Origin of the sequence: Actinoallomurus purpureus, from assembly GCF_024055795.1 — a bacterium.
GTDB classification, from domain to species: domain Bacteria; phylum Actinomycetota; class Actinomycetes; order Streptosporangiales; family Streptosporangiaceae; genus Actinoallomurus; species Actinoallomurus purpureus.
The window spans coordinates 1-55,533 of the sequence record NZ_JAMXMY010000020.1 but is presented as its reverse complement, the minus strand read 5'-3'; the positions used below and the strand labels follow the sequence as shown (position 1 = coordinate 55,533).

Sequence of the window (55,533 nt, the reverse complement as noted above, 5' to 3'; positions counted from 1 at the left end):
ACGCGACCGTCCAGCTGGCGCGGGCCCTCGGGGCGGCCGCCGTCGCGGGCGGCGTGGGGACCACGGCCAAGGCGGCGGCCATTCGCGCGGCGCCGTGGGCATGGGGCGTCCAGGTCGTCGACCTGGAGCAGGACCGGCTGCGGGACGGGCTCGGCGACGGGTTCGCCGCCGGAATCGACCTTGCCGTCGACGGCGTCGGCGGAGCGGTGACCGCGCAGATCGCGACCGCCATGGCCCCGGGCGGGCACCTGATCCTCGTCGGGTGCCCGGGCGGCCGCAGCACCCGGCTGCCGCTCGGCGAGGTCATCGGACGCCGCGCCACCCTGCACGGCTTCTCGCTGCACGCCGTGCCGTCCGCCCGGATGCGAGCCGCGTGGGCCGAGATCGTCGAGCTGCTGGCGACCGCGCGGATCAGCCCGGTCATCGACTCGATCTACCCGCTGGAGGCGGTCGCGGAGGCGCTCCGCCACCTCGTCGAGGACCGTCCCGTCGGAAAGGTAGTCATCACCGGCCTGTCCACGACCCGGTGACCGGTGACGCGTCCGAGGGCGGCGTACATCGCCTGATCGTCCAGAGTCTTCGTCGTCACAGGTACGAATCGTCTGGATGATAACGAGGCGTCGGGCCGCCACCCGTGCGGGCCGACGCGTGAATGCTCGCCTGCCGGGGAGGTCCCTCGCGTCGGGGACCGAGGCGGCTCAGAGGGCGGCGATGGCGGCGAGGCGGGCCTTGACCTCTTTGGCGGAGGGGTTGGTCACGGCCGTGCCGTCGGGGAACACGACGGTAGGTACGGTCTGGTTGCCGCCGTTGACTCTCATGACGAACTCGGCGGCCGCCGGGTCCCTCTCGATGTCCACCTCGAGCATGTGGATGCCGTCGCGGGCCAGCTGGGTCTTGAGCCGACGGCAGAAGCCACACCAACTGGTGGTGTACATCGTCAGCTCACCCGTCACGGGCGCGGTCATGGCTCTCCTTCGTCGTGGGGGACACGGCGGTCAGCAAGTGCCAACACGCGATCACCGAACCACATTCCCGGGCGCGCCCGGGGCGGCCACGGCCGGCCACCGGGCCTGGGAGGATGGAAAAGAGTGAAAGGAGGGGCGATGGATGCCGAGCAGATCCTCGCCGGGCTCGACCCGGACCAGCGTGCGGTCGCCGAGGCGACCCGGGGGCCGGTGTGCGTGCTGGCCGGCGCGGGCACCGGCAAGACCCGCGCCATCACCCACCGGATCGCGTACGCCGTGCTCACCGGTGTCATGGCCCCGCAGCGGGTGCTGGCCGTGACGTTCACCGCGCGCGCCGCCGGTGAGCTGCGCGGGCGGCTGCGGCAGCTCGGGGCTCCCGGCGTGCAGGCCCGCACGTTCCACTCGGCGGCGCTCAAGCAGCTCTCCTACTTCTGGCCGAAGGTGATCGGCGGGGCGCCGCCCACGCTCATCGAGTCGAAGTTCGGTCTGGTCGCGGAGGCGGCGCGGACCTTGCGCCTGTCCCTCGGCCGTACGGAGCTGCGCGACGCCGCGGCCGAGATCGAGTGGGCCAAGGTCACCCAGACCCGCCCGGAGGACTATCCGGCCTCGGCGGCCAAGGCCGGGCGCACTCCACCGGCCGAGGCGTCCGACCTCGCCCGGCTCTACGAGGCGTACGAGGCGCTCCGCCGCGAGCGCAACCTCCTCGACTTCGAGGGCATGCTGGAGCTGACCGCCGCGATGCTGACCGAGCATCAGGAGGTCGCGAACCAGGTACGCGACCAGTACCGCTACTTCGTCGTCGACGAGTTCCAGGACGTCAACCCGCTGCAGAAGCTCCTGCTGGACGTCTGGCTGGGCGAGCGCGACGAGATCTGCGTCGTCGGCGACCCGAACCAGACCATCTACTCCTTCACCGGCGCCAGCCCCGCGTACCTCATGCGGTTCACGGTCGAGCACCCCGAGGCGAAGGTCGTCAAGCTGGTCCGCGACTACCGGTCGACCCCGCAGGTGGTCCACCTCGCCAACGGCGTGCTGGCGCAGGCGAGGGGAGACGCGCGCAAGCACCGCCTCGAACTGGTCGCGCAGCGGCCCGACGGCCCCGAGCCGACCTTCCACGAGTACGACGACGAGGTCGCGGAGGCGGAGGCCGTCGCCAAGAAGGCGCGGGCGCTCATCGAGGAGGGCGTGCCCGCCCGCGAGATCGCGGTGCTGTTCCGCATCAACGCCCAGTCGGAGCCGTACGAGCAGGCGTTCGCCGACGCGGGCCTGCCGTACGTCGTGAAGGGCGCCGAGCGGTTCTTCGAGCGCGCGGAGGTGCGCCAGGCGGTGGTGCTCCTGCGCGGCGCCGCCCGTTCCGCGGACGACGGCGAGCCCCTCGTACGAGCGGTGCGGGACGTCCTGGCCTCCGCCGGGCTCGCCGACCGGGCGCCGGAGGGGCGCGGCGCGGCCCGGGAACGCTGGGAGTCCCTCGCCGCCCTGGCTCAGCTCGCCGAGGACGTCGCCGCCGACCGGCCGGGGGCGGGACTGCGCGAGTTCGTCGCCGAGTTGGAGGAGCGCGCGAACGCCCAGCACGCCCCCGCGCTGGAGGGGGTCACGCTGGCCACGCTGCACACCGCGAAGGGCCTGGAGTGGGACGCGGTGTTCCTCGCCGGCCTGGTCGACGGCACGCTGCCGATCATCTACGCCGAGAAGAGTCCGGAGCAGATCGAGGAGGAGCGCCGGCTGCTGTACGTCGGCGTGACGCGGGCGCGCGAACACCTCGCCGTGTCCTGGGCGCTGGCCCGGTCCCCGGGCGGCCGCAAGGGCCGACGCCGGTCGCGGTTCCTCGACGGCCTCGCCCCCCAGAGCTCGGGGCCGCCTCGCGTCGACCGGTCGAAGCGCCGGCCGGGGGCCAAGGGCCCGCAGCCGTGCCGGGTCTGCGGGCGGCCGCTGACCGCCGCGATCGAGCGCAAGCTGGGCCGCTGTGAGGGCTGCCCGTCCGACTTCGATGAGGGCCTGCTGGCGCGCATGAAGGAGTGGCGCGTGGCGGCGTCCAAGGAGCAGAAGGTCCCCGCCTACGTCGTCTTCACCGACGCCACCCTGCAGGCCATCGCCGAGCGCGCCCCCGCGACCGAGGCGGAGCTGGCCGCGATCCCCGGTGTCGGGACCGTCAAGCTGGAGCGATACGGTTCGGCGGTGCTCGCACTGTGCAGAGGCGAGGCACTGGAAGTCGAGGAGTAAGGAAGCGATGAACGCCGCGCTGAAGGAGCTGCTCGATCTGCTGGACCTCGAGCAGATCGAGGTCAACATCTTCCGCGGGCGCAGTCCCGAGGAGCGCCAGCAACGGGTCTTCGGCGGCCAGGTGGCAGGCCAGGCGCTGGTCGCCGCCGGCCGTACGGTGCCGGAGGACCGCCAGGTGCACTCGCTGCACGCGTACTTCATCCGCCCCGGCGACCCCAGCGTGCCGATCGTCTACACCGTCGACCGGGTGCGTGACGGCCGGTCGTTCACCACCCGCCGGGTCTCCGCCGTCCAGCACGGCAAGATCATCTTCACGCTGTCGGCGTCGTTCCAGATCGCCGAGGACGGCCCGTCGCACCAGGCGCCGATGCCCGAGGTGCCGGACCCCGAGTCCCTGCCGACGTTCCAGGAGCGGATGGAGCGGCTGTTCGGCAAGCTGGACAACGAGTTCATGCGCAAGCGGCCGATCGACCTGCGGCACGTGACGCCGCTGACCTGGGAGGCCGCCCGCGACCCGGAGCTGGTCGGTCCCGAGTCGCTGGTCTGGCTGCGGGTGGACGGCGAGCTGCCCGACGACCCGCTGCTGCACGTCTGCCTGATGACGTACGCCTCGGACATGACCCTCCTGGACACCGTCCTGCTCAACCACGGCCTCGCCTGGGGCGACCGCAAGACCATGGGCGCCAGCCTCGACCATGCCATGTGGTTCCACCGGCCGTTCCGCGCCGACCGGTGGCTGCTGTACGCCCAGGACACCCCGAACGCCTCCGGCGCCCGCGGCCTCGCCCGCGGCCAGGTCTTCACCCAGGAAGGCGAACTCGTCGTCTCCGTCGTCCAGGAAGGCCTCGTCCGCGTCACCGACTCCTGAGTGTCGGATGACTTGGCGGGGCTCGGTTCAGAGAAGAAGTGGCACCACGTCTCGCAGGTCGGCGACTTCGACGCACTCGCCGCCTTGACCCCCGCTGTGGCTGCTCAATTCGGTGCCGTAGCAAGCATCGTCAGTCGTGTATCGACCGTGTTGATCCATCCTCGCTGTGGGTTGCTATAAAACCTGAATGTCGCTAGCGGGCGAGGGTCTTTGTTCTGTGCTTTCTCCTCAGGCGGGAAAATTCTCGCGTGGCGGGACAGTGCAGAACGAGGGCAGCCGTCCCGGACGGAGAAGAGTCCCATAAACCACCCCGATTACATGGTGGCTGCTTTTTCGCGACAGGCGTCGGCGAGAGAATCGAAGTACTCGGCGATCTCCTCGATGCGGATGTGCGGTGTAGTCGCCGAGTCCATCGAGGACCAGGTCGATCGATTCGTGTTCTCCGGCGTCGAGCGCTTCGGGGTCGCCGGCGATCATGCCGGCCTCGAGCTCGAACCGACCGCGGTGGCAGGCGTACCGCGTCCCAGCCGACCGGCAGGAAACCGAGGCATTCCAAGGTGGTAGTGGCCTCCTCTGGAGCCTGGGGGCAGGCGGGTCGGGACGGGGCGCGTGGCGTACGGTGGCTGCCTGATGCGGATCACGACGCGGAACGCGCGCTTTCAGCAGTGGGCGGCGCTGCTCACCAACCGGACGAAGCGCCAGCGGTCGGGGGAGTTCCTCGTGCAGGGCGTGCGGCCCATCACGCTCGCGGTCGAGCACGGCCGGCCTGTCCGTGCCCTGCTGTACCCCGCCGGAAGGCGGCTGTCGGCCTGGGCGCAGGGGGTGCTGGACGCGACGACCGCCGAGCGTGTCGAGATGGCGCCGGCGCTCCTGGACGAGCTGGCCGGCAAGGAGGACGCGGAGCTGGTCGCCGTCGCGGCGCTGCCGCCGGACGACCTGGCGCGGATCACGCCGGACGGGCCCGTCGTCGTCTTCGACCGGGCCGCCGAGCCCGGCAACATCGGCACCGTCGTCCGCTCCGCCGACGCCTTCGGAGCCTCCGGCGTCATCGTGACCGGCCACGCCGCCGACCCGTACGACCCGAAGTCCGTGCGCGCCAGCACCGGATCGCTGTTCGCCGTGCCGGTCGTACGCGTCCCCGCGCCCCGTCCGGTGATCGAGTGGGCGCACGAGAACGGCTTGCGCATCGTCGGCACGGACGAGACCGGCACGGTGGACGTCGGCGATCACGACCTGCGGGATCCGGCGCTGCTCGTCATCGGCAACGAGACCCGCGGCATGAGCGGCACCTGGGCCGCGGCCTGCGACGACATCGTCCGCATCCCGATCGTGGGGGCGGCGAGCTCGCTCAACGCCGCCTCGGCCGCGACGGTGTTCCTGTACGAGGCCGCCCGGCAACGCGGAGTCGCCGCCGAGACGGCGCCTGAAAAAATAAGAAGTCGCAGGTAGAAAATACGTTGCCTCGATCGTGCGGGCGATCGTACGCTTCTCGCGAGCACTTGAACGGCTCCGCCCGGCGGAGCCCCGGCGGATGAGTGGAGGTGGCAGTCCGGTGAGGAACACACTGATTTCTTCGACCTGGGCCGCCGCCTGCGCGCGTCCGGCGATGGTGTCCCCGAGCGGCTCCACCGTTGCCTTCGCGTCTCTGCCGAGCCTTGAGCCGGTCCGGTATGCGTCCGTCGAATCGGGACGCGTGCGTCCTGGCGGCGTGGATCTGCAGACGTGGCATGCCCTTGGGATGTCCCCGGCTACCCAGACGAATGCCCAGGTCAAGGGCGCTGCCAAGAAGCGCGCCGCAGTGGGTCCGTACCCCTGGAGACCACCGGAGCAATAGCTCCGAGTCAGGCCTCCAGGCCGCGGATCCCAACCGGGAACCGCGGCCTTTTTGTTTGGCCAGAACCCGTCGAGCCAACGAGATCACATCAAGAGAGGGGTGGAGACCTTGGAACTCGCGTTCACCGCGATCAGCGAGAACCTTGATCTTCCCTGCCGGACCGAGCCTGAGCTGTTCTTCGCCGAGTCGCCGCAGGACGTCGAGCTGGCCAAGGCGCTCTGCGCCGAGTGCCCGATCCGGCGCGCCTGCCTCGCCGGTGCCAAGGAGCGCCGGGAGCCCTGGGGCGTCTGGGGCGGGGAGCTTTTCGTACGGGGCGTCGTCGTCCCCCGCAAGCGGCCGCGTGGTCGTCCGCGCAAGGACGCCGTGGTGGCGGCATGACACACCGACCGGACCTTCGCATCGACATGGAGAAAGAGCAACAGATGAGCTTGCTCAGCATTGAACTGTCCCAGGAACGAATACGCGACGCCGAGCGTGAGGCCACACGCCGCCGCGACGTCGCCCAGGTCCGCGCCATGCGCAGGGCCCGGCGCGACGCCGAGGTGACCGCGGTCCGCCTCCGGCGTCTCCTGACCACGCGCTGACGCGCCTCCCGAGAAGAAGCGGGCCCCCGGCACCACACGGCCGGGGGCCCGTTCGCCGTACGGCGGCATGGATGTGCTGTGGCGTGGCTCTCGGACCGCGCGTTCGGCTTTCGCGCGTGTCGATGATCAGAGATGCTGTAGGGGAGAGCGTATGGAGGGGGCGTGGGGGATGGTCAGCTGTTCGTCGTGTGGAGCGACCGCTGAGACACCGCTCGGCTGGATGACCGAGATCACCGAGCGGGGCACGCACTACCTGTGCGAGCGCTGCAGCCGGGAGAACATCCGGTCGATCGAGGGCCGGCTGGACCCCGTCTACTGGTAGGCGAGCCGTCAGCTCGCGATCTCTTCGCCCTCCTCGCCGGACGCCTCGTCGTCGGTGAGGTCGGGGTCGTCGTCGGCGAAGCCGGGGACCCACGTCAGTGCCTCGTCGCGGAACCTGCCCTCCGCCTCGAGCTGGCACAGCACTCCCGTGCCGGCGGCCACCACGCGGTGGATGAGCACGTACGACGGCGGCAGGTTGAGCTGGCGGGCGACGTTCGTCGGGCGCAGGTCGGCGACGCGGGCGGCCTCTTGGCGCAGCCACTCCCGGCTGAACTTGAAGGTGTCCTCGATGAGCGGCTTGGCGATCGGGGCGATGAAGGCGTGCAGCGAGTCGGGGTCGACCGCGACTCCGTCGCGGATGAAGTCCTCCTCGCGCAGGGCCTTCATGATCTGGTCGACGTCGCCCATCGTGCCGATGCGCATGAGGACGCCGATGCGCCGATGGAAACCGCCGGGCAGCCGGTCGACGGCGCCGAAGTCGATGACGCCGAGCCGGCCGTCCTCCAGCAGCCGGAAGTTGCCGGGGTGCGGATCGGCGTGCAGCAGGCCGCAGCGCGCCGGCCCGGAGAACAGGAACCGGCAGTAGAGCAGCCCGGCGTGGTCGCGCTCCTCCTGTGCGCCGTCGCTGATGATCGCCGAGAGCGGAGTGCCGTCGATCCACTCGGTGACGAGCACGTGCCCGGACTGGGCGACGACGTCGGGGATGAGGAAGTCGGGGTCGGCGGCGTACGCCGCCGCGAAGGTCGCCTGCGACTCCGCCTCGATCGTGTAGTCGAGCTCCTCGGCGACCCGCCGCTTGAGCTCGGCGAGCATCGTCTTGACGTCGAGTCCCGGCGCGAGGACCGCGAACAGTTTGCCCAGCCGTGCCAGCTGGTTGAAGTCGCTCAGCAGCGCCTTGCCCGCTCCGGGGTACTGCACCTTGACGGCGACGGTGCGGCCGTCGTGCCAGATGGCCTTGTGCACCTGGCCGATCGAGGCCGCCGCGGCCGGCCGGTCGTCGAACTCGGCGAAGTTGTCGCGCCAGTCCGGGCCCAGACCTTCGGCCAGCACCCGGTGCACCGTCGCGGCCGGGAGTGGCGGGGCGGCCTCCTGGAGTCTGGTGAGGGTGGCTCGGTAGGGGCTCGCGATCTCCGGCGGGAGCGCGGCCTCGAAGATCGACAACATCTGGCCGAACTTCATCGCTCCGCCCTTGAGCTCGCCGAGCACCTTGAACAGCTGCTCGGCGGTGCGCTGCTGGATCTCGGTGGCGACGAGCTCGGCGGGCCTGCCGAGGGTTCGCTTGCCGACGCCGAGGGCGGTCCGCCCGGCGAAACCGATGGGGAGGGAGGCCAGCTTGGCGGTCCGCGTCACAGCGCGGCGGGGGAGATCACTCATTGAGTACCTGCTCTCAGCGCATCCGCGAGGCGGCCGTGCTTGCCGGTTCGCTCCGCACGTCACCCTATTCTCGGCGAGGCGCGCCGTGGGTTCCACATCGGCCGGTGAAGCATCTGCGGTCGCCCGCGTGCCCCATCGTGCGTGAGCGGCGTGACCAGCGAAAACGGGTAAGTGTGTGCTTTCTCACGTCCGCCGGGATCGCCACCCGCGCCTCTCCGGCCCTCCGATGGTGCCGTCCGCCCGAGGTCCACAGGGGACCGCAGGAGACGCTCCGAGCCTGTGGAAAACCTGAGCAAAGCGTGTGGACAGTCCTGGGGATGTTTCAAATGCGCCGTCTCTACCAGCGAAAACGCGACGCACCCCCTGTGGAGAAAACGAAGTTTTCGATACGGTGCTTAGCGTGCCCCCCACAGGCGAGATAGAGGTGCGTCGCAGTTCCCGGCGTCGGCGGACCGTCACCGCGCGCCGAGATGGCGACAAGACCGTCGTGATGGTCCCCGCCGGACTGAGCGCCGCCGAAGAGCGTGAATGGATCGACACGGTCCTCAAACGCCTGGCCGACCGTGAGCGCCGCAGGCATCCGAGCGACGACGCACTGTTCGACCGAGCACGGGAGCTGTCGCGCCGTTATCTCGACGGCCGGGCAGCGCCCGCCAGTGTCCGCTGGGTGACCAACCAGCGCAGCCGCTGGGGCTCGTGCACTCCCGACGACGGCACCATCCGGCTGTCGACGCAACTGCGCGGGATGCCGGGCTGGGTCGTCGACTACGTTCTGGTACACGAGCTCGCCCACCTGCTCGTCGCCGGGCATGGGCCGTCGTTCTGGAAGCTGGTCGACCGCTATCCACGGACGGAGCGGGCCCGCGGTTACCTCGAGGGCGTGGCCGCCACGGCCGGGCTGCCGCTGGTGGACGGCGATCCGACGCACGACCCGCCCATCCGCGCGGGCGAGATGCCGCACGACCCGCCCACCCGTGCGGGCGAGGCGCCGCACGACCGGCCGGCCGCCGCCGACGTGACGCCGACCCGGAGCGGAGACCTGGTGCTGGACGGGGACTCCGCGACGTGACGAGCCGGTTCGCCGCCGTCCTGGCGGGGACGGACATGGCGGCACCGCCCGGCACCGATCCCGACGACTACCGGCTCGCCCTGCTGGAGGACACCTACGAGGTGGTGGCCGGGCTGGAGTTCGTCACCCCGGTGCTCGCGCTGACCGCCCCCGACCCGGCTGCGGAGGCCGTCACCTGGCCGGGCACGCCCATCGTCCGGGCCGCGGGCCTCGACGCGCTGCTGCCCGCCCTGCACGACCTGGGCGCCGAACAGGCCGCCGTCGTCGCGCCCGACGCGCCGGACCTGCCGGCCCTGCTCCTCGGCAAGCTCTTCCGCGCCCTCGGCAGCGGGCAGGTCGCCGTCTGCCCCGCGGCGGGTGGCGGGCTGGTCGCGCTCGCGGCCCGGCTGCCGGCACCGCCCTGGCTGGCCGGGATCGGCCTGGACACTTCCGATGCCCCCGCCCGGCTGCGCGCGGCCGCCGGGACCCCCGGCGCCGTACGCTCCGCACCCGGCTGGCACCGGCTCCGCACGCCCGCCGACGTCTCCCTTCTCGACCCCGGCCTTGAGGGCTGGGACAACACGAGGGCACTGCTCGCAGGTCATTGAGCGGGTTACGGCTTTATGTCCAGCACGTTACATTGACCGGCTCTGCAAAGGATTGCAGAGTTTCATGCATCCAAACGGACCCGAAGGAGTCGCGGTGCCGGTGACCATCCAGGACGTCGCCCGTGCGGCGGGAGTTTCGGTGTCGACCGTCTCCCGGGCGTTCACCGTTCCGGACCTGGTCAAGGACGAGACCCGGCAACACGTCCTCCAGACCGCGGAGCGGCTGGGCTACCGCCCGAACCGCGCCGCCCGGGGACTGATCACCGGCAAGACCGGAAACTTCGGCGTGATCGTCCCCGATCTGTCCAACCCGTTCTTCCCCACCGTGCTGAAGGGCGTCCAGGCCCGGGCCCGCGAGGCGGACTACGCCGTCTTCCTCGCGGACTGCGACGAGAACGCCACCGAGGAGATCGCCCTCGTCCAGGCCATGGCCAAGCAGGTCGACGGGGTCATCCTCTGCTCGTCGCGGATGTCACCGAACCAGCTCGAACGCGTGGTGGGCACGACCTCGCTCGTCTTCATCAACCGTCAGGTGCGCGACCACCCGACGGTGCTGATGGGGGCGGCGGGCGGGATGCGCCAGGCCATCGACCACCTGGCCGCGCTCGGGCACCGGCGGGTCGCGTTCCTGAACGGCCCGAAGGCGTCCTGGTCGAACCGGGAGCGACGGCGCGGCCTGCGCCAGAGCGCGCGGTACGACATGGAGATCGTGGAGCTCGGGCCGTTCGCCCCGCGTTTCGAGGGCGGTCCGCACGCGGCCGATCTGGCGATCGCCGAGGGCGTCACCGCGATCATCGCCTTCAACGACCTGCTGGCGCTGGGGGTGATGTCCCGGCTGGCCGACCGGGGCATAGCGGTGCCCGACGAGATGAGCGTCGTCGGCTTCGACGACATCCCGATGGCGGGCATGGCCACCCCGCCGCTGACCACCGTCGCCATGCAGAACGAACGGGCCGGTCGAGCAGCCGTCGACCTGCTCGTGAACCTCCTTACCGTCTCCGGCGCCGAAGCGGGGGATCTCCGCCGGGAACTCGACTGCCAGTTGATCGTGCGGGCCTCGACCAGCGTTCCCGCCCGATCGTGACCGGAAGGAAAGATCCCTCATGCGCGCTAAGAAATGGTGCCTCGCGACGGCGTTCATCCTCGTGGCGGGCGCCTGCGGTTCGCCGAACTCGGGGGGCGGGGCCAAGGACGTCACCCCGGACAAGGTCCCCGACACTCCGAAGAACCCGGTGACGCTCAACATCATCGACGTCGCGGGCAACCTGCAGCTCACCCAAGGGATGATCGACGAGTTCGTCAAGAGTCACCCCAAGGTGATCAAGAAGGTCACCTACACGAAGGCGACCGCCCCGGAGCTGCCCGGAAAGATCAAGGCGCAGCAGAGCGCCGGTCAGGTGCAGATCGGCCTCGTCCTCACGGGCACCGACGGCCTGTCCGCGGGTGTCGACCAGAACCTGTGGGTCAAGACCGACGACTACTCCAGCCGCATCGGCAACCCGAACTACCAGGAGCCGGCGGCCAAGATGCAGGACCTGGCCCAGGGACAGGGCGTCGAGGTCGTGTACTACCCTTCCGGCCCGCTCATCGAGTACAACCCGCAGAAGGTGACCAAGCCGCCGACGACCACGGACGAACTGCTCGCCTGGGCCAAGGCGCACCCGAAGAAGTTCCAGTACGCCCGGCCCGCCAACTCCGGCCCCGGCCGTACGTTCCTCATGGGCCTGCCCTACCTGCTCGGTGACTCGAACCCCAAGGACCCGCAGACGGGCTGGGCCAAGACCTGGAACTACCTTTCGGAGCTCGGCAAGTACGTCGACTACTACCCCTCCAAGACCTCGGAGACCATGAGCAACCTGGCCAACGGGTCGGTCGACATGATCGCCAGCACCACCGGCTGGGACATCAACCCGCGGGCGCTCGGCCAGGTGCCGGCCGGCGACAAGGTCACCTACCTCAAGGGCATGCACTGGGTGACGGACGCGCAGTACGCCACGATCCCGCGCGGCGTGTCCGCCGACGTCCTCTCCGCGGACATCCAGCTGATGAAGTGGATGCTCACCCCGCAGCAGCAGGCCAAGGCGTACGACTCCGGCTACTTCTACCCGGGCCCCGCGGTCAACGGCGTGACGATCTCCATGGCCCCGGCCAAGTCCCAGCAGGTCATCCAGCAGTTCGGGCGTCCGGAGTACGACAAGTGGATCGCCCAGTTCCCGAAGGAGACGTCGCTGCCCGCGAAGCAGCAGGTGACGGCGTTCGACCAGTGGGACCGGACCGTCGGTGGCGGAAAGGTCCACAAATGAGCCTGGCCCCGCGTACGTCCGGCCCCGGCGAGGAGCGGAAGTGAGCCAGACCAAGATCTCGGAACTGCGGCTCGACCAGGTGAGCCGTGAGTTCGGGGGTGTGCGCGCCCTCGACGGGCTCGACCTGACCATCACGGGCGGTGAGTTCGTCGCCCTGCTCGGCCCCTCCGGCTGCGGCAAGTCCACCGCGCTGAACTGCCTGGCCGGGCTGCTGCCGCTGACCGGGGGCACGATCACGCTGGACGACCGCAGGATCGACACCTTGCAGCCGGAGCAGCGCGGGTTCGGCATGGTCTTCCAGAACTACGCGCTGTTCCCGCACATGTCGGTGCGCTCGAACATCGGCTTCGGCCTGCGCATGGCCAAGGTCCCCAAGGGCGACGCGCGCCGCCGGGTCGAGGAGGCGCTCACGCTCGTCCAGCTCACCGAGCACGCCGACAAGTTCCCGGCACAGCTGTCCGGCGGCCAGCAGCAGCGGGTGGCGATCGCCCGCGCGATCGTCCTCGAACCACCGCTCGTGCTGATGGACGAGCCCCTGTCGAACCTCGACGCCAAGCTGCGGCTGGAGATGCGCACCGAGATCAAGCGCATCCACCAGACGCTGGGCCTGACCACCATCTACGTCACGCACGACCAAGAGGAAGCGCTTTCTCTGGCCGACCGCCTTGTCCTGCTCCGGAAGGGCAGGGTCCAGCAGATCGGCTCGCCCGAGCACGTCTACACCGAGCCGGCCAACCGGTTCGTCGCCGGCTTCATGGGCTACCGCAACGAGCTCGAACTCCCGGTCGGGTCCGTCAACGAGAAGACCGTCGTACTCGATGGGCTCGGTGCCGGCGGGCTCACCGGCGTCCGGCGCGACGACCTCGGTGAGCGGGCGGTCGCCGCGATCCGGCCCGAGGACTTCACGGTCGGCGCCGGCCCGAACGCGACGGAGGTGACCGTCGAGGTCGTGGAGTACCAGGGGCGCGAGCAGGCGATCCAGGCACGGACCGACGACGGCGTCGACCTGCACCTGCGCGCCGGGACCCGTCTGGCGCCCGGCGACCGGGTGACGGTGTCGGTGCCGCCGGAGCGGGTGCTGGTCTTCGCCGCCGAGAGCCCGGCGGCACCCGAGGAGGTGGCCTAGGTGGCCTCGTCGGCCGTCGCCTCTCCGCGCATCGCGCTGCGGCACCGGCTCGCCGAACGCGGTGTCGACCGTACGCTCCTGCTCCTGCTGCCCGCGGTCGTCTTCGTCGTCGCGCTGTTCATCTACCCGTTCGTGTACGGGCTGCAGCTGTCGTTCCAGCCGCAGCCCGGCTCGGAGGCGGTGAACAGGTACGGGTCCGGGCCGTTCGCCGACTACCGGAACTTCTTCGCCGACCCGTACCTGCGCGACACGATCTGGACCACTCTGAAGATCGGCCTGCCGGCCGCGCTGTTCAACGTCCTGGCCTCCGTGCCCATCGCGTACCGGATGCGCGGCAGGTTCCGCGGCAAGCGCACCATCACCACGATCCTCGTGGTGCCGATCACGCTCGGCACGGTGCTCACCGCGGAGGGCCTGCTCGCCTTCATGGGGCCGACCGGCTGGTTCAACCGGATCCTCATGGACGTCGGGATCGTCGACCACCCGGTGCGGCTCACGCACAACTACTGGGGCGTCGTCTTCTCCCTCGTCATCACCGGGTTCCCGTTCGCCTTCCTGCTCACCCTGTCGTACCTGACCGGGATCGACCCGACGCTGGAGCGGGCCGCCTCGACGCTCGGGGCGAACTGGTTCCAGCGGTTCCGGCACATCACGCTGCCGCTGCTGGCACCGGGGCTGGCCATCACGTTCTGCCTGTCGTTCGTGCTGGCGTTCTCGGTGTTCCCCTCGGCGATCATGGTCGGTGAACCCGCGCGGCAGACGCGGGTCATCTCCATCGCCGCGTTCCACGCCGCCTTCGAGCAGTACGACTACTCCATGGCCTCGGCCATCGCCATGATCATGGGCGCCGTCGAGCTGATCGTGATCGGCCTCGTCCTCGGCTGGCGCGCCCGCCTGTACCGCGGAGCGACGGGAGGCAAAGGGTGACCACTTTGACAGAAGCGCCGCCCGCCGCCGAGGAGAAGGCGCCCAGGCGGGTGGCACTGCGGCCCGGGGCGTGGATCGTCTGGGGCGCGGTCGTCTTCTTCCTCCTCATCCTGCTCGGCGTGGTCGGCGCGGTCGTGATCGACTCGTTCGGCACGAAGTGGTTCGGCGGCTGGCTGCCGAAGGGCTGGACGACCCACTGGTACGGCACGACGTGGAAGGAGTTCGACCTCGGGAGCGTCCTGACGGTCACGCTGGAGGTCGCGATCGCCGTCGTCGTGGTCTCCGTGATCGTCGGCGTGCCCGCCGCGTACGCGCTGGCCCGCCGCGACTTCCCCGGCAAGCGGGTGCTCATGGTGGCGTTCCTGCTGCCGATCCTCATCCCGCCGATCACGTACGGCGTGCCGCTGGCCACCGTGCTGTACAAGTTCCACCTGGCCGGGAGGCTCAGCGGCGTCATCCTCGCCAACCTCGTGCCGGCGGTGCCCTTCGTCATCCTCGTGATGACGCCGTTCATCGAGCAGATCGACCCGAAGATCGAGGCGGCGGCCCGCATGTGCGGCGCCAAGACCTGGGTGATCTTCACGCGGATCCTCGGCCCGCTGCTGATCCCCGGCATGCTCGCCGCGGCGATCCTCGTCCTGGTGCGGACGGTCGGCATGTTCGAGCTGACGTTCCTCACCGCCGGGGCCGACAGCCAGACCCTCGTCGTCGCGCTCTACTACTCGGTCTCGGCCGCGGGCATCCGCGCGCAGCAGGAGATCGACGCGATGGCGGTCATCTACACCCTGTCCATGCTCGTGCTGCTCGTCGCGGCACTGCGCTTCGTCAACCCCACCCAGCTGGTCACCCAGATCAAGGAGAGAGATTGAAGACCCTGCTGACCCCCGGCAAGGACACCGAGCTGATCGGCCTGGACCTGGCCGACCTGGCCGAGGGCGAGACCCTGGAGCTGAACCGCGACGAGGAGGTCGCCGCGGTCGTCCTCTCGGGCGTCGTCGACGTCGACGGGCTGGGCACGGCCGGCGGCCGCAGCGGTGTGTTCGACGGGCCCGGCCACACGGTGTACGCCCCGCCGAACACCGCCCTGACGTTCCGGGCGACGGGCGGTCCCGCGCAGCTCGTCATCGCGAGCGCCCCGCTCGGCGACGGCCGGCCCGGTACGGCCCGGATCATCGGCCCCGACGACCAGCAGGTCGACGAGCGCGGCGACGGGAACTGGTCGCGCACGGTCCGTACGATCCTCGGCCCCGGCGACGACGCCGGGCGGCTGCTCCTCGGCGAGACGATCAACCCGCCGGGGAACTGGTCCAGCTATCCGCCGCACAAGCACGACACCCATGAGCCGCCCCGCGAGGTCCGGCTCGAGGAGGTCTACCTGTTCAAGCTCGACCCGGCGAACGGCTTCGGCGTGCAGATCCGCTACGACGGCGAGGGCGAGGAGTGCTTCACCGTCCGCGACGGCGACGTCGCGACCATCCCGGCCGGCTACCACCCGGTCGTCGCCGCCCCCGGCTACTCGCTCTGCTACCTGTGGGTCATGGCCGGTGAGGGCCGGCAGATGATCCCCTACCTCGACCCTGAGCACGCCTGGGTCCAGAACGGCTGACGACATGAAGACTCGGCGTGAGGATGCCACGCCGGTGCGGGCTCGCGGGAGCACGCGACCGAAGAGGCCGGTCGGCACCCGAAACCACATCGGCATCCTCGCGTCGGTGAACTGCTCCGCGACGGTCGCGAAGATGATCGCGAGCCGGTCGGCGGCCCTCGCGGAGGAGTTCTCGAACGTGGACGGCGTCGTCGCCCTCACGCACGGCACGGGCTGCGGGATGGCGGCCGACGGCGACGGCATCCGGCTGCTGCGGCGCACCCTGAACGGCTACGCCCGGCATCCGAACTTCGCCGCCCTGCTCGTGGTCGGGCTCGGCTGCGGCTGTTGCTGGAGGTCGCCTCGGGCCGCGGAACGGCTGCCGAAGAGCTCGGCTCCGGCGATGATGACTTCGCCGCCCTGGCAGATCGGGGCGGTGCTGTGAGGACCGATCAACGGGAGGACACCATGCGGCTGTCACTGACGAGCCGGCCGCGGCAGGTGCCGTCGTCGGTGGGGATCGTGCACCTGGGAATCGGCGCGTTCCACCGGGCGCACCAGGCGGTCTACACCGAGGACGCCGGCGACGGCTGGGGGATCTGCGGGATCACCCAGCGCAGCGCGAGCGTGGTCGAGCAGCTCGCCCCGCAGGACGGGCTGTACAGCGTGCTCGAACGCGGCCGCGAGGGCGTGTCGGCGAGGATCATCGGCTCGGTCCGGGAGGTCCTGACCGGCGACGCGACCGCCGACCGGATCGCCGATCCGGCGGTGCGGATCGTCTCGCTGACCGTGACGGAGAAGGGCTACCGGCACGACCCGGCGACCGGGCGGCTCCGCCTCGACGACCCGGAGATCTGCCTGGACATCACCGGCCGCGAGCCGCGTACGGTCATCGGCCGGCTCGTACGGGGCCTGGCGCGGCGGGAGGCCCCGGTGACCGTGCTGTGCTGCGACAACCTGACGTCCAACGGAGCGACCCTGCGCGGTCTGGTCGAGGAGTACGCCGAGCGGGCGGGCGTGAAGATCACCTGTGACACGGCCTTCCCGGCGACGATGGTCGACCGGATCGTCCCCGCCGCCACGGCGGAGGACCTGGACGAGGCCGAGCGCCTGCTCGGCGTCCGCGACCTCGGCGTGGTCGTCACCGAGCCGTTCACGCAGTGGGTCATCGAGGACTCCTTCGCGGCGGGCCGCCCCGCCTGGGAGAAGGCAGGCGCGATCTTCACCGATGACGTCGCGCCGTACGAGCTGATGAAGCTGCGGCTGCTCAACGGGGCGCACTCGATGCTGGCCTACCTCGGCTCGCGCTTCGAGTACGTCTCCGAGGCGGTCGACGTGCTCCGCGACCCCCTGCGCCGCTACATGGACGAGGAGGCGACGCCGACGCTGACCGTCCCGGCCGGCTTCGACCTGGAGCAGTACAAGGCGTCGCTGCTGGACCGATTCGCCAACCCGGCGCTGAGGCACCGCACCGGGCAGATCGCGATGGACGGCTCGCAGAAGCTGCCGCAGCGTCTGCTCGGCGTCGTCCGCGACCGCCTCGCGGCCGGGGCCGAACCCCGCTGGGCGGCGCTGGCCGTCGCGGCGTGGATGCGTCACGTCTGGACCGCCAGGGAACTCGACGACCCGCTCGCCGACCACCTGCGCATGGCGGTCTCCCGCGCGATCCGGCCCGCCGAGGTGGTCGACGCGCTGCTGTCCATCAGCGAGGTCTTCGGAGAGGACCTCCGCGAGTCCCGCGTCTTCCGCGACCTGCTCGTCGAGCACCTGGCCTGGCTGACCTCTGGCGCGTCCCCGTACTGAGCGAGAGCCCCCTGCCCGGCGCGCAGGGGGCTCCAACCGCTCCTTGACGCGATCTCAGAGGCCGAACCACCGCCGTACGGCCGCGTGGAGGCCGTCCAGCTCTGCGGCGTCCGGGCGGGCGGAGTCCGATGCCCACGCCACGTAGCAGTCGGGCCGGAGGAGCATTGCGGTGGCCGGTGCCTCGGGACCACGGGGGCGCGCGGTGACCACGTCGATCTGATCGCCCCGGGCGGGCAGGGCCGATCCGAGGGAGGCGTCCTCGGTCAGGTCCAGCAGGAGCGGCCGCGCGGTCCGGGTCGGCTCCGCCAGCCGGACCGTCCCCGTCTCGGTGCGCAGCACCAGGTCCGGGGCCCACCGTCCGACCAGGGGATGCGCGTCCCGTACCCCCATGTCGTACCGGATGTCCGCGCCCGCCATCAGGTCCGCGATGCGCCGTACGGTGTTCCGGTCGCCGAGCAGTTCGGTGAACAGCTCGCGCAGTGCGGTGACCTCGCTGCCCGGAGCGATGAGCGCGGACTGTGCCTGCGTGTGCAAGACCACGCGCTCGGCGACGGGCCGCCGCTCGGTCTCGTACGTGTCCAGGAGCCGGGGCGGGGCGTGCCCGAGGATCTCGGCGGCGAGCTTCCAGCCGAGGTTGACCGTGTCCTGTAGCCCCAGGTTGAGCCCGGGCCCGCCGATCGCGGAGTGCACGTGGGCGGCGTCGCCGACCAGGAAGACCCGCCGGTCGCGGAACCGCTCGGCCAGGCGCGTGTTGCCGCCGGTCAACCGCCGCAGCAGGTGGGGTCCCTCGCCGGTGGGCGGGCCGAGCGGCATGTCGACACCGAGCACCCGGCGGATGCTCGCCCGCATCTCGTCGAGTGTCATCGGTCCGTCGCCGTCTCCCGGTGCGCCCAACTCCAGGGTGGTGACCAGCGGCTCCCGGCCCGGGAAAGGCGCGAAGGCGAACACGCCGCGCTCGTTGCGGTGATGCATGAACGACGGGATGACGCCGTAGCCGGGGACGTCCAGCGCACCGGTGGCCGGATCCACCCACGCTGCCGGCGGGTGGGCATGCACGGTGCGGGAGACGGTGTCGTCCCGGGTGACACCCGGGAAGTCGATGCCGGACCGCTTCCGCGTCACACTCTGCCCGCCGTCCGCGCCGACCAGGTAGCGCGTCCGAATCCGGTAGGAGCCGTCCGGGCCCATGACCGTGACGGTGACCGCCTCGTCGTCCTGGTCCAGGTCGGCGAGGGCGTGACCGCGTCGGATCTCCACGCCGAGCTCGACGGCGCGCTCCGCCAGGACCTGGGTGATGCGGACCTGCGGAACCGGCAGCAGGAAGAGCGGGTTGTCCTCCAGCGCCGACAGGTCCAGGGGAAGCGCACCGAACATGTACGCGGGAGCCGGCTGCGGCGGTTCCTTGCTCCCGCTGAGCCGCTCGTACAGGCCCCGGCGGTCGAGCATGCGCACGACCTGGCCGACCAGACCGTTGGCGCGCGGCTCCGCGCTCGACTCCGGCAGTCGCTCCAGGACGATCGGGCGTACCCCGGCGAGGCTGAGCTCGCAGGCCAGCATGAGCCCGTTGGGCCCGGCGCCGGCGATGACGACATCACTGATCATTGAGTGTTCCTCCTGGTGAAGACCGATGTGAGGGCATGACGGAGCGGCCCGGCGGCTGGGAGCACGCGGGCTGGTACGGGGCCGCTATCAGGGGACGGGCAGTCCGGCCCAGATCCTGTCGAGCGCGTCGCTCAGGATCACGCCGATGGGGACCGTCGGGTCGGAGCGCAGCCAGTGGTCCATGGCGACCGTGGCGGCCGCGCCGGTCGCGGCGGCGACGAGGCTCGGATAGATGTCGCGAGCGACGTCCGTGCCGATGCGCTCGGCGATCGCCGTGGCCAGCTCCCTCTGGACGACCAGATCGGCCTTGAAGAACTCGCCCTGCACGTCCGGCTCGGTGAGCATGAGGCGGATCCCCTTGACCCACTGGCTGAGGAACTCCCGGCTGCGCGGAGACCTGTCGGCTCCGGGCTCGGGCGCGAAGCGCGCCAGCACCGCGTGCGTGACGGCCTCGGGCAGCGGCTCGTCGGCCGGACGGGCGCGCAGGTCGTCCGCGACGTGCAGCATGCGGTCGATGTGCCGGGCGACGACCGCCTCGGCCTTGCTGGAGAAGTAGTTGCGGAACGTGCGCACGGACACGTTCGCCTCGGCGGCGATGTCCTCGACCGTCACGGCGTCCCAACCGCGCTCGACGCTCAGACGGATCGTCGCCCAGCTCAGCGCCGCGCGCGTCTCCTGCTTCTTCCGCTCCCGCAACCCCAGGGGAGCCCCGTCACCGGTGGCCATGCGACCACCGTACCTGAACTTGCTGGACCGGAAAAGATGCCGACTGGGCAAGTTTTCCAAATCGGCAAGTTTCCATCTGCTGCTGCTGCTGCTGCTGCTGCTGCGCCTCGTTGAGTTCGGGATCGTCGCCCTTCCGGTGGCCTCGCGAACGGCGATTTTCCCGAAGTCAACGGGGGTGGTCCGTGGGCGGCGTTCGGGCGCCGCAGTGGGTATTGAAACGTGTTCTAGTAATGCTTAGGCTCGCGTCGTGATCCTGGACCGTTTTCGCCTGACCGGCCGGGCCGCGATCGTGACGGGTGCCGGACGCGGCATCGGGGCCGCGACCGCGGTCGCCCTCGCCCAGGCCGGCGCCGACGTCCTGATCTCCGCCCGCAGCGAGGACCAGCTCCGCAAGGTCGCCCGCGAGATCGAGGACGCCGGACGGCGGGCCGTGGTCGTCCCCGCCGACCTGACCGACCTGACGGCGGCCGCCGGGCTGGCCGCCTCGGCGGTCGAGGCGTTCGGCCGGATCGACGTGGTCGTCAACAACGTCGGCGGCACCATGCCGCGCGCCTTCCTCGACACGACGGACGAGTTCCTGGCCGAGGCCTTCCACTTCAACGTCGGCACCGCGCACGCCCTGACCCGCGCGGCGGTACCGCACATCACCGAGGGCGCGGTCGTCAACATCTCCTCCGTCATGGGCCGCATCACCGGCCGCGGCTTCCTGGCCTACGGCACGGCCAAGGCGGCGCTGGCGCACTACACGCGGCTCGCGGCCCTCGACCTGGCGCCCCGGATCCGCGTCAACGCCATCGCCGTCGGCTCGGTCGCCACCTCCGCCCTGGAGATCGTGACGACCAACGACGAGCTGCGGACCACGATGGAGGACAACACGCCGCTGCGGCGCATCGGCGACCCCGAGGACATCGCCGCGACCGTGCTCTACCTGGCCTCGCCCGCAGGGGCGTTCGTCACCGGGCGCGTCCTGGAGGTCGACGGCGGCACCGACCAGCCGACCCTGGACCTCGGCCTCCCGGACCTGTGAGGCCCCGTTCTTCAAGGAGCGCGCATGACCTACCGCGTGGTGCTGTGGGGCACCGGGAACGTGGGCCGCAACGCCCTGATCGGCATCACCGCCCGCCCCGACCTCGAACTCGCGGGCGTCTGGGTCTCCAACCCGGTAAAGGTCGGTCGTGACGCCGGTGAGCTCGCCGGTCTCGGCCCGCTGGGCGTCACCGCCACGAACGACGCCGACGCCGTCCTCGCGCTCAGTCCCGACTGCGTCGTCTACACGTCCATGGCCGACGTGCGCCTTGGAGAGGCGCTGGAGGACCTGCAGCGGATCCTCCGCGCGGGCGTGAACGTCGTCTCCAGCAGCCCCGTCTTCCTGCAGTTCCCCGACGAGGCGATGGGCTCGCCGATCCGGCAGGCCGCCCTCGACGGCGGCGCGTCGATCTGGGTGAACGGCGTCGACCCCGGTTTCGCCAACGACTGGCTTCCGCTGACCGTCACGAGCATCAGCGAGCGCATCACCGAGGTCCGTTGCCTGGAGATCCTCAACTACGCGACGTACGACCAGGCCACGGTGCTGTTCGACATCATGGGCTTCGGCGGCCCGATGGACGACCCGCCCCTGCTGCTCCAGCCGGGCGTGCTGTCCCTGGCCTGGGGCAGCGTCGTGCGCCAGCTCGCGGCCGGGCTCGACGTGGAGCTGGACGGCCTGGAGGAGTGGCACACCCGGCTGCCCGCTCCGGAGGCGTTCGACGTCGACGCCGGCCGGATCGAGAAGGGCACCGCCGCCGCGCTGCGCTTCGAGGTCCGCGGCATGCGCGGCGGCCGGCCTGTCATCGTGCTGGAGCACGTCACCCGCCTGCGCGACGACCTCGCCCCCGACTGGCCGCAACCGGCGGGCAAGGGCTGCTACCGCGTGGAGGTCCGCGGCGAGCCGAACTACACCGTCGACCTGCAGCTTCTCGGCACCGACGGCGACCACAACACGGCCGGCCTGAAGGCCACGGCCATGCGCCTCGTCAACGCCGTCCCCACCGTCGTACAGGCCGGCCCGGGGCTGCTGACCGCCCTCGACCTGCCTCTGATCACCGGCCGTGGCCTCGTTGGGTGAACACCCCGATCGCCTCGTTACCGCTCGTTACGCACGAAATCGGGCTAAATCGGGCGTCGTGCGGTACCGTGATCGTCCTGTGGCTGCGTTGTTCCAGTGCGACGACTGTGGTTGGTTAACACCGCAGAAACAGTTGGAAAACGTTGGCGAAATGTCGGACTTACACCATCATGTGGGTAATGCGGCATCGGCCGACCGCTCAAGGCCTGGCCGTGGGATGTACACACCAGCCTTCGAGGGGGACTGATCCGATGTCCACGTCACCGACCGAGACCCCCACACCCACGGGCACCGCGACTCCCACCCCCACTCCCACCGGCTCACCGTCGCCGACCGGATCTCCCAGTCCCACCCCGTCGACGCCCACCGGCTCGCCGTCCCCTACCGGCTCGCCGTCGCCTTCAGCTTCGCCCACTCCCTTGCCCACCCTTACGCCATCGCCCACGCGGCCGGCGCCGACGTACGGGCCACCGGCTCCCCTTCCGTCCCCGAGCGCCACCCTGGCTCCTTCACCGACGCCGTCCCCTGCGCCCGGTTCACAGCCGTCCGCACCGCCCATGGGAATCCACTCGGCCGACCTCAAGCGGCAGGCCGGGAAGATCGCTCAGGAGGGCACCGACCTGGCGACCGACCTCGTGGGCCTCGTACGGGCGCTGGAGGGCGTGGGGAACTTCTGGGGCGACGATGAAGCCGGCCAGACCTTCTACGAGGGCGCTGACGGAAAACCCGGGTATCGCGTCCGTCACGACGGCGGACTGACCGACGCGCTCGCCATCGTGGCGGGCTACGAGAAGATCGCCATGCGCCTGCAGCAGATGGGCGACAACGTCGACGTCGCCAATTGGAACGTCATCGTCTCGCTCCCGAAGGTGCCTGAATGACCGTCGAAGAGATCCTGTGGTGGATCGGTGGCGTGGAAATGCCGAAGGGAGATTCCGGAAAGGCGCGACAGGCCGCCGCCATCTGGGGGCAGATCGCCGATCGCATCGAGTCGAGCATCAGGACCACCGATCCGATGGCCACGGACATCTGGACGCTCTATCACGGACTCGGAATAGACGCGTTCAAGAAGTTCTGGACCAAGGATTTCGCGCCGTACCCCCACGAGCTCGCCGCGTACTGCCGCCGGATCCAGGCGGTGTGCAACGGCTACGCCGACGCGGTGGACAAGATGCGACTCGTCCTCACTCTCCTGGCCATCCAGACCTACCTCAACATCCTGTTCACGATCGCCTACGGGTGGGTCACCGGGTGGATGGGCACGCTGGCGGAGCTGGCGGTCATCCGCGACCGGGCGGCCATTCAGGCGGTGGCGCAGCGGACGCTGTTCCAGAAGATCATGATCAAACTCCTGGAGTACCTGTTCGACAGCATCGGTTACGCGGCGGGGCAGCAGCTGCTGCAGATGGGCACCTTCGGCGTGGCGGACCTCTTCATGGACTACGACGACGACGCCAAGAAGATCATCGGGTACGACCCGTACTCCATGAAGGCCAACGGCGTGCAGTTCGCGCAGGCCGTCGGCGCGAACTTCGCCTTCGACGCCGCCAACGACATGACCGCCGCCGGTCTCGGCAAGGCGGGCCCGCTGGGACGGGTCCTGTCGAGCGGCGCGGGACGCAGGGTGCTGGGGTTCGGCTCCCGGATGGTGGGCTCGAACGTCTACACGGTGGTCGGCAACATGGAACAGGGCAAGCAGCCCAGTGAGTGGTTGCCGACGTGGCAGCAGGAAGTGGACAAGTTGATCATCCACGGCAGCCGCATGGCGAAGAACCCCGCGAAGGGACCGATCGGGTCCGGCAGGACCGGGCCGTGAGTCGTGCGGACCGGCCGGGTGATGGCAGGCCCGAGGCGGAGGCGGAGCATTTCCGTACCGCCCCTCGGGCGGTCGGCGCCGTCACCCTGGCCGGCGGCGTCGCCCTGCTGGCGGCGGCCGGATGGTTCGGCGTCTGGACGGTACGGACGACGGACGGTCCCTGGGGGAGTCCCGGCAGGGCGGGAACGCTGACCGTCGCACAGTGTAGGACCTCGCATCCGTCCGGCGGAGACGGGCCCACGATGATGTGCACGGGGACGTTCGTCCCCGATGGCGGCGGATCCTCCGTCCCCGCCGTATCGCTGCGGCTGGACTCGGTGCGCGGCTGGGCCTCCGGCGAGCGGATCCGGGTACGGCTGCGGCCGGACTCGCGAACGGCGTACCGTCCGGGGGGCCACGACTGGATCTCGCACGCGTTCGTCTTCGTTGTGCTGATCTTCTTCGCGGCGATCGCAATCCGTGGATCGTTCCAACGTCACCGTGTCGAGGTGGTCAGCGAGTCTCGGGAGGAGCGTTCATCCGCCTGAAGTCCGCCATGATCTCGTCCGCGGCGAAGTCCGGCATCAGCGACTGAATCTGTCGGGACAGCTCCTCCTGGAGGATGCCGGAGGCATCGTTGACCATCACCATGATCCGCTCGGCGAGCGTTTCGAGGTCGAGTCGTTTGGCGCGCGGATCGAATCGCAGTTCCCGTATGCGGCCGGGCGGCCCCACGGTCATGCTGATGAGTCCGTCTTCGCTCTCCACCTGAACCGAGAGATCCTGGATGATCTCCTGGGTGCGGGACGCGTCGCGGACTCGGGATTCCAGGTTGCGCATCGTCTCCTCGAACAGCTGCCGCTCGAACTCCATGGGGCAGATTCTATAGATATTAGGCATCATGCCCGAAATGTGTAACCCGCAATGTCAATGCCGTCCCCACCGTCGTCGAAGCCCGCCCGGGCCTCCTCACCGCCCTCAACCTCCCGCTGATCACCGGGCGCGGCCTGGTCGTCTGAGCAGCCACCAGGAACACGACATCGCGATGTGTCGGCAGCGATGTCACGACAGCACACCCGCCGCGAACAGCGTGCCGATGTCCAGTGAGCCCTTCCCGTCACGCAGCCGGAGGAGGCGTATCGATCCGGATCTCGTCTGGCGAGGTCGTAGGCGAGCCAGGGGGCGTTACGGCCGGAAGGCAGCAGCCGTCGCGTGTATTCGGGTGGTGCCGGCCGGCGGAGTAGTTCCCAGTCCGGATCGAAGAAGACCACACCTTCACGGAGCAGCTGGGCGAACCACAACGCCGCTGGAAAGAGGGTCGGGTCGGCAGGTACGGCGCCGAGCGCGAGTTGCCCCGTGGGCACCCGCAGCGCGGGGATGTCGGTCGCCTGTGACGTCGTCTCGGGTACGAACTTGGTCGGCGAGGTCCCCGCTCGAAGGATCACCTCCTGCCACTCGTCGTGGCCATCACCGATCCGTCCTTGCGGGAACACGCCTGGTTCCGGCCGGATGCCCTCTTCGGCGAAGAGGAACAGGTATTCGTCGGCGACGGTGAGCGCCTCCGGCTCGACGTTCAGGCTGAGCTCATAGCGCAGGTGTGTCAGCGCGTGCGGCAGGAGCGAGGACAGGGATCTGTCCGCGAGCGTCTCGACGATGTCCGGCGGGACCTGGGCCTCTATCGCGAAGGCGATCTGCTCGCCTTGCCGTTTGTGCAACAGCTCGATCAACGTACCGGCGCGTGGTGGACCATTCCGGCCCTGTCGTTCCAGGAAGGCCGCTGCCGCAGCTCGATGCTGGCCCAGTAGGTCGCCCAGGAGATTCGGGATGTCCAGCAGCGTCGTCTTACCGGCCCCGTTCGAACCCGCCAGGACGTGATAGCGGCTGAGGTCGACGCTCAGGCGGGGAAAGCAGCGGTATCCGTACGCTTCGATCCGTGTGATCACGTAGCCGCTCCAGGCTCGGGATGCTTCTCCCGGAACTTCTTGTAGGCCTCCGCGATCACAGGAAAGTCGTTGCCGACGACGTCGGCCCTCTATTGGCCACGCGAGTTGTCATCATTGCTCGTTCGCATCGTTGTCTCGGGTGCTGCTGTACGTAACGACTGCTACCTCGACGCAGTTCTGTGCGGCGCCACTGTGAAGACTCTTTCGCCAGGTGGCGGAGGAAATATCGCGCATCTGACACATCTCGTCTCCTTTGCAGCATTAGAGATCACGTATGACAGTTCGGGCCAGCTTGGCCGTGTCGTCGGGATCAAGTGCTTTAGCTCGAAGGTGGTCAAACGCCAGGCTATAGCGAAAAACGTCGCTTTCGTCCTCGACGTACAGCGAGCCGGTAACGTTCTCGACGTAGACGACGTCCGGGTCGACTCGCTCGGGGAACTCCAGGAGTTCGAACGAACATGCGGCGGCTGCGTGAGCGCCGATGTCGAGCATGAGGATCTCCACACAGTCTCCGCCGTTCCCGCTGCGGCTGCTCTTGCGCCATCCAGCGCGGCTCACGGCGCCATCGTCGTCGAGGTCGCGCCCTGGGCTGCGCATCGGCCGGTCATGAGTGCCACCTCGACGCACGCGTGGTCCTCGACACCGTCACTGCGGGTGCTCTTGCGCCATTCCGTGATCATGTGTATCTCTCCAGGTACCGATCGATGATCGCGCGGGATTCCACCTCGGAGGCGGCTTGTGCCCCGATATGGTCGAATTTTACGGCGAGTTCCTTGACCTCGGCGGTCTCTTCGCTCAGGCGCCCGCCGTTCTGGGCACCGGCGTACGCCACGTCCCTCGTCTCCATGCCGATGACCCGGAAGGGACCATCGATCCCGAGGTGCGCCCCGGACGATGTAGGGATGATCCGTACGATGACGTGCGGAAGATCGGTCAGGTCGCGAAGGTGCTGGAGCTGCGCCTTCATGACCTCGGGGCCGCCGACGGACATGGCGAGCACGCTCTCGTCCATCAGCGCCCAGATGGTCGGCGGGTCGTCGCGGTCCAGGATGGCGCGTTTGCGGGCGATCCGATCGGCCAGTACGGCCTCGATGTCCTTGACGCGACTCGCCTGGAGCAGGCTCCGGGTGTAGTCGTCGGTCTGCAGCGGACCGGGGATCGCCTGGCCGTGGTAGATCTTGATGGACGTCGCCGTCGCCTCGTAGTGGCTGTACTGGCGAAACCAGTCCGGCTTGTGGGCGGCGCGGGCGTACCAGTGGAGCAGTTCGAAGAGACGGCCGGTGTTCCAGGCCTCGTCGATGGCCTTTGCCTGCTTTTCGTCGATCTTCCGGCGCCCCGCTTCGACGTTGCAAACACTTGATCGCGCGGCTTTGATGATTTGACCCATTTGCGTAAGCGAAAGACCGTGCTTCTCGCGCTCGTAGCGCAGCTCGTAGGCGAGGAAGTGCCAGAGGGACAGTTTCGGGTCGATCGGATCTCGGAGGGCGGGCATCGCATCCCCTTGTTTTCAATCTATTCGGGCACGCCCGAATGTAGACCTGAAGGGTCATTCTTTGCGGGTGAATCAACAATCGCGCTGCTAGGGATGGTGCGGCGATGTCCTCAATTGCCCAGAATTCTTACATAAGTGTGTTCGCCGATACCCGTATCACGGGGCGCGCCGCGAACGCGCCGAGCACGCTGCGCTGGCGGCGTACGTATCCGGGCCGCGCCGACCAGGCGCGGCTCGTCCGTCAATTCGTCGGCTTCCTGCTCGCCGGAGATCCATTGGCCGAGGAGGTGGTGTTCGCGGCAGCCGAGCTGAGCGCGAACGCCGTGCGTCACACCCGCTCCGGGCGGCCTGGCGGGTCATTCACAGTGGAGATCCGCCATTGGCGCGACGGTGCGGCGATCGCCGTCACCGACCAGGGCACGGCCGGGCCGCCGAGGTCAAGAGACGCCGACGAGCTCTCCGAGTCGGGCCGTGGCCTGCGCACCATCCAGACCATCGCCCGCTGCCTGCACTGGACCGGCGACGAGAACGGACGGACCGTCTTCGCGATCTTCATGCAGGAGCCGCCCGCATTCGTACATGCGCCGAGCCGGCCCGGCCGGAAAGGAATGTGACTCGATGTTCGTCTCTCCGTACGACATGCACGTCCGGGCCGAGAACAACGTCATCGCGATGATGGCCTCCGCCATGCGTGCCACGTCCACGGCCGGGCACGCCGAAGACTTCCTACGCCAGGCCCGCACCTTCGTGCTGGCCGAAGGCGTGGCCCTGACCGGCGTACTGAACATCCACCGCCACATCGCGCGGGCGCCCGGCACAGCCGGATGCGCGACCTGCGGAACCGCCGGGGCGTGCCGCACGCTCCGTCAGATCAATGATGCGCTCGCCGCCTACCTCACCGACCAGCCACCCAGCGTCGACAGCGCCGAAGCCTGGCGGCGCGCCGACGCATGGTTCAACGCGAATGCAGGACAGCGTTCTCCGCTGGTGGTCGAGGAGTCCGCCGACACCTATCTGGTCTGGCCGGTTCCGCGTACTGCGGGCCCCGACGACCGCGGCCTGCTCGTGATCGACAAGCGCAGCGGACGGCTCATCACGCCACCGGGGGGCGGTAGATGAGGCCTCCGCAGATCCACCATCGGCTCACCGCGACGATCGACGAGGGTTTCGCCCTGGCGGCAGACGCCGACGAAAGAACGATTCAGACCGCACTCGACGAAATCGTCGAAAACGGACTCGACGAAGCCGGTCTTGCCTTCCTCCGGCAGGCGCACCATCTCGTTCTCGACGCCATGGCCGCCCTGACGAGCGTCCTGGACGCCCATAAATACACGCCCTACTGTCACGAGTGTGGAACCGCCGAGATATGCCGTACGGTCCGTGGCATACAAGAGATCTTCTACAACGGCGCGATGACACCGGCGGGCGATCGGAAGGCCAGTGGAGAGCCCGGCTCCGCCAGGACCTGACGGTGGTCAGCCGGCCAGCTGATTAGCCAGCGGCCGGGCCTGCGCCAGGAACTCGTCCAAACCTGCATCATCGAGTTCCTCATCTGCGACCAACTCGGCGAGCAGGAAGATCTGGGCGCGTGCCTCGGTCTCGTCACCCAGTTCGCCGGCCACCGTCTCGCCGAGCGCGCGCCGTATCAAGATCTCTGCGGCACGTGTGTCGATCTCTATTCCGGGATCGAGACGTCGAGCACGCATGGTCGCGACGAGACGGATGACGTCGGCGATCGTCCAACCGGGGTGGAAACGACGGCGGATCGCGGTGACGAACGCCGCGTAGACCAGTTCTCCGTAACCCCCGACAGGGCCGACCTCGACGAGTCTCTTGGTCAGCCGCACGCCCTCGTCGGGATCGAAGGCCAAGAAGGCCCGCAGCGCCGCCACCTGCTCATCGCTCACAGCCATGGCGACGTCCCGTCCGTCCTCAGTCGGTCCATTCGTCTGCCAGCTTGCGGGCCTCGGCCATGAACTTATCCAACTGCTCACCGCTGAACTGCTCGTCGAGGACCAGCGCCGTTAGCAAGGTGAGTTGTGTTGTAATGACGGTGTCATCGTCGAGGTCGGTTTCCGTCACGTCCCCGAGTACGGCGCGGATCAAGACTTCCGCTGCGTGCGGGTCGATCTCGTCGCCTTTCTCATCGAATCGGGATCGCGCGCTGCCTACGAACGCGATCACGTCGGTGTCGGTGCCGCCACCCTTGGTGAATCTTCGGTCGGCCGCTTCGAAAAAAGCCGCAGCGATCAGGGTTGGATAGCCGCCCTTCGCGCCAGGCCGGGCGAGATCAGCCCAGAGTCGCTGATATTCGTCAAAATTCCCTGCGAGGTGGGCCCGAAGCGTTGCTACTTGGCTGTCGGTTATCGCCATCGTCATGTCCCCTTCTGTTCCTTCAGCCTTCTATGGAAGAACCGGATGCCCTCGCCGATCAACGCGCCTGTCACCAGGGCCGTAGTTATCGCGCTGCCAGTATCCAGCCCCTGGTGCGGGGCGGGCGCCACATCCGGTCCCGTTCGGGCCTCCTGGTGACCCGGCGGTGGACGCCGCGTCAGGATGTCTTGCAATCGATCGGCACCCTTCCCCGCCTTGTCGGCAACCTTTTCACTATCCCTGCGAAATGCCCCACGAAACGCTTCGGCCCGCGATTTCCTGTCCTTCTCGGCGTTATCGTCCTTGGTGTTGGCGACGCGGTCGCCCGCCCTGTCGGCCGGATCGCTGAGTTCGTCACCGATCTCATTCGACCACGCGGCGGCTCCAACAGGATCGAGGACTTCGCGAAGTGGCTTGCCGTCGACCGTGAGCTGCAGTGGGCTTTTGGCCACCACGGCGGCCGGATCGGGCTTGTCGTTGGGTTTCTCCACAGCCATTGCGCCGCCGTGTTCCCCTGTGCGCTCGGAGGTGGACCGGCCTTCAGGCTGCGCGGCGGTGGTGCCACCCGAGGCCTCCATCGTTCGGGACGCCGTGTCGTGGCGGCCGGTCGGCGGAGCTTCCGTGCCCCCCGGCTGATCACGTTCGGGGAGAGGAGCTTCGGCTGCCTTGCGGTCGGCGGGGCGGTGCGGGACGTCGCTGGTTTCCGGCAGCTTCTGCTCCCTTGTGGGCGCAGTCGTCTCGGGCTTGTCAGTGATCTGCGGTTTTCCTTCGAAGGAGGCACTGCCCCCGGATGCATCGCGAGAGCCCTCCGCTTCGGGACCCGCGTTCTTGGCCTGACGCATTCCACTGTCCGTGTGGGTGGACTCGGAGGTCGCCGTCTCTGCGGAGCGAAGGCCCTCCGCCGTGGACACGTCCGCGCGCTCCGTCTTGTTCGGCGGGCCGCTCTCCGCGCCGGTCGGCTTGTCGGTGACAGAGTTCTCGTCGGATGATTCGCTCGATTGGGCCGACCTGGACGCGGCCGGCTTGTCGGAGCCGGTTTCCAGGGATGCGTCGTTTTGCTCGCCGGCCGTCTCCTGTGCGGGCGGGGCGGTCTCAGGTTTGCTGTTCGCGGCGGCCGCACCGCGCCGGCTGTCGGCGCGGGAGGGAAAGCCTTCCTCGCCGGGGCGATCCGGGGGCGGTGGCGGACGCCGTTCGGTGGCGGGCTTGTTCTCGGTGTTCTCGATGTTCTCGGTGTTCGCGTTGGAGCCGGTGCTCCTCCGGTCAATGCCCATCGGCCGCCCCCAGGCGGTGCATCGGCGCTGTCGTCACGCCCGCGAAACCCGCATCTTTACGATGGCCCCGTCTTCTGACACAGAGTCTGACATGACGGACGACAACTCAAGCAGAGCGGTACTGGGCTTGTCACCGTCCCGTTGACTGTTTGCCGTCGCTGTGGACGTGCGGGTGTCCGGAAGCGCCGGATTTCGGCGTCCGCAACGGCGGCAAGGAGTCAACGGCGGCGGCAATGTCGTCCGACTATGGCTCCGGCCATGAATCCCGCACGCGTATGGATCTCCCGGTCCCGACGCGTGATCCCACGTTCCTCCGGCGCCGTCTTTGCCTGGCGTTGGGATGATCGCCCTCGAGCAGGTCGACGCCGCCCGTCCGGTGGCCGAGATCGCCGTCCGCCCGATGGGGGAGCACGAGGATCCGCTGACCCGATACCGCTGCCTCCTCCGTGCGGAGCTCTGCGCGGCGTTGCGCTCGTAGCGCGGCCCAATCGCGGGTGACCGCGTTCCGCCGAGGTTTTTCGGCGTCCCAACGACGAAAACCCTCGGCCGAGACGAGCACCGCCATGCCGGTCGCGGCGCGGCGAACCGCGGGTACGCATGGCTGCGTAGACCTGTGAGCTGTGCAAGGGGCGGCGATCCGGTCATTCCTGGATGATCGACCTTCCTGCTCCCTGTCGAGCCTGCTACTTGATAAGTTCAATTAGCTCCTTGAATGGGTTATCAACTTGTCGAGGGCGTGCGGAATCAAAACACCGGCGGAGGCCTAGGCAGGAGTGAGCGACGAGGGTGCGTCGGTGGGCTCGCTGCAAGGACCGGGTGACTGCTGACCGCCCCTGGCCGCCTGTCTGACTGAGGAATACTGCACCCCTCGAATAAGTGCTCTGCGTTGATGGATCATCACTGCCCGGAGAATTCCTAATCGCCGGACCGCTGCCGGCTGCCGAGGTAGGCGCGGAACATCGGGTGGACCTGGAAGCGCTGCACCGCGGGCAGGTTGAGGTGTTGCACCTGGTGGACGCCGATGAACGCCCCCTGGCCGCCGTTGGCCGGATCGGCGTCCCCGACGGGCTGGGCGGTGACGAAACCCGTCTGCCAGAGGATGTCGATCAGGCCGTCCGGGTCACAGAGCGGCAGCCAGGCGGACGTCCCGTTCGTCGGGACCTCGCCCAGGATCAGCTCGAGGCACAGCAGTTGCAGGTCCTCGCGCTCGAAGGAGTGGTTCCGCCCGCGGAAGACCTCGAACACGCCGAGCAGGCCGGGGTACTGGAAGCGGTACTCGGCGGCGATGTCCTTGGTGCGTTCCTCGGAGTAGCCGCGCTCGGCCCACCGGATCGCCTCATGGGACAGAGGAAGAGTGGGCGTACGGTCCCGGGCGATCTCGAGCACCGTCGTGCAGAACTCGATGATCTCGCGCGGACGGTAGAGGGTGCGGTCCACCACGTAGCGGAACGAGCTGTCGACCGGAGCTCCGGGGATGGGCGCGAACACGGCGTTCCAGCACGTCAGGTCGTCGGCGCGGTCGAGGACCTGCGCGTCGTAGCCCATCTCCCGCGCGGAGTACCGGATGCGTTTGGCGATGAGCTCCAGAAGGGAGTCCTCGCTCCACCGGATCGTCTCGAGCAGGTCGCGATACTTCTGCGCGTCCTCGTACAGCGCCGGGATGTCGTCGTACAGCTCCCGGCGCAGGGAGATGTACACCGAGAGGTTCTTGTGCAGGGCGTTGACGGAGACGCAGGCCTGGAAGAGCCCGGCCACGAACGCCTTGGCGTCCTCGGAGGAGTCCCAGCCCCGGTCGAGTTCGTCCACCACGATGGTGACGCGTTGCCTGTCGAGCACCTTCCTGAGGGCGGGCAGCAGGGAGTGGATCTCCTCCAGCTTGTAGAGCCGGTCGAGCTCCCGCGTCTTGGCCCCCGCCTCGATGGGGCCGAGCTTGATGTTCTCCAGCCGCTTGAGGTACGAGACGAGGACGGACAGCCGGCCCATCTGGACGTTGGCGTGGTTGTTGCGGATGTAGCCGTGGATCTCCGCGCCCGCGCCCTTCGCCAGCCGCATGCCCTTGCGAGCGGCCTCCTTCATGACCAGGACGTAGAGCAGGTACTTCCAGGCGGCGGCGTACGCCCCGTGCTTGGCCCACGATCCGGCGTTCTCGCTGGCCATCGTCGAACTGAGCAGCTCGTACGAGTAGTCCTCCGGGGACAGCTCGATGACCCGGTTCCCGGCGGTGCGCTCGCGCTTGGCGACGACTTGAAAGATGGCGCTCTTCCCCGACCCGCGGTTGCCGAGGAGCACCGTCTTGGCGCCCGAGTGGACGCGGTGGTACGCGGCGGACTCGACGAAGCATTTCTCCAGGCCGCGCCCGATGTCGCGCTCGGCGGACGGCGCGCCGAAGTCGAGGCCGTCGAGGATCTTGGAGGACAGGACCAGCCGCGCCATGACTCCACCACCGTCTGAGGACATCTGTGGAGATCATCGCACGTCCCGAAAAATGGCGATTCTGGCGCAGGTGCCGGAACCTCGGCGATCCGGCGAAGGTCGAAAGCGATGTGTCGCGAATCGCCGGAGAAGACGTGCGCTCTGCCGTCGCGGCGATCGGGACGGCGGCAGGGAAGGCGAGGTGTCGCCCTCGTGATGGGTATGCCTGACCAGGAGTGATTCGGATACACCCTCCGGGAGGGGAGGCGCCGGCGACATCATGAGCGTTCACGTCCTGCCCCTCGCGATCACCATGATGGCGGGGCCACAGATCATCTCGGCGATCATCTTCGTGACCGCCGAGAGGGCGATTCGCCTGTCGCTGGCGTTCCTGGCCGGGGTGCTGACGGCGACGGTGGCCGGGCTCGCCATCGCCCGGGCGGTCGCCGAACTACTGGGATCCGCGGTGCACCTGGGTGATTCGCAGCACAGAGGCGGTGCCGGCCGGATCATCGAGCTGGCACTCGTCGTTCTCCTGCTCCTGCTGGCGCTGAAGAACTACCTGGGGCGGGAGACCGCCGAGCCACCGGGCTGGCTGACGACCCTGCTGACGGCGACGCCTCTCCGGGCGGTGGCGACCGGGCTGCTCGTCATCCTGGCGATGCCCTCCGACATCATCGTCCTGCTGACCGTCGGGCTCGACCTGAAGCGGAGCCATGCGGGCCTGGCCGACGCGGCGCCGTTCGTGGCCGCCACACTCGTGATCGCCGCGCTGCCGCTGCTGGCCTACCTGTCCTTCCGGCGCCGCGCGGAACGGGCGATGCCAAGGATTCGCGACTGGCTGGACTCCCACAGCTGGCTGGTCAACATGATCGCCTGCTTCGTCTTCATCGCGCTGATCCTTATTTAGTGGTGAGGATCAGACCGTCCGGCGGGCGTGGGCGACCAGGCGGCGCAGGACGTCGTCGGTGCGCTCGGGGAGCTCGTCGAGCGGGAACCAGCGCAGGTCGTCGGACTCCTCGCTGATCCGCTCCCGGGCGCCGGCCGGGGCGACGGCGACGTACTGGACGTCGAGGTGGTACGACCCGCCGTGGCACCAGACGCGGTGCCGGTCGAGGTGCACCGGGCCGGGCAGCAGACGCAGGCCGTCGATGCCCGACTCCTCGGTCGCCTCGCGCAGCGCCGCGCCCGCGAGCGTGGTGTCGTGCGGTTCGCAGTGGCCGCCCAGCTGGAGCCACAGACCCGCCTTGGGATGCAGGGTGAGCAGGACGCGCTCCCCGGCCGGGTCGAGGACGATCGTGCTGGCCGTCAGATGGCCGGGCACGCATTCGCGCCACATGGCGCTCTCGTGCGCCGCCAGGTGCGCGAGGTAGTCGCGCCGTAGCAGGTCCTGCTCGGCGTCGGGCGCCTCCCAGTCCGACAGGGCGCGTACGGCGTCGGCGTGCAGTGTCATCGTCACCTCATCGGCGCGACCGCGCCGCCATCCTCGGGTACGGGCACGGGCCCGAGCGGGAGGACCCACCGGAACCGTCGCCGGCGAGTCGGGTGCGGGCCGGGTCAGTCGCGCGAGCCGGGGGAGTCGTCGCCGGAGCCGTCGTCCTCCTGGTCGGTGAACTGCGACATGTCGATGTCGGCGCCCTTGCCCTCGACGAACGCCTGGGGGTTCTCCAGGTCGTCGGCGGTGGGCAGCAGGTCCGGGTGCGCCCAGACGGCGTCACGTCCGTCGTTGCCGCGCGCCTCGCCCAGGGCGGCCCACAGGGCCGCGGCCTCCCGCAGCCGCCGGGGGCGCAGTTCCAGGCCGACGAGCGTGGCGAAGGTGCGCTCGGCGGGACCGCCGGTCGCGCGCCGGCGGCGTACGGCCTCGCCGAGCTTGCCGGCGGACGGCAGCCTGCCGTCGGCGGCGGCGCTGACGACGATGTCGACCCAGCCTTCGACCAGGGCCAGCGCGGTCTCCAGGCGCACCAGTGCGGCCTTCTGCTGGGGAGTCTCCTCCGGGGTGAGCGCGAGCTCGCCGCCGAGGGCCTCCTGCAGGGCCTCCGGGTTCGTCAGGTCGGCCCCGGCGATGGCCTCCTCGATCTTGGACAGGTCGACGGTGATACCGCGCGCGTAGTCCTCGACCGCGCCGAGCAGGTGGGCGCGCAGCCACGGAACGTGCCCGAACAGCCGCTGGTGGGCCGCCTCGCGCAGCGCCAGGTAGACGCGCACCTCGTCGGCGTCGACCTCCAGGCCCTCACCGAACGCGGCCACCCCGGCGGGCAGCAGCGCGCCGACGCCCTCGGGGGCCAGCGGCAGCCCGACGTCGGCGGAGCCGACGACCTCGAGGGCCAGCCCGCCGAGCGCCTGCCCGGCCTGGCCGCCGACCATGGCGCCCGACATCTGGCGCATCATGCCGACGAGCGGGCCGGCGACGGCCTTCATCTCCTCGGGCATCGCGTCGCCCATCGAGTCGACCATCCGCGCGGCGATCGGGTCGCAGACCTTCGACCACACCGGCAGGGTGTTCTCGATCCACTCCGACCGGCTCCAGGCCTGCGGGGTGCGAATGCCCGCGGGGAGCGTCGTCGCCTCGTCCAGCCACAGGTCGGCCAGCCGCAGCGCCTCGACGACCGCGCGGCGCTCCGCGTCGACGACCGACGGGTCGCCGCGCTCGACGACGGCGTGCCGGGCGACGTCCTTGGCCAGGTCCCAGTTCAGCGGGCCGGTACTCGCCGACTGGCCGGACAGCATGTCGGCGAACTGGTGCAGCATGGCGGCGAAATCCTGCATGCCGCCCGCGCCGAAAGGGCCTTCGTTCTCGGGCTTGTTCTCATCGCCGGGCTCTCCCGGGCGGTTGAACCCGAAGGGGATGTCGCTCACTGGCTCGACCTCAGGCAGGATGAATAGGTCACAACCTTCACGTTAGCCGGTCGACGGCCGGGGGCGTGCGTATGGAGGACTCACTCGACTTGAGTACACGAGAGGTTCGCCCACGGCGTAGTACGGGGCCGGTCGTCGCCGTCACGGGGGCGGCCGACGGTATCGGACGTGCCCTGGTCGCCCGGCTGGCGGACTCGGGGGACATCAAGAAGGTCGTCGGCCTCGACGACCACCGCGGGGACGTGTCCGGAATCACCTGGCGTGTGGTGGACGTCCGCGACCCGCAGCTCACCAACCGGATCTCCGACGTCGACGTGATCGTCCACCTCGACATGGACCTGTCCCCGGACACCGATCACCGGGAGCGGCGCGCGTACAACGTCCGTGGCGCGCAGACCGTGATCACCGCCGCGGCGGCCGTCCGGGTCCGCCGGGTGATCGTCGTGACCAGCGCGATGGTGTACGGCGCGCAGGCGGACAACCCGGTTCCGCTCCCGGAGGACTCCCCGCTCGCGGCCGAGCCCGACGACGGCATCATCGGCGATCTCCTGGAGATCGAGGACCTGGCGGCGATGGCGCCGGTGGCGCACCCCGGCATGACCGTCACCGTCCTGCGGCCGGCCGCGCTGGTCGGCCCGGGCATCGACACGGTGGTCACCCGGCACTTCGAGGCGCCCCGGCTGCTCACGGTCAAGGGATGCGATCCTCGCTGGCAGTTCTGTCACGTCGACGACCTGGTCAGCGCGCTCGAACTGGCGATCACCGGAGAGATCTCCGGCCGCGTGGCGGTCGGCAGCGACGGCTGGCTCGAACAGGACGAGGTCGAGCAGATCACCGGGCGGCGGCGCTTCGAGCTGCCGGCGGCGATCACCTTCGGCACCGCGCAGCGGCTGCACCGCATCGGCGTGACCCCGGCGCCGGCGACCGACCTGCACTATGTCGTGTACCCCTGGGTCGCCGACTGCGCGACGCTGCGCCAGGCGGGCTGGAAACCGGCACACGGCAACGCCGAAGTGCTGGCCGCGCTGCTCGAGGAGGTCGCCGGGCGGCACGCCGTGGTCGGCCGCAGGCTGGCCAGGAAAGAGGCCACGATGGCCACCGCCGCAGGCGCCACTGTCGCGGTCATCGGCACGGCCGCGATCGTACGGCGTGCCCGGCGCAAGCGCCGCGGCTGACGGGAGACGAATGGCCGGCCACGTTCGACGTCTTCTCGGCCGTCGCACCTGCCATGGGGAGTGGTGGCGACGGCTCGCGGATGCGGCCGCGATGCCCTGGGCCGGCTCGTAGTTCCGGCCCGCGGCCGCCGCGGAGAACTCCCGGTCGGCGGGTACCGTTCGTCGCGTGGACGTGATCCGGCTCGCCGAACTCCGTGATACGCCCTTGTCCGTCGACGAGGTGCTCGCCGCCGTCGCCGATCCTGGCGCGGGCGGCACGGCGCTGTTCGTCGGCACCGTGCGCGATGAGGATCACCGGCGCGCGGTGGCCGGGCTGTCCTACTCGGCGCATCCGAGTGCGGCCGACGCGCTGCGCACGGTGCTGGAGAAGGTCGCCGCGGAGTTCCCCGTCCGGGCGATCGCCGCGGTGCACCGGGTCGGCGACCTGGAGATCGGCGATCTCGCCGTGGTCGTGGCCGCCGCCTGCCCCCACCGCGCGGAGGCCTTCGCGGCCTGCCGGAGGCTGATCGACGACCTCAAGGAGCAGGTTCCCGTCTGGAAGCATCAGCTCTTCACGGATGGGGACGACGAATGGGTCGGGGCGGGATGACCTGCGGAGCGTGCAGGTTACCCTGGGTACAACGCTTCGTACCGAGGTGACGCGCATGTCCATTCTGGCGTGGTGGGCCATCCCGGTGGCCGTGGCTCTGCTGACGGGGGCGCTGATGACCCTGCGGGGGCGCAGACCGTCCGTGCGGAAGTCGTTCGAGGAGGTCGAGCACTTCCAGCGGTTCCGCGACGCCATGGAGCGGCCGCGTGGGAAGACCCGGCGACGACGGCCGCGATCGACCGCGTAGGCTTCCGGGCATGTCCCGCCGTGCTGCCGCTCTGGTCGTCGCGAGCCTCTTCATCTTCCTGCTGGGGCTGGCCGCCGCGCTCATGCCCGTCCCCTATGTCGCGCTCCGGCCCGGCCCGACGACGGACACGCTGGGCAGGCTCGGCAAGGCGCCGCTGATCCAGATCACGGGTGCCAAGACATACCCGACCGAGGGGCACCTGAACTTCGTCACGGTGGCCTACCAGGGCGGTCCGGGCAACCGCATCGACCTGTTCACCGCGCTGCGCGGCTGGCTCGACCCGGACGTCGCCGTCGTCCCCGAAGAGACGATCTTCCCGAAGAACGTCTCCACCAAGAAGGTGGAGCAGGAGAACACCCAGGAGATGACGAACTCCCAGGAGTCCGCCACGGCCGCCGCCATGCGGGAACTGCACCTGCCCACCACCACGACCGTCCTGGTCGACTCCGTCCAGAAGGGGCTGCCGGCGGACGGCAGGCTCCGGTCCGGCGACCAGATCACCGCGATCGACGGCAAGAAGATCACCGCCATGTCCGGCATCACCGCGGGGGTCGCCGCGCGTAAGCCCGGCGACACGGTCACCTTCACGGTCAGGCGGGACGGCAAGGACACCCAGGTGCCCGTGAAGACGATCGTCTCCCCGGACAAGACGGGCGACAAGGCGGGCAAGGCCGTGGTCGGCGTGATCCTCAAGGAGAAGTACCAGTTCCCCGTCACTGTCAAGATCAGCGTCGGTGACGTCGGTGGTCCCAGCGCCGGGCTGATGTTCTCGCTCGGCATCTACGACAAGCTGACGCCCGAGAACATCACCGGTGGCCGGTTCATCGCGGGCACCGGGACACTGACCCCCGAGGGCGAGGTCGGGCCGATCGGGGGAATCCAGCAGAAGATGGTCGCCGCGCGCAACGCCGGAGCCACCATCTTCCTCACGCCGACGCAGAACTGCGCCGACGCCGTCGCCACCAAGCCCAAGGGCCTGCGGCTGGTCCGCGTGGACACCATGCACGGGGCCCTGCAGGCCCTGACCGCCCTGCGGACCGGCCAGGGCGGCCAGGGCGCCATCCCCTCCTGTCCCGCTAAGTAAGGGTCGAGGCCAGGGCGTCGGCGAGGCCGGGGACCAGCTCGGGCCCGGTCAGCACTTCGTCGTCGCTGTCGTGACCGCGCAGCCGCATGGCCGAGTGACGGGAGCCGTCCCGCAGCACGCCCACCACCAGCCGTACGTCCTCGCGGCCGGGGTGCCGGGCGGCCCAGGTCACCGGGTCGTCGTCCGGCGCGTCCTCCTCCGCGTCCTCGGGCAGCAGGATGCGTTCGAGGATCAGTACGCAGCCGGCGACCTGGCCGGGCCATTCGATGCCGAGCAGGACGTCCTCGATCGGCCGGTCGAGGGGCAGATCGGGCTGTTCGAGGGCCGCGATGCCGTCCGGCTCGTCCGGGACGCCGAGCTGCCGGGCGAGCTCCGGCTCGCTTCGGTTCAGCTCTGGGGCCTCCACCAGGGCGTACAGCCGGGGCGGGGCGTCCCAGCCGGCGGTGGCGGCATGCCGTTCGAGATCGCGCACGACCTCTTCCAATCGGGTCATCCGCCCATTTTTTCACCGCCCGCGGCCTCCTTTCGGCCACAGGTGCCCGGCCCGTGGTGGGAACCCGGGCATGTCTCGGTAAGTTGCCCTCAGAGACACCTGGCGAAGGGAAGTGGCCGTGTCCTTCCGAAGCCCCGGCCTGGGCGGCCGGATCCGCGTGGGCCGATCACGGTTGCTCGTACGCGTGATCGTGATTCTGGCGATCCTCGTCGCGCTCTTCGTCGCGTTCACCGCCATCTGGACCGACGTGCTGTGGTACCGCTCCGTCGGCTTCTCCTCCGTGTACACCAAGCAGATCACGACGCGCGTGACGCTGTTCCTGTGCGCCGGTGTGCTGATGATCCTCATCCTGGGCGTCAACGTCGTGATCGCCTACCGGCTGCGCCCCCCGTTCCGGCCCGTGTCGGTCGAGCAGCAGGGGCTCGACCGCTACCGCGCCGCGGTGGACCCGCACCGCCGGTGGATCGTCGCCGGCCTGCTGACGCTGGCGGGCCTGCTCGCGGGGTCCTCGGCGGCCGGACGGTGGCGCACCTGGCTGGCGTTCGTGAACCGCCGGCCGTTCCACGTCAAGGACCCGCAGTTCCACAAGGACATCTCGTTCTTCGTCTTCACGTATCCCCTGCTGCGGCTGGTGCTCGGCTTCCTGTTCGCGGCGGTGATCCTGGCGTTCGTCGCGGCGCTGATCGTGCACTACCTGTACGGCGGGCTGCGGCTCCAGGGGCCGGGGGAGCGGGTCGGCTCGGCGGCGCGTGCGCACCTGTCCGTGCTGTTCGGCGTCTTCGTGCTCCTGAAGGCCATCGCCTACTGGTTCGACCGGTGGGGCCTGGCGGGCTCCCAGCGAGGGGTCGTCACCGGCCCGTCGTACACCGACGTCAACGCGGTGCTGCCCGCCAAGACGATCCTCGCGGTGATCGCGCTGATCTGCGCGCTGATGTTCTTCGCCACGCTCGTGCGCCGGGGCGCCATGCTGCCCGGCATGGCGTTCGGCCTGCTCGTCCTGTCGGCCATCCTCATCGGCGGCGTCTATCCGCTGCTGATCCAGACCTTCCAGGTCAAGCCCAATGAGGTCGACAAGGAGTCGAAGTACATCGGCCGCAACATCGTCGCCACCCAGCAGGCGTACGGCGTGGCGGGCACCCGGGTCACCGACTACGTGCCGAACACCAAGCTGTCGCCGGAACAGGCCAAGGAGGAGACCGCGACCCTCCCCAACGTCCGCCTCCTCGACCCCGCCGTCGTCTCGCCGACGTACCAGCAGCTCCAGCAGATCAAGGGCTGGTACAAGTTCCCCAACCCGCTGGACATCGACCGGTACCCGGCCGAGGGCGGCGCCCTGCGCGACACCGTCGTCGCCGTACGGGAGATCGAGGGACCACCGTCCGGACAGGTCAACTGGATCAACAGCCATCTCCTCTACACGCACGGGTACGGCTTCGTCGCCGCCCCCGGCAACCAGGTCGACGTCCAGGGCGCACCGGTGTTCACCGAGAAGGACATCCCGCCGACCGGGACGCTGAACATCACCCAGCCGCGCGTCTACTTCGGCGAGCGCTCGCCCGGCTACTCCATCGTCGGCGGCACCACGCAGCGCGAACTGGACTACCCGAACGACAAGAGCCCCACCGGGCAGACGAACAACGCCTACGACGGCAAGGGCGGCGTCCCGATCGGCTCGCTGTTCAACCGGACGCTGTACGCCCTGCGGTTCAAGGAGAAGAACCTCCTGCTGTCCGGGGCGATCAACGCGAGGTCGCGCATCCTGTACGACCGCACGCCGCGCGAGCGCGTGCAGAAGGCCGCGCCCTGGCTGAAGGTCGACGGCAACCCCTACCCCGCGGTCGTCGACGGGCGGATCACCTGGATCGTCGACGGCTACACGACGGCCGCCGACTACCCCTACTCCGAGCGCACGAGCCTGGCCGACGCCACACGGGACACCAACACCGAGAGCCGCGTGTCGGTCGCGGCGCAGGCCGGGGACCGCGTCAACTACATGCGCAACTCGGTCAAGGCCACGGTCGACGCGTACGACGGCACGGTCACCCTGTACGCCTGGGACCCGACCGACCCGGTGCTGCAGACGTGGATGAAGGCCTTCCCCGGCACCGTGCGACCGCGTTCGGCCATCCCGGGCACCCTGCTGGCGCACCTGCGGTACCCGGAGGACCTGTTCAAGGTCCAGCGCCGCATCCTCGCCCGCTACCACGTCCAGAACCCGCAGGCCTTCTACGGCGGCGGGGACTTCTGGCAGATCCCCAACGACCCGACCGCCCAGGGCACCGTCGAGCCCCCCTACTACCTGAGCGTCAAGATGCCCGGCCAGAACGAGCCGGGATTCTCGCTGACCTCGACGTTCACCCCGAAGGGCAAGGTCACCAACCTCACCGCGTTCATGGCCGTCGACAGCGTGCCGACGAGCCCGACGTACGGGCAGATCCGCATCCTCCAAGTGCCCCGCAGCCAGGTGACCCCCGGGCCGGAGCAGGTGCAGAACACCTTCGAGAACAACCCGACCGTGTCGCAGCAGCTGACACTGCTGCGCGGCCCCGGGTCGAAGACGGTCAGCGGCAACCTCCTCACGCTGCCGTTCGGCGGAGGTTTCCTGTACGTCGAACCCATCTACCTGCAGGCCAACTCCGGGGCCGGCGCCTATCCGCTCCTCAAACGGGTCCTCGTCTCGTACGGCAACGACATCGGCTTCGGCGCGACCCTGCAGGACGCGCTGGGCCAGGTGCTCGGCGGTGGCGCGGCCGCATCGACCGGCCCGCCGCTGCAGGCCAATGCGGACATCCGCGCGGCGATCGAGGCGGCCAACCGGGCGTACACCGACGCCCAGAACGCCCTGACCAAGAACAACGACTGGACGGCGTACGGCGAGGCGCAGAAGCGGCTGAAGGCCGCGCTGGACGAGCTGGCCAGGCTGCAGAAACAGAGCGGCGTGCGGCCGGGGCCGACGACGCCCGCGACGCCGAAGCCGTCGGGCGCGACCACCCCGCCCGCGGCCCCCGCACCGACACCGAAGCCGACGCGATGAAACGGACGCGGGGAGACCGACACGGGCGGACGGACCTGGGAAACGGCCCGTGAGGGCCGTCGATTTGCACGTGGACCGTGGGCCCCATAGAGTTAGGGCATCGCCGCGGGGTGGAGCAGCTCGGTAGCTCGCTGGGCTCATAACCCAGAGGTCGCAGGTTCAAATCCTGCCCCCGCTACCAGGTCAAGAGGCCCGGAGGATCATCCTCCGGGCCTCTTGCTCATTGATCCCCTTGTGCCTCCACCGGCCGCGCTGCCCGATCCGCTCGGCTGACCGCGTCACTTCTTCTTGCAGGCCGCGATCGAGGCGTCCCCGCTCTTGCTGGTGATGGTCCTCTTTTGCGGGTTGTAATGGGGCGGGAAGGTGATGGTCCCGGTGGCCCGACCGAAGTAGTGCCGGTTCTTGATGCAACGCCGCGCGGCGCTCTGGCTGATGCTGCTCTCGCCGGCGTTCTGCCGCGAGGATCTTCTCTTGTACAGCACATTGTTCTTGTAGAGGCTCACCCGGAGGGTCAGGCCCTTCACGCTCTTGTTGCACTCGATGTCGGCGGTGACTTTCACCACGCGTCGGCCGGCCGCGTACGCGTAGGAGGGGAGGTGCGTCGTGATCTTGCAGGTGATCGCGACGGGCGGCTGCCCGGGTCCGGCCGCGCGGGTGGCGGTGGCGGTGACGGTGGAGTCGGACGTCGACGCGTCGGCGGCGCCGTTCATCGTCCCGACCAACGCCGCGGCGAGGCTACCGGCGGCCAATATGCGCAGGGCAAGTTTCACGGAGCATTCCTTCGATTGGCGAAGGGCTCATATTAGGGTTTTGTTCAGCCGCCTTTGTATGATTTTTGAGGTTTTGCTGGAATAAGGTCGGCAGGGCGGTCGGTCGGCGCTCTGCCCTGCGAATGTTCCCGCAGGCAGGCGCCCATTCCGGCTCCCCCTGGCGAACCCGTCCATCCGCACCCCCCGGGGGGCCGCCACGCCGGGGTCTCCCGCTGTCTCCCTCCCCCCGGCCGCCGCTGGAGCCGACCGTCGGCGACCGTTCGTTTCGGCATCGCCGCAGGTGGCAGGCATGATGGATGCCCGGCCGCGCCGGGCGGCGGGCGTATCGATTTGCACGTGGACCGTGGGCCCCATAGAGTTAAGACATCGCCGCGGGGTGGAGCAGCTCGGTAGCTCGCTGGGCTCATAACCCAGAGGTCGCAGGTTCAAATCCTGCCCCCGCTACCAGTAAGAGGCCCGGAGATTAATCTCCGGGCCTCTTTGCATATGTCGCATCGACCATTCTCCGTGATTAGGTCTGCGGTCCCTATTCGCGGCCGGTGAATTGAGGACCGCAGGCTCTCGCACGGCGCGGTCGTGCCGTCACCACGCACCCCGGCATCCGGAACCGACCGGTGCCGGGGTGCGTCATTCCGGGCGGCCCGCACATGCGCCGAACTCACCCGCGTGCGACCACGCCGAAACAGGGAGGGCGGATGCCCGATCGTGAGAAGTCGAGAGTCGACCTCGACGGCGTGCCCGAGACGCTGCTGTGGAACCTCTACCAGCGCGCGACCGAGGCCAGGCGGCCGGACGCGGTCCTCCACGATCCCAAGGCGATCGATCTCGTCGACTCCCTCGACTACCCCTTCGCGGATCGCTTCGGCCAGGGGAGTCTCGGCCAGTGGCAGGCCCTGCGCGCCCGCTGCTTCGACCAGGAGGTCCGGTGTTTCCTGACCGAGCATCCCGACGGGCAGGTGGTCGCGCTCGGCGAGGGGCTGGAGACGCAGTTCTGGCGGGTCGACAACGGCCGCGTCCGCTGGCTCACCGTCGACCTTCCCGAGACCGTCGAACTGCGCGCGCGCCTGCTCCCCGACGACCCGCCCCGCCGGCGGACCCTTGCCTGCTCGGCGCTGGACGAGGAGTGGATGCGGCACGTGGACCCCGCCGAGGGCCTGCTCCTGTCCGCCCAGGGCCTCCTCATGTACTTCGAGCCCGACCAGGTCCATCGGCTCATCGCCGGCTGCGCGGAGCGGTTCCCCGGCGTCACCATGGTGTTCGACGGCGTGCCGCCGTGGTTCAGCCGGCGCACCCTCGACGGCCGGATGAAGACGGCTCAGGGCTACCAGGCACCCCCGATGCCCTGGGCGGTCGACGGGGCCGAGAAGGCCAGGATCCGGGCGCTCCCCAACGTCACCGAACTACGCGACCTGCGCGCCCCGCGCGGCCGCGGACCGCTGTACGGCGCCGTGTTCCCGCTGCTGAACCGCTTCCGCGCGGTACGCGCACTGGGCGTCACCGGCCTCCCCATCATGACCGTCCGCTTCGGCCGATGAGACCGTCGGCGCCCTGTGCCGTATCGGACCTGACTCGAGAGCGGATCGCAAGCGTCTGCCTCGACCATGCGAACGGTTATGAGATAACCGTTCGCATGGCCGAGGCGTAGGAACGGCGACGGGCCCGGAAACCTACGCGTGCGCGCCGGCCGGGGAGCCGTTCACGGTGACGTCGGTGAGGACGAGTCCTTCGACGTTCTCCACGACGTCGGCCGCGGTGGCCTTGTCGAACCGGCAGTGCGTCAGAGTGACGTCCTTGATCGGGTCGTCGGGGTAGCCGCGCGTGTCCAGCACGTACTTCGTGGTTCCGACGTGCAGGTTCTCGACGTGGATGCCGCTGACGGACGGGTTGTACGGGTGGCCGGGCCCCTCGTCGTAGTAGAAGTCGATCTGGATGGCGGCGACGGCCAGCTGGCCGACCTCGACGTCCTTCATGTGGACGTCGTGGATGTGGCCGCCGCGCATGGAGTTGGTCTTCAGGCGCAGGCAGCTGTTGAGGTTCGGGCTGTTCATGCGCAGGTTCCGGGCGAAGACCGCGCTGACGCCGCCGGTCATCTCGCTGCCGATGGTCACGCCGCCGTGGCCGTCGCGGAACTCACAGTCCTCGACGAGGATGTTCCGGCTGGGGACGTTCACGCGGCGGCCGTCGGCGTTGCGGCCCGCTTTGATCGCGATGCAGTCGTCGCCGGTGTCGAACGTGCTGCCGGTGATGACGACGTCGGTGCAGGACTCGGGGTCGCAGCCGTCGTTGTTGGGACCGTGGCTGTCGACCGTGATGTCACGGACGAGGATGTTCCGCGACAGGACCGGGTGGATCTCCCACATCGGGGAGTTCACGATGGTGACACCCTCGATCAGGACATTCTCGCAGCGGTACGGCTGGATCATGTTCGGGCGCAGGTAGTGCCCGGCCCCGAGGACGCGCTCGCGTACGGGGACGCCCTGGTCGGCCCACTGCTGCAGGAGCGTCCAGTCCGGGCCCTGCTGCGGGTCGCCGGGCTTCCAGCCGTACGTCGTGCTGCCGGACCACGGCCACCAGGCGGTGTTGCCGGCCTGCCCGTCGAGCGTGCCCGTTCCGGAGATCGCGATGTTCCGGGCGCCGTAGGCGTAGATGAAGGGCGAGTAGTTGTAGCACTCGATGCCCTGCCAGCGGGTGTACACGGGCGGGTACTTCGCCGGGTCGGTGCTGAACGCGATCGTCGCGCCCTCGCTCACGTGCAGGTCGACGTGGCTGCGCAGCCTGATCGGCCCGGTCAGGTAGCGGCCGGGCGGGACGACGACGTGGCCGCCGCCGCGGCGCGCGCAGGTGCTGATCGCCGCCTCGAACGCCCGCGTGCAGTCGGTGGTCCCGTCGCCCTTCGCGCCGAAGTCGGTGATCCGCAGGGTGCGGTGCGGGAACCGCGGGGCGCGCACCCGCCGGCGGATCCGGTCGGCCGTCCGCCAGGGGTCGGCCGCGCCGAGGGCCGGTGCGGCGAGCGCGGGCCCGCCGAGCGCGGCGGCCACCAGCCCGCCGCCGACGGCCGCGCCGCTCGCCTCGAGGAAACGCCGTCGAGGCCATGATCCGCTCATTTGTTCCTCCTGGGAATCGGTCATCGGATCGTCACGTCCGCGGTGCGGCCGTGGAGGGGGGTCAGTTTCAGCACGACTCCGCCGAACGGGCCGGAGGTGAAGGTCCAGCCCTCGCGCGCGGCGCGCAGTGCCCCGGTGTCCGCCGCGTGCGGCAGGACACGGCCGTCCACGGTGACCGAGTGCGGCGCCTGCCGGCTCAGCACGACGGCCTGAGCCTCGGCGGTCGGGACGGGCACGCGCAGCCGGACGGTGCGGCCCGGCTCCGGCGCGTACAGCGCGCCGCTCAGGCCCGGCCTGGACAACGCGTCGGTCTTCCAGCCGCCGAGGGCGCGGGTGTTGAACCCGATCATCGCGCCCGCCCGCAGGTACAGCGGGAACTCGTCCAGGCTCGTCTCCCGGGTGATCGTGCGGCCGCCGTCGACCACCTGTCCGCTGTACAGGTCCACCCAGCGCCCGGCGGGCAGGTACACGCTCACCGGCGTGGACCGGCCCGCCGCGCCGTCGGCGTCGGCCCGGTCATCGGTGACCGGCGCTGCCAGCAGGTCCGGGCCCACCATGAACTCCTGGTCCTGCGCCCACGCGGCCTGGTCACCGGGGTACTGGAAGCCGACGGCCCGCAGGATCGGCACGCCGGTGCGCGACGCGTTCCGCGCCAGCCCGTACAGGTACGGGAACAGCTCGTAGTGCAGGATCACGGCGTCACGGAATCGCCGGACCGTGTCCGGGTCGTACTTCCACGGCGTCGCGTTCAGACCGGCGCCGCCGACCTCGAAGACCGGGCTGACCGCGCTGAACTGCGCCCAGCGGGTGAACAGTGACGGCGTCGGGCTGTTGGTCGCGTTCGCGGGCGACTGGGGGTCGATGCCGCCGGTGTCGGAGCCCCAGGCGAAGTGACCGGTCAGCGACTCGCTCGTGCCGTACCGGACCGAGGTGCGCAGCCCCGCGAACGTCTCGAACACGTCGCTGCCCCACATGCCGTGCGTGTGCTGGGCCGTGCCGGGCACGCCCGCCCGTACGAGGGTCTCGAAGTCGTTCCCGTGCGCCCGCCGCATGGCCTCGGTGACCGCCGACTGGTACAGGTCCGGGTACCGCAGGTACAGGCCCGCGCCCGCCTCGCCCGCGAACTGCGTGGTCTCCAGGCGGTACTCCTCGGCGCGGTCCTCCTTGGCCATGTCGACGCCCATCGTGAAGATGTGGGTGAGCTGCTCGACATAGTGCTCCCGCGCGGCCGGGATCGTGAAGTCGATGTAGTTGGTGCCCGGGACGAGCCAGCCGCTCTTCGCCCAGACGTCGTTGATGCCCTCGCACGAGCCGCCGCCCTGGGCGGAGGACGGGGCGCTGACGACGTGGGAGGTCACCCACAGCCCGAAGCGCACGCCCTGCGCGTGGATCTGGTCGATCATCCCCTGCGGGTCGGGGAAGAACGTCGGGTCGAACTGACCACTGTTGGTGCAGGCGCTCCCGTTGATCCGGTGCGTGTTCCCGGCCGGCTGGCGCTCCCACGGGTTGTCGATCCAGATGGTGCCGAGCGGGATGTCCAGCTTCTTCATCTGCGCCACGTCGTCGAGCACCTGGGCCTGGTCGGCGTTGACGTCGCGCCACTTCATCAGCGCGAACTGGCTCGCCGGCGGCATGCTCGGCAGGCCCACGGTGCGGTAGTACGCGCTGGTCGCCGCGGATGGCGAGCCGGTGTAGACGTCGTAGGACAGCCCGGCGTCCTTCACGCAGATCTGCACCCGGTCCGGCTGCGCGGCGGCGGCCATCGGGCAGGCGTACGGCTCCGCCGCGCCGGTCGGCGGCTTCGGGGTCTTCGCGCAGGTCGAACCGTCGCTCTCCTGCGTCGCGCCGGGGAACGCGAACCGGCCGACGTGGTCGGTGTCCGCCCACAGCCCGTACCCGCCGGAGCTGAGGTAGAAGGTGCTCGCGGCCTGCTCCTGGTTCTGGCAGTAGTCGCCGGCCTCGTTGCCCTCCTTGCCCGGGCTCCAGCCGCGGACGTGCCCGCGCAGGTCGACGTACGCGGCGGAGCTGCCGCCGAGGTAGTGCTCACCGCCGCCCGCGGTCAGCGCCTCGAACACCGCGGTGACGTCGCTCGACGGCGTGAACGACCAGCGCACCCGCACGCCCTGGGCGGTCCGCGTGACCGTGACCGTCGCGGTCCGGCCGGGCTCGTCCGTCGCGACCGTGTACGCCGTGCCGCCCTGCACCGCGCGCCGGGAGACGAGGTCGGTCAGGCGGTGGTACGTCGCCCCCTCCTGGCTCGTGGCCGAGCCGCCGACCTGGTAGGACAGCCGCCCGCCCGGCCCGGCGAGCGTTCCGCCCGCCTCGGCGGTGACCGGGCGTCCGTGGTCGAGGAAGGCCAGCCCGAACGGCGCGGCACTGACCCGCCAGGCCGCGGACGGTTCGGCGGCCCGGGCGCCCGGCGGGGCCAGGGGCAGCAGCGCGAGCAGGGGAAGGAGACCGGAGAACAGCACCAGCGCGCGGCGGCGGAGCCGGGCGGGCGTTCGGCGGGGGATCACGGGCGGGTTCCTCCTTGACGGAGTCGGCGTGTCTCGGGGCGACTTCGCGGTATCCGAGGGCGACAAGTCGGGTTACAAGCTGCGGGCCACGCCCTGGGAGCACCGCCGGCCGCTGGACTGGACCCGCCGCGACGGCTCCATCGTGATCACACTGCCGTCGCGCATCTCCGGTCTCGGCGGCGACCACCCGTTCGTCATCGCCGCCGACCGCTGACCTCACCGGGGCCGCCAGCCGCCGAGCACGTGCGCCGGGTCGCTCCACCACGCCGCCTCGACATCGGTCAGCCGCCGCGAGCACGGCAGCCGCGCGCCGGTGCCGAGCGGCGCCCCGGTGAGGTCCGTGCTGGCGTACTCCCAGAACCGCACGTCCGGCGCCTTCTCGCAGCCCGCGTTGTTCAACTGCCAACCGTCGGGCCGGACGTGCGCGTCCATCGCGGTCCGGATGAACACCACCTGGCTGCGGGGGTACACCGTCGGATCGACCCGCCCCAGATACACCGACGCGTCGGGCGCGTCCGGCCCGCGCGTCAGACGGTCGTCGACGAACACGTAGCCGGGGTGCGCCGCGTCGTTGCGCGCCTGGGTGACGTAGCCGCCGTGCAGGGACCGCAGCTCGGTGCGCCGGATGAACACCGAGCCGGTGCCCCACACGAAGTCCACGTCACCGGCGATGAGGCTGTCGGTCACGAACCCGCGCCCCTGCAGGCGGAGCGTGTCCTGGAAGCTCTCCAGGTTCACCCGCCGCAGCGTGATCCGGTCTCCGTTGCCGCGGAACGCCTCCGCCTGCGAGCCGCCGTACGGCGTGGTGTTGCGCAGCGTGATGTCCCGCAGCCGGAAGTCGTCCGCCTCCACGCCGAACAGCGCCCGCCAGCAGTTGTACGTGTCGTGCCCGGGGAGCACCTGACGCGGGCAGACGTCTCCTGGATCGGTCGACCCGGCCAGCGCGGTGTCCCCGTTCAGCCGGTTGTTGTTGGCGTACTCGACGACGGTCCGGTCCCGGCCCGCGCCGCGCACGGTGATGTGCGGGCGGTCGGCGCGGACGTAGTCGATCTCGCGGTACGTGCCGGGGCGGACGTCGATCAGCACCGGCCGCGTGTTGCCCTCAGGGACGAAGTCGATCGCGCCCTGCAGCGTGCAGAAGTCGCCCCTGCCGTCCGCGGCGACCGTCAGCCGCCGTGATCCTGGACGCGGCGGGACGCCCCGGGTGCGGAAGCGCCAGGTCGTCGAGGCCTGGATGCCGGGAAACCCGGGGAACACCTCGGGGTCGATGGTGACGTAGTACGTCCGGCCGTAGTCGAGCCGGTGGTGGAGTCGGATGGTCGCGGCGTTCCCGTCCACGAGCACCGGGTGGTAGGCGAAGGAGTGCGGGACGCCGGTGTCGGAGACCGCGTCGCCGATCGTGCGGTGGTACGAGTGCGGGTCGGCCAGGTCGATCGCGTCGGCGACGGTGCCGTCCGCGTGGTGCACCTCGATGCGGCCGGTGGTGCCCGGCTGGAGCGGCCGGTCCGCGGTGAGCCGCAACGGCGCGTCCACGCACACCCCGCGTCGGTGACCGGCGGGCGAGAGCCGCCCGGACGCGCTTGGGCCGGAGGAAGGGCCGGCGGCGGAGACGGGGTCAGCGGTGGAGGGAGCGGCGGTGGGGGTGAGGCGCTCGGCGGCGGCGGAGGGAGCGCCGAGCAGTCCCACGATGAGGAGGACGGCCAGGGCGACCGGCGATCGGAGGGAGTCGGCGGCTCGTCTCATCGCGTCCGCCACCCGGTGGTCGCCGCGATCAGCGGGATGAGGCGATCGGCGGCCTTCCGGTGCCCCTGGACGTTCGGATGCCCGCCGTTGAAGTCGCCGTCCGCCGCCGAGAGCCAGCCGGTGGTGTCGACGTGGATGACGCGCGGATCGTCCATCCGCCGCACCGCCGAGGCGATGTCGTCGGCGTGGTAACCGCCGAACGGCCGCATCGCGAAGATCCAGGCGCGGGGGTAGGCGGTGCGGATCCGCCGCAGGTAGGCCAGGTAGCCGGGCTCGAAGTCGGCACTGGAGTACGGGCCGTCGTTGGTGCCCTCGTTGACGACGACCACGTCCGGCCGGAAGCGCGCGTCGGAGGGCGAGCCGGCGAAGTTCAGGCCGAACGACTGCGCCGCCGTTCCGACGTTGCCGTGACCGGGCTGGATGATGCCCTGCTTGCCGAACCCGACCTGGTCGAAGTCCGCGTGGAAGGCCCGCCCGGTCAGATTGGCGTAGTCGACGGTGCCGTCGGCGCAGTCCACGCCGGTGTGATCGCACAGCGCGGCCACGCCCTCGGTGATCGAGTCGCCGTAGAACTCCATGCGCGGGCCGCGGAGCGGCGGAACGGGCAGCACCCGGGCGCGTCGCCCGAGCCGGAACCCCGTGAGCACGACCCCGGACTGCAGCGGCAGGATCCACCGGTTCTCGTACTCGTCGACGTCCTTGACGGCGATCGTCACCGTGTGGCGGTCGCCCGCCGGTACGGCCGGCGTGAAGTCGATCTCGTCGCGGTCGACCTTGTAGAGCGTCCGCGGGCCGCGGTCGACCGAGACATAGATCTGCGACGGCACGGTGATCGTGGAGGTGTCGAACAGGCCGGTGAGCGTGTGCCCCGTGAACCGGAAGGTCAGCTCGGACCCGGAGTTGACGGTGATCGCCGCCCCTCGTACGTGTCCCCAGTGGCCCATGTACCGCAGCCGGGGGTCGCCGGGCCGTACGACGGAGTCCGCCGTCGCGGTGGTGGGCACGGCGGTCAGGGCGGCGATGCCCAGGAGTGCCAGTGAAACGATCTTGAGGGGGGCGGGCATCGGGGCCTCCTACCGGAAGAGCAGTCGCAGATCGATCGCGTCGGCCATCGCCTGGTATCCGGCGTCGCCGGGGTGCAGATGGTCGCCGCTGTCGTACGCCGGGAGGAATCGCGCGGGGTCCGCCGGGTCACGGGTCACCGCGTCGAAGTCGACGACTCCGTCGAACGCTCGAGACGTGCGGGTCCAGGCGTTGACCGCCTGCCGCTTCTGCTCCGCCTCGGGCGTGTCGTACTTCGATCCGCCGATCGGCGTCAGCGTGCCGCCGATGATGCGCAGGCCGTGCGCGTGCGCGCGGGCGATGAGGTTCGTCATCCCCGCGATGAGGTCGGCCGCCGTGACCGGCTCCCCGGACACCGGACCCGCGTTGTGACCGATGTCGTTGATGCCCTCGAGGAAGAGCACGTCCCGTACCCCGGTCTGGCCGAGGACGTCGCGGTCGAACCGGGCCTGCGCGCTCACCCCGGAACCACCGGCGTCGGTGAGCACCCGGTTGCCGGAGATGCCCTCGTTCAGCACGGACAGGCCCCGGCCCCGGAGCCGGCGCGCCAGGTCGTCGGGGTAGCGCCGGTTCGCGTCGACGGTGGACTGGGCGCCGTCGGTGATGGAGTCGCCGAAGGCCACCAGGGCACGCGTGCCCGGCAGGGCGCGGACGTCCACCCCGTCCAGCAGGTACCAGGAGGAGGTCGTCGAGGTGAAGGCGCCACCGTCGGCGTCGGCCGCGTGATCGCCGGTGGCGAGGTACGACGTCGCCATGGCGAGGGGGTGCCGGGTCGCCGCGCCGGTGGAGCCGGGGACGTACACGCTCACCGCGAGGTCCTGCCCGGCCGGGACCGTCAGCGGCACCGGGTCGCTGAGCACCTCCGAACCCGCCGGCAGGACCACCTTCCGGGCGCCGCCGAACGTGACCGGACGTTCGCTGCCCGCGACGAGCGCCGCGCCGTCGGCGCGGGCCCCGATCGTCGCTCCGTCGATGACGAGGCCGTTCGTGCCGAAGGCGTTGGTGAGACGGATCCGCACCTGGTCGCCGCCGACACTGATGTGCGCGATCTCACGCAGGGTCTGGTCGCCGAACCCGCTCCCGGTCCCGGTGACCGGTGCCGCGCTCCAGGAGCCCACCCACGTTCGTGGGGCGGCGATGGCCGGCTGCGGCTCCGCCAGGGCCCGTGGCGAGCCGACCGTCACCACCGAGGTGATCACGAGCGCCATCACCAGCGACGCATATCGAGCGACCGGTCCGAGCATGCCGCCTCCCGCCGTGTCGGTGACCTTCTCCGGCCGCGATGGCGGGTGTGCCGGCGACGACCGCGGGGTCGGCGCCGCGTCGGGGGAGGCCCAGGGGAAAACCTTTTCCGAAAATCACACGGGAATCCAGGGACGTCAACCCCGCTTTCACGTCTTCCGCAGCGGATCCGGCGCGCCGCGAGGTGCATTCGTATGGTGCAATGCCGCCATGGGCAGGGCGCAGACCGGCACGGGGGCGCGGCCGCCCCGGGCGACGATCATCGACGTGGCACGGGAGGCCGGCGTTTCTCCCGCGACGGTCTCGCGCGTCCTCACCGGCTCGAAACCGGTCTCGGCAGGGCCGGAGCAGCGGGTCCGCGCGGCGGTGGCCCGGCTCGGATACCGTCCGAATCCGGCCGCGCAGGGACTGCTGCGCGGCACGACCTCGGCGGTCGGCGTGGTCGTACCGGATCTGAGCAACCCGTACTTCGCGGAGGTCCTCAAGGGCGTCACCAACGCCGCCCAGCACGCGGACTTCCGCACGCTCGTCGCCGACACCGGTGAGAAGGCCGGGACCGAACGCGACGCCGCGCTCGAACTCTCCCGGTGGGCCGACGGCGTCGTCCTGTGCTCACCGCGGATGAGCCAGTGGGAGCTCAGCGAGCTCGCGGCCGCCGTGCCACGCCTCGTCTGCGTCAACCGGCTCAGCCGCGACACCCCGATCCCGGCGGTCGCGGTGGACTTCGGCGCGGGTGTCGCGTCGATCTGCCGCCACCTGGGTGAGCTCGGCCACCGCCGCGTCGCGTACCTGCGCGGCCCGGGGCGCGCGTGGTCCGAGCGCGCCAGGCAGCAGGCCCTGCGGGCGGCCGGCGGGGCGGATCTGGAGATCGTGCAGATCCCCTGCGGGTCGAGCAGCGTCGACGGGCACCGCGCCGCCGACGCGGCCCTCGCCACCCGGGCCACGGCCGTCATGGCCTTCAGCGACTATGTCGCCCTCGGCGCACTCGCCCGGTTCGACGAGCTGGGTGTCTCCGTTCCCGACGAGATCTCCCTCACCGGGTTCGACGACATCGCGCTGAGCTGCCTGGTCTCTCCGCGGCTCACTACGGTCACGGTGAACAAGCAGGATCTCGGCCGCCGGGCATGGGAGCTGTTCTCCGCCACGGAGGACGACGGTGCCACCGGTCCGGTGGTGACCGTGACTCCAGAGCTGGTCATCCGCGGCTCCACCGCGGTCCCGGCGGGGGCGGATCCGCTGCCCAGAACCGCGGTCGACGGCTGAGCGTTCCCGCATCGCCGGACGGCCCGGGGAGCGGCAGGGGCCGACCGCCCTGCCGCATCGGCAGCGGAGGCGCGTCGGGGCCGGCACCGAACGGACCGGTCGTCGGGGCCGGTGTGAAAGCCCGTGACACCTGCATGACGGGCGTCAAGGAGCCGCTGGTCGTCGATCCGTACTACTCGAGCAGTGCCGGTTCGCTGATCCCGTCCTTCACCGACATCGTCGTCGACGGGGCCAGGTCGGTGAGCTCTCCCTCCGGAGCCATCTCGACGATGGACGGCTACAGCGCCTCCTATCCGCTTCGCCTGACACTGCGGAACGCCCAGCTCGACGCGCCGGCGACAACCGAGCAGTACGCGGCGATCGGGGTCTACAGCACCGACCTCACGCCGTCCGGGACGGGCGTGACCGTCACCCAGGTGAGCGGTGGCGGCTCCGTGGCCAGCTGCGGCTTCCCGGCGTTCCCGGCCCTCTGATCGGTGCGTTCTCGTGCACGCCTGCTCGATTTGACGGTGTCTCCAAGCGGACGTAATGTTCTCTTCACCCCCAGGGGAGCAGGACGCCGCAAGGTGGCCGGCCCAGGGGGAATCCACACTGAGGTTGCTCGGTCCGGATGATGTCCGGGACGGGGTAGCATGGTGTGGTCGCCCTGAGACGGGATGCAGAACATCGCTGAGCGGTGGTCGGCCTGTAGGGGAACTTCTGGATGTGGCTACTGCGGCCGGCTTCGCTGGTCGGGGTGATTCATGTCCGGGGGGCGTTCTGGTCTGTGGTTGGCGGGTTCAAGATCTTCGGGTCTGGGACTTGACAGGCGGGATCGGAACGGTAAGATAGAAGGGTTGCCCCAGAGGGGGTCCGGCGGGAGTCGGGTTCCTGACGGTGTGTGTCCGTTTCTTGAGAACTCAACAGTGTGCTAAAAGCCAGTGCCTTTTGGTCCTTGTCCGATTGGCTGGCCTTCGGGTTGGTTGATTGGTTTGGATTTCTTTGGCAAGTATGATTCTTGCCGGGATTTGTTTCGTAAGGGTTTGGCGGCCTGCCTTTGGGTGGGTTGTCGTTTGGCCTTAACGGAGAGTT

At 69.9% G+C, this 55,533-nt stretch carries 59 protein-coding genes and 2 tRNA genes (1 of these 61 only partly in view); 37 read left to right on the top strand and 24 right to left on the bottom strand.

Annotated features, from left to right (window positions below; all coding sequences use genetic code 11):
- Positions 1-530, top strand: partial view of a quinone oxidoreductase family protein gene (locus NE236_RS31155; protein ID WP_252845777.1) — the 3' portion only. It extends 472 nt beyond the left edge of the window; 530 of the gene's 1,002 nt are visible here — the last part of the coding sequence; the start codon falls outside the window, past its left edge; its stop codon occupies positions 528-530.
- Positions 531-698: 168 nt separating this feature from the next.
- Here NE236_RS31155 and NE236_RS31150 read toward each other — a convergent pair whose 3' ends face one another.
- The gene (locus NE236_RS31150) at positions 699-965 is read right to left on the bottom strand and encodes a mycoredoxin (protein WP_252845776.1); all 267 of its coding nucleotides are present in this window, start codon (positions 963-965) and stop codon (positions 699-701) included.
- Between the two features lie 138 nt (positions 966-1,103).
- Between NE236_RS31150 and NE236_RS31145 the strand changes: the two genes are divergently transcribed.
- The 5 genes from NE236_RS31145 (at position 1,104) to NE236_RS31125 (ending at position 6,471) form a co-directional block, all read left to right on the top strand.
- Positions 1,104-3,185: an ATP-dependent DNA helicase UvrD2 gene (locus NE236_RS31145; protein ID WP_252845775.1), complete on the top strand. Its 2,082-nt coding sequence runs from the start codon at positions 1,104-1,106 to the stop codon at positions 3,183-3,185.
- Between the two features lie 7 nt (positions 3,186-3,192).
- Positions 3,193-4,053, top strand: a complete 861-nt coding sequence (gene tesB, locus NE236_RS31140; protein ID WP_252845774.1) for an acyl-CoA thioesterase II — start codon at positions 3,193-3,195, stop codon at positions 4,051-4,053.
- A 630-nt stretch (positions 4,054-4,683) separates the two neighbouring features.
- Positions 4,684-5,502 (top strand): TrmH family RNA methyltransferase, encoded by an 819-nt coding sequence (locus NE236_RS31135; protein ID WP_252845773.1) that lies wholly within the window; start codon positions 4,684-4,686, stop codon positions 5,500-5,502.
- A gap of 493 nt (positions 5,503-5,995) precedes the next feature.
- Entirely contained in the window at positions 5,996-6,265 is a 270-nt protein-coding gene (locus NE236_RS31130) for a WhiB family transcriptional regulator (protein WP_289851122.1), read from the top strand.
- Entirely contained in the window at positions 6,262-6,471 is a 210-nt protein-coding gene (locus NE236_RS31125) for a hypothetical protein (protein ID WP_252845771.1), read from the top strand. The genes NE236_RS31130 and NE236_RS31125 overlap by 4 nt, the downstream gene beginning before the upstream one ends.
- Before the next feature lie 330 nt (positions 6,472-6,801).
- Here NE236_RS31125 and NE236_RS31120 read toward each other — a convergent pair whose 3' ends face one another.
- A complete protein-coding gene (locus tag NE236_RS31120) occupies positions 6,802-8,166 on the bottom strand; it encodes an ABC1 kinase family protein (protein WP_252845770.1) in 1,365 nt (454 codons plus the stop codon).
- Between the two features lie 400 nt (positions 8,167-8,566).
- Here NE236_RS31120 and NE236_RS31115 point away from each other — a divergent pair, with 400 nt between their 5' ends.
- The 10 genes from NE236_RS31115 (at position 8,567) to NE236_RS31070 (ending at position 17,566) form a co-directional block, all read left to right on the top strand.
- On the top strand, positions 8,567-9,235 hold the full coding sequence (locus tag NE236_RS31115) for a M48 metallopeptidase family protein (protein ID WP_372494461.1): 669 nt from the start codon (positions 8,567-8,569) through the stop codon (positions 9,233-9,235).
- Positions 9,232-9,822 (top strand): glycosyltransferase family protein, encoded by a 591-nt coding sequence (locus NE236_RS31110; RefSeq protein ID WP_252845769.1) that lies wholly within the window; start codon positions 9,232-9,234, stop codon positions 9,820-9,822. The genes NE236_RS31115 and NE236_RS31110 overlap by 4 nt, the downstream gene beginning before the upstream one ends.
- 94 nt (positions 9,823-9,916) lie before the next feature.
- Positions 9,917-10,906 carry a LacI family DNA-binding transcriptional regulator gene (locus NE236_RS31105; protein WP_252845768.1) on the top strand — a complete coding sequence of 330 codons (990 nt, stop codon included), beginning with the start codon at positions 9,917-9,919 and terminating at the stop codon, positions 10,904-10,906.
- 19 nt (positions 10,907-10,925) lie between these two features.
- Positions 10,926-12,125: an extracellular solute-binding protein gene (locus NE236_RS31100; protein WP_252845767.1), complete on the top strand. Its 1,200-nt coding sequence runs from the start codon at positions 10,926-10,928 to the stop codon at positions 12,123-12,125.
- Between the two features lie 40 nt (positions 12,126-12,165).
- Positions 12,166-13,251, top strand: a complete 1,086-nt coding sequence (locus NE236_RS31095; protein ID WP_252845766.1) for an ABC transporter ATP-binding protein — start codon at positions 12,166-12,168, stop codon at positions 13,249-13,251.
- Positions 13,252-14,178 carry an ABC transporter permease gene (locus NE236_RS44755; RefSeq protein WP_252845765.1) on the top strand — a complete coding sequence of 309 codons (927 nt, stop codon included), beginning with the start codon at positions 13,252-13,254 and terminating at the stop codon, positions 14,176-14,178.
- Entirely contained in the window at positions 14,175-15,047 is an 873-nt protein-coding gene (locus NE236_RS31085; protein WP_252845764.1) for an ABC transporter permease, read from the top strand. The genes NE236_RS44755 and NE236_RS31085 overlap by 4 nt, the downstream gene beginning before the upstream one ends.
- Positions 15,044-15,784 (top strand): 5-deoxy-glucuronate isomerase, encoded by a 741-nt coding sequence (locus NE236_RS31080; protein ID WP_252845763.1) that lies wholly within the window; start codon positions 15,044-15,046, stop codon positions 15,782-15,784. The genes NE236_RS31085 and NE236_RS31080 overlap by 4 nt, the downstream gene beginning before the upstream one ends.
- Positions 15,785-15,788: 4 nt before the next feature.
- Entirely contained in the window at positions 15,789-16,208 is a 420-nt protein-coding gene (locus NE236_RS31075) for a UxaA family hydrolase (protein WP_289851104.1), read from the top strand.
- 23 nt (positions 16,209-16,231) lie between these two features.
- Positions 16,232-17,566 carry a mannitol dehydrogenase family protein gene (locus tag NE236_RS31070; RefSeq protein ID WP_252845761.1) on the top strand — a complete coding sequence of 445 codons (1,335 nt, stop codon included), beginning with the start codon at positions 16,232-16,234 and terminating at the stop codon, positions 17,564-17,566.
- A 54-nt stretch (positions 17,567-17,620) separates the two neighbouring features.
- On the opposite strand, the gene NE236_RS31065 is transcribed toward NE236_RS31070, so the two are convergent.
- Together NE236_RS31065 and NE236_RS31060 are read right to left on the bottom strand one after the other, a co-directional pair.
- Positions 17,621-19,168, bottom strand: a complete 1,548-nt coding sequence (locus tag NE236_RS31065) for an FAD-dependent monooxygenase (protein WP_252845760.1) — start codon at positions 19,166-19,168, stop codon at positions 17,621-17,623.
- An 87-nt stretch (positions 19,169-19,255) separates the two neighbouring features.
- Complete coding sequence (locus NE236_RS31060) at positions 19,256-19,894, bottom strand: TetR/AcrR family transcriptional regulator (protein ID WP_252845759.1); 639 nt, start codon at positions 19,892-19,894, stop codon at positions 19,256-19,258.
- A 247-nt stretch (positions 19,895-20,141) separates the two neighbouring features.
- Here NE236_RS31060 and NE236_RS31055 point away from each other — a divergent pair, with 247 nt between their 5' ends.
- Together NE236_RS31055 and NE236_RS31050 are read left to right on the top strand one after the other, a co-directional pair.
- Positions 20,142-20,921, top strand: coding sequence for an SDR family oxidoreductase (locus NE236_RS31055; RefSeq protein ID WP_252845758.1), 780 nt, complete (start codon positions 20,142-20,144; stop codon positions 20,919-20,921).
- 24 nt (positions 20,922-20,945) lie between these two features.
- Complete coding sequence (locus tag NE236_RS31050) at positions 20,946-21,998, top strand: NAD(P)H-dependent amine dehydrogenase family protein (protein WP_252845757.1); 1,053 nt, start codon at positions 20,946-20,948, stop codon at positions 21,996-21,998.
- Positions 21,999-22,197: 199 nt separating this feature from the next.
- Here the strand turns inward: NE236_RS31050 and NE236_RS31045 are convergent, their stop codons facing one another.
- Positions 22,198-22,497: a hypothetical protein gene (locus NE236_RS31045; RefSeq protein WP_252845756.1), complete on the bottom strand. Its 300-nt coding sequence runs from the start codon at positions 22,495-22,497 to the stop codon at positions 22,198-22,200.
- Between the two features lie 58 nt (positions 22,498-22,555).
- Here NE236_RS31045 and NE236_RS31040 point away from each other — a divergent pair, with 58 nt between their 5' ends.
- Genes NE236_RS31040 through NE236_RS31030 form a run of 3 tightly spaced genes read left to right on the top strand, consistent with a single transcriptional unit; the run spans position 22,556 to position 24,341 of the window.
- On the top strand, positions 22,556-22,879 hold the full coding sequence (locus NE236_RS31040; protein ID WP_252845755.1) for a hypothetical protein: 324 nt from the start codon (positions 22,556-22,558) through the stop codon (positions 22,877-22,879).
- Positions 22,876-23,814 carry a hypothetical protein gene (locus tag NE236_RS31035; RefSeq protein WP_252845754.1) on the top strand — a complete coding sequence of 313 codons (939 nt, stop codon included), beginning with the start codon at positions 22,876-22,878 and terminating at the stop codon, positions 23,812-23,814. Before NE236_RS31040 ends, NE236_RS31035 begins: the two co-directional genes overlap by 4 nt.
- Positions 23,811-24,341 (top strand): hypothetical protein, encoded by a 531-nt coding sequence (locus NE236_RS31030; RefSeq protein WP_252845753.1) that lies wholly within the window; start codon positions 23,811-23,813, stop codon positions 24,339-24,341. The genes NE236_RS31035 and NE236_RS31030 overlap by 4 nt, the downstream gene beginning before the upstream one ends.
- Here the strand turns inward: NE236_RS31030 and NE236_RS31025 are convergent.
- From NE236_RS31025 to NE236_RS31005, 6 genes are all read right to left on the bottom strand, one after another.
- On the bottom strand, positions 24,307-24,666 hold the full coding sequence (locus NE236_RS31025; RefSeq protein ID WP_252845752.1) for a YbaB/EbfC family nucleoid-associated protein: 360 nt from the start codon (positions 24,664-24,666) through the stop codon (positions 24,307-24,309). The genes NE236_RS31030 and NE236_RS31025 overlap by 35 nt on opposite strands.
- 26 nt (positions 24,667-24,692) lie before the next feature.
- Positions 24,693-25,736: an AAA family ATPase gene (locus tag NE236_RS31020; RefSeq protein WP_252845751.1), complete on the bottom strand. Its 1,044-nt coding sequence runs from the start codon at positions 25,734-25,736 to the stop codon at positions 24,693-24,695.
- Between the two features lie 111 nt (positions 25,737-25,847).
- Positions 25,848-25,970, bottom strand: a complete 123-nt coding sequence (locus NE236_RS45275) for a DUF397 domain-containing protein (RefSeq protein ID WP_372494460.1) — start codon at positions 25,968-25,970, stop codon at positions 25,848-25,850.
- A gap of 27 nt (positions 25,971-25,997) precedes the next feature.
- A complete protein-coding gene (locus NE236_RS31015) occupies positions 25,998-26,333 on the bottom strand; it encodes a Scr1 family TA system antitoxin-like transcriptional regulator (RefSeq protein ID WP_289851103.1) in 336 nt (111 codons plus the stop codon).
- Positions 26,291-26,416 carry a DUF397 domain-containing protein gene (locus NE236_RS31010; protein ID WP_252845749.1) on the bottom strand — a complete coding sequence of 42 codons (126 nt, stop codon included), beginning with the start codon at positions 26,414-26,416 and terminating at the stop codon, positions 26,291-26,293. Before NE236_RS31010 ends, NE236_RS31015 begins: the two co-directional genes overlap by 43 nt.
- Positions 26,413-27,228, bottom strand: a complete 816-nt coding sequence (locus NE236_RS31005; RefSeq protein ID WP_252845748.1) for a helix-turn-helix domain-containing protein — start codon at positions 27,226-27,228, stop codon at positions 26,413-26,415. Before NE236_RS31005 ends, NE236_RS31010 begins: the two co-directional genes overlap by 4 nt.
- A gap of 137 nt (positions 27,229-27,365) precedes the next feature.
- Between NE236_RS31005 and NE236_RS31000 the strand changes: the two genes are divergently transcribed.
- Genes NE236_RS31000 through NE236_RS30990 form a run of 3 tightly spaced genes read left to right on the top strand, consistent with a single transcriptional unit; the run spans position 27,366 to position 28,697 of the window.
- Positions 27,366-27,842, top strand: coding sequence for an ATP-binding protein (locus NE236_RS31000; protein ID WP_252845747.1), 477 nt, complete (start codon positions 27,366-27,368; stop codon positions 27,840-27,842).
- A 4-nt stretch (positions 27,843-27,846) separates the two neighbouring features.
- On the top strand, positions 27,847-28,347 hold the full coding sequence (locus NE236_RS30995) for an SUKH-4 family immunity protein (RefSeq protein ID WP_252845746.1): 501 nt from the start codon (positions 27,847-27,849) through the stop codon (positions 28,345-28,347).
- Complete coding sequence (locus tag NE236_RS30990; protein WP_252845745.1) at positions 28,344-28,697, top strand: hypothetical protein; 354 nt, start codon at positions 28,344-28,346, stop codon at positions 28,695-28,697. Before NE236_RS30995 ends, NE236_RS30990 begins: the two co-directional genes overlap by 4 nt.
- A 6-nt stretch (positions 28,698-28,703) precedes the next feature.
- Here the strand turns inward: NE236_RS30990 and NE236_RS30985 are convergent, their stop codons facing one another.
- From NE236_RS30985 to NE236_RS30975, 3 genes are read right to left on the bottom strand one after another with little or no spacing between them, the layout of a single operon-like run.
- Positions 28,704-29,120, bottom strand: coding sequence for a hypothetical protein (locus NE236_RS30985; RefSeq protein WP_252845744.1), 417 nt, complete (start codon positions 29,118-29,120; stop codon positions 28,704-28,706).
- A 40-nt stretch (positions 29,121-29,160) separates the two neighbouring features.
- Complete coding sequence (locus NE236_RS30980; protein WP_252845743.1) at positions 29,161-29,607, bottom strand: hypothetical protein; 447 nt, start codon at positions 29,605-29,607, stop codon at positions 29,161-29,163.
- Positions 29,604-30,872, bottom strand: coding sequence for a hypothetical protein (locus NE236_RS30975; RefSeq protein WP_252845742.1), 1,269 nt, complete (start codon positions 30,870-30,872; stop codon positions 29,604-29,606). Before NE236_RS30975 ends, NE236_RS30980 begins: the two co-directional genes overlap by 4 nt.
- A gap of 340 nt (positions 30,873-31,212) precedes the next feature.
- Here NE236_RS30975 and NE236_RS30970 point away from each other — a divergent pair, with 340 nt between their 5' ends.
- Positions 31,213-31,350, top strand: a complete 138-nt coding sequence (locus NE236_RS30970; RefSeq protein WP_252845741.1) for a hypothetical protein — start codon at positions 31,213-31,215, stop codon at positions 31,348-31,350.
- 437 nt (positions 31,351-31,787) lie between these two features.
- On the opposite strand, the gene NE236_RS30965 is transcribed toward NE236_RS30970, so the two are convergent.
- Complete coding sequence (locus NE236_RS30965) at positions 31,788-33,305, bottom strand: P-loop ATPase, Sll1717 family (RefSeq protein WP_252845740.1); 1,518 nt, start codon at positions 33,303-33,305, stop codon at positions 31,788-31,790.
- Positions 33,306-33,564: 259 nt separating this feature from the next.
- Between NE236_RS30965 and NE236_RS30960 the strand changes: the two genes are divergently transcribed.
- Entirely contained in the window at positions 33,565-34,194 is a 630-nt protein-coding gene (locus NE236_RS30960; protein ID WP_252845739.1) for a GAP family protein, read from the top strand.
- A 9-nt stretch (positions 34,195-34,203) separates the two neighbouring features.
- Here NE236_RS30960 and NE236_RS30955 read toward each other — a convergent pair whose 3' ends face one another.
- Together NE236_RS30955 and NE236_RS30950 are read right to left on the bottom strand one after the other, a co-directional pair.
- A complete protein-coding gene (locus NE236_RS30955; RefSeq protein WP_252845738.1) occupies positions 34,204-34,737 on the bottom strand; it encodes an NUDIX hydrolase in 534 nt (177 codons plus the stop codon).
- Positions 34,738-34,841: 104 nt separating this feature from the next.
- Positions 34,842-36,140 carry a zinc-dependent metalloprotease gene (locus NE236_RS30950; RefSeq protein WP_252845737.1) on the bottom strand — a complete coding sequence of 433 codons (1,299 nt, stop codon included), beginning with the start codon at positions 36,138-36,140 and terminating at the stop codon, positions 34,842-34,844.
- Between the two features lie 71 nt (positions 36,141-36,211).
- Between NE236_RS30950 and NE236_RS30945 the strand changes: the two genes are divergently transcribed.
- The 4 genes from NE236_RS30945 (at position 36,212) to NE236_RS30930 (ending at position 39,235) form a co-directional block, all read left to right on the top strand.
- Positions 36,212-37,315: an NAD-dependent epimerase/dehydratase family protein gene (locus tag NE236_RS30945; protein ID WP_372494459.1), complete on the top strand. Its 1,104-nt coding sequence runs from the start codon at positions 36,212-36,214 to the stop codon at positions 37,313-37,315.
- A 166-nt stretch (positions 37,316-37,481) separates the two neighbouring features.
- A complete protein-coding gene (locus tag NE236_RS30940; RefSeq protein ID WP_252845735.1) occupies positions 37,482-37,904 on the top strand; it encodes a molybdenum cofactor biosynthesis protein MoaE in 423 nt (140 codons plus the stop codon).
- Between the two features lie 55 nt (positions 37,905-37,959).
- Positions 37,960-38,151 (top strand): hypothetical protein, encoded by a 192-nt coding sequence (locus NE236_RS30935; protein WP_252845734.1) that lies wholly within the window; start codon positions 37,960-37,962, stop codon positions 38,149-38,151.
- A gap of 10 nt (positions 38,152-38,161) precedes the next feature.
- Positions 38,162-39,235 carry a YlbL family protein gene (locus NE236_RS30930; protein WP_252845733.1) on the top strand — a complete coding sequence of 358 codons (1,074 nt, stop codon included), beginning with the start codon at positions 38,162-38,164 and terminating at the stop codon, positions 39,233-39,235.
- On the opposite strand, the gene NE236_RS30925 is transcribed toward NE236_RS30930, so the two are convergent.
- A complete protein-coding gene (locus NE236_RS30925; protein ID WP_252845732.1) occupies positions 39,228-39,728 on the bottom strand; it encodes a PPA1309 family protein in 501 nt (166 codons plus the stop codon). The two genes, NE236_RS30930 and NE236_RS30925, sit on opposite strands and share 8 nt — an antisense overlap.
- A 118-nt stretch (positions 39,729-39,846) precedes the next feature.
- Between NE236_RS30925 and NE236_RS30920 the strand changes: the two genes are divergently transcribed.
- Both NE236_RS30920 and NE236_RS30915 read left to right on the top strand, forming a co-directional pair.
- Positions 39,847-42,762, top strand: a complete 2,916-nt coding sequence (locus NE236_RS30920) for a UPF0182 family membrane protein (RefSeq protein WP_252845731.1) — start codon at positions 39,847-39,849, stop codon at positions 42,760-42,762.
- A 104-nt stretch (positions 42,763-42,866) separates the two neighbouring features.
- Positions 42,867-42,943: transfer RNA gene (locus NE236_RS30915), tRNA-Met, on the top strand.
- Positions 42,944-43,040: 97 nt separating this feature from the next.
- Here NE236_RS30915 and NE236_RS30910 read toward each other — a convergent pair.
- Positions 43,041-43,532, bottom strand: a complete 492-nt coding sequence (locus NE236_RS30910; protein WP_252845730.1) for a hypothetical protein — start codon at positions 43,530-43,532, stop codon at positions 43,041-43,043.
- Between the two features lie 370 nt (positions 43,533-43,902).
- Here NE236_RS30910 and NE236_RS30905 point away from each other — a divergent pair.
- Positions 43,903-43,979 (top strand) — tRNA-Met (locus tag NE236_RS30905).
- A gap of 248 nt (positions 43,980-44,227) precedes the next feature.
- On the top strand, positions 44,228-45,067 hold the full coding sequence (locus tag NE236_RS30900; RefSeq protein ID WP_252845729.1) for a class I SAM-dependent methyltransferase: 840 nt from the start codon (positions 44,228-44,230) through the stop codon (positions 45,065-45,067).
- Positions 45,068-45,199: 132 nt separating this feature from the next.
- Here the strand turns inward: NE236_RS30900 and NE236_RS30895 are convergent, their stop codons facing one another.
- Positions 45,200-46,636 (bottom strand): glycoside hydrolase family 28 protein, encoded by a 1,437-nt coding sequence (locus tag NE236_RS30895; protein WP_252845728.1) that lies wholly within the window; start codon positions 46,634-46,636, stop codon positions 45,200-45,202.
- Between the two features lie 20 nt (positions 46,637-46,656).
- Positions 46,657-49,152: a glycoside hydrolase family 31 protein gene (locus NE236_RS30890; protein ID WP_308209176.1), complete on the bottom strand. Its 2,496-nt coding sequence runs from the start codon at positions 49,150-49,152 to the stop codon at positions 46,657-46,659.
- Between the two features lie 28 nt (positions 49,153-49,180).
- Here NE236_RS30890 and NE236_RS30885 point away from each other — a divergent pair, with 28 nt between their 5' ends.
- Positions 49,181-49,366: a hypothetical protein gene (locus NE236_RS30885; protein WP_252845727.1), complete on the top strand. Its 186-nt coding sequence runs from the start codon at positions 49,181-49,183 to the stop codon at positions 49,364-49,366.
- 2 nt (positions 49,367-49,368) lie between these two features.
- Here the strand turns inward: NE236_RS30885 and NE236_RS30880 are convergent, their stop codons facing one another.
- Genes NE236_RS30880 through NE236_RS30870 form a run of 3 tightly spaced genes read right to left on the bottom strand, consistent with a single transcriptional unit; the run spans position 49,369 to position 53,201 of the window.
- The gene (locus NE236_RS30880) at positions 49,369-50,895 is read right to left on the bottom strand and encodes a pectinesterase family protein (protein WP_252845726.1); all 1,527 of its coding nucleotides are present in this window, start codon (positions 50,893-50,895) and stop codon (positions 49,369-49,371) included.
- Positions 50,892-51,959 (bottom strand): GDSL-type esterase/lipase family protein, encoded by a 1,068-nt coding sequence (locus NE236_RS30875; RefSeq protein ID WP_252845725.1) that lies wholly within the window; start codon positions 51,957-51,959, stop codon positions 50,892-50,894. Before NE236_RS30875 ends, NE236_RS30880 begins: the two co-directional genes overlap by 4 nt.
- Positions 51,960-51,968: 9 nt before the next feature.
- Positions 51,969-53,201, bottom strand: coding sequence for an SGNH/GDSL hydrolase family protein (locus NE236_RS30870; protein WP_252845724.1), 1,233 nt, complete (start codon positions 53,199-53,201; stop codon positions 51,969-51,971).
- Positions 53,202-53,409: 208 nt separating this feature from the next.
- On the opposite strand from NE236_RS30870, the gene NE236_RS30865 reads away from it, so the two are divergent.
- Entirely contained in the window at positions 53,410-54,462 is a 1,053-nt protein-coding gene (locus tag NE236_RS30865; RefSeq protein WP_252845723.1) for a LacI family DNA-binding transcriptional regulator, read from the top strand.
- A gap of 113 nt (positions 54,463-54,575) precedes the next feature.
- Positions 54,576-54,935, top strand: a complete 360-nt coding sequence (locus NE236_RS30860) for a hypothetical protein (RefSeq protein WP_252845722.1) — start codon at positions 54,576-54,578, stop codon at positions 54,933-54,935.
- Positions 54,936-55,533 lie beyond the last annotated feature (598 nt).

Bases quoted from the DNA above. Each gene is read 5' to 3' on its own strand.
- NE236_RS31125 (WP_252845771.1), top strand. From the start codon at position 6,262: ATGACACACCGACCGGACCTTCGCATCGACATGGAGAAAGAGCAACAG.
- NE236_RS31025 (WP_252845752.1), bottom strand. From the start codon at position 24,666: ATGGAGTTCGAGCGGCAGCTGTTCGAGGAGACGATGCGCAACCTGGAA.
- NE236_RS31070 (WP_252845761.1), top strand. From the start codon at position 16,232: ATGCGGCTGTCACTGACGAGCCGGCCGCGGCAGGTGCCGTCGTCGGTG.
- NE236_RS31010 (WP_252845749.1), bottom strand. From the start codon at position 26,416: ATGATCACGGAATGGCGCAAGAGCACCCGCAGTGACGGTGTCGAGGAC.
- NE236_RS31015 (WP_289851103.1), bottom strand. From the start codon at position 26,333: ATGCGCAGCCCAGGGCGCGACCTCGACGACGATGGCGCCGTGAGCCGC.
- NE236_RS31005 (WP_252845748.1), bottom strand. From the start codon at position 27,228: ATGCCCGCCCTCCGAGATCCGATCGACCCGAAACTGTCCCTCTGGCAC.
- NE236_RS45275 (WP_372494460.1), bottom strand. From the start codon at position 25,970: ATGCGCGATATTTCCTCCGCCACCTGGCGAAAGAGTCTTCACAGTGGC.
- NE236_RS30945 (WP_372494459.1), top strand. From the start codon at position 36,212: ATGGAGGACTCACTCGACTTGAGTACACGAGAGGTTCGCCCACGGCGT.
- NE236_RS30970 (WP_252845741.1), top strand. From the start codon at position 31,213: ATGATCGCCCTCGAGCAGGTCGACGCCGCCCGTCCGGTGGCCGAGATC.
- NE236_RS30990 (WP_252845745.1), top strand. From the start codon at position 28,344: ATGAGGCCTCCGCAGATCCACCATCGGCTCACCGCGACGATCGACGAG.
- NE236_RS30900 (WP_252845729.1), top strand. From the start codon at position 44,228: ATGCCCGATCGTGAGAAGTCGAGAGTCGACCTCGACGGCGTGCCCGAG.
- NE236_RS31135 (WP_252845773.1), top strand. From the start codon at position 4,684: ATGCGGATCACGACGCGGAACGCGCGCTTTCAGCAGTGGGCGGCGCTG.
- NE236_RS31145 (WP_252845775.1), top strand. From the start codon at position 1,104: ATGGATGCCGAGCAGATCCTCGCCGGGCTCGACCCGGACCAGCGTGCG.
- NE236_RS30965 (WP_252845740.1), bottom strand. From the start codon at position 33,305: ATGGCGCGGCTGGTCCTGTCCTCCAAGATCCTCGACGGCCTCGACTTC.
- NE236_RS30925 (WP_252845732.1), bottom strand. From the start codon at position 39,728: ATGACCCGATTGGAAGAGGTCGTGCGCGATCTCGAACGGCATGCCGCC.
- NE236_RS30960 (WP_252845739.1), top strand. From the start codon at position 33,565: ATGAGCGTTCACGTCCTGCCCCTCGCGATCACCATGATGGCGGGGCCA.
- NE236_RS31065 (WP_252845760.1), bottom strand. From the start codon at position 19,168: ATGATCAGTGATGTCGTCATCGCCGGCGCCGGGCCCAACGGGCTCATG.
- NE236_RS31120 (WP_252845770.1), bottom strand. From the start codon at position 8,166: ATGAGTGATCTCCCCCGCCGCGCTGTGACGCGGACCGCCAAGCTGGCC.
- NE236_RS31050 (WP_252845757.1), top strand. From the start codon at position 20,946: ATGACCTACCGCGTGGTGCTGTGGGGCACCGGGAACGTGGGCCGCAAC.
- NE236_RS31150 (WP_252845776.1), bottom strand. From the start codon at position 965: ATGACCGCGCCCGTGACGGGTGAGCTGACGATGTACACCACCAGTTGG.
- NE236_RS30980 (WP_252845743.1), bottom strand. From the start codon at position 29,607: ATGACGATGGCGATAACCGACAGCCAAGTAGCAACGCTTCGGGCCCAC.
- NE236_RS31040 (WP_252845755.1), top strand. From the start codon at position 22,556: ATGGGAATCCACTCGGCCGACCTCAAGCGGCAGGCCGGGAAGATCGCT.
- NE236_RS30975 (WP_252845742.1), bottom strand. From the start codon at position 30,872: ATGGGCATTGACCGGAGGAGCACCGGCTCCAACGCGAACACCGAGAAC.
- NE236_RS30895 (WP_252845728.1), bottom strand. From the start codon at position 46,636: ATGAGCGGATCATGGCCTCGACGGCGTTTCCTCGAGGCGAGCGGCGCG.
- NE236_RS31035 (WP_252845754.1), top strand. From the start codon at position 22,876: ATGACCGTCGAAGAGATCCTGTGGTGGATCGGTGGCGTGGAAATGCCG.
- NE236_RS30870 (WP_252845724.1), bottom strand. From the start codon at position 53,201: ATGCTCGGACCGGTCGCTCGATATGCGTCGCTGGTGATGGCGCTCGTG.
- NE236_RS30880 (WP_252845726.1), bottom strand. From the start codon at position 50,895: ATGAGACGAGCCGCCGACTCCCTCCGATCGCCGGTCGCCCTGGCCGTC.
- NE236_RS31075 (WP_289851104.1), top strand. From the start codon at position 15,789: ATGAAGACTCGGCGTGAGGATGCCACGCCGGTGCGGGCTCGCGGGAGC.
- NE236_RS30955 (WP_252845738.1), bottom strand. From the start codon at position 34,737: ATGACACTGCACGCCGACGCCGTACGCGCCCTGTCGGACTGGGAGGCG.
- tesB (WP_252845774.1), top strand. From the start codon at position 3,193: ATGAACGCCGCGCTGAAGGAGCTGCTCGATCTGCTGGACCTCGAGCAG.
- NE236_RS31060 (WP_252845759.1), bottom strand. From the start codon at position 19,894: ATGGCCACCGGTGACGGGGCTCCCCTGGGGTTGCGGGAGCGGAAGAAG.
- NE236_RS31100 (WP_252845767.1), top strand. From the start codon at position 10,926: ATGCGCGCTAAGAAATGGTGCCTCGCGACGGCGTTCATCCTCGTGGCG.
- NE236_RS30995 (WP_252845746.1), top strand. From the start codon at position 27,847: ATGTTCGTCTCTCCGTACGACATGCACGTCCGGGCCGAGAACAACGTC.
- NE236_RS30935 (WP_252845734.1), top strand. From the start codon at position 37,960: ATGTCCATTCTGGCGTGGTGGGCCATCCCGGTGGCCGTGGCTCTGCTG.
- NE236_RS30875 (WP_252845725.1), bottom strand. From the start codon at position 51,959: ATGCCCGCCCCCCTCAAGATCGTTTCACTGGCACTCCTGGGCATCGCC.
- NE236_RS30930 (WP_252845733.1), top strand. From the start codon at position 38,162: ATGTCCCGCCGTGCTGCCGCTCTGGTCGTCGCGAGCCTCTTCATCTTC.
- NE236_RS30865 (WP_252845723.1), top strand. From the start codon at position 53,410: ATGGGCAGGGCGCAGACCGGCACGGGGGCGCGGCCGCCCCGGGCGACG.